At 75.2% G+C, this 56,564-nt stretch carries 54 protein-coding genes (2 of these 54 cut by a window edge); 15 read left to right on the forward strand and 39 right to left on the reverse strand.

Annotated elements, in window-relative coordinates; genetic code table 11:
* The 3 genes in view from ABD994_RS09130 to ABD994_RS09140 are tightly spaced (at most 53 nt apart) and all read right to left on the reverse strand, a layout consistent with a single transcriptional unit that may run on beyond the window.
* Positions 1-495, reverse strand: partial view of a Trp biosynthesis-associated membrane protein gene (locus tag ABD994_RS09130; protein ID WP_345413241.1) — the 5' portion only. Its footprint begins 288 nt before the window's first position; 495 of the gene's 783 nt are visible here — the first part of the coding sequence; it begins with the start codon at positions 493-495; its stop codon lies beyond the left edge, outside the window.
* Complete coding sequence (locus tag ABD994_RS09135) at positions 492-2,132, reverse strand: anthranilate synthase component I (RefSeq protein ID WP_345413244.1); 1,641 nt, start codon at positions 2,130-2,132, stop codon at positions 492-494. Before ABD994_RS09135 ends, ABD994_RS09130 begins: the two co-directional genes overlap by 4 nt.
* A gap of 53 nt (positions 2,133-2,185) precedes the next feature.
* The gene (locus ABD994_RS09140; protein ID WP_345413246.1) at positions 2,186-3,148 is read right to left on the reverse strand and encodes a DMT family transporter; all 963 of its coding nucleotides are present in this window, start codon (positions 3,146-3,148) and stop codon (positions 2,186-2,188) included.
* 75 nt (positions 3,149-3,223) lie between these two features.
* Between ABD994_RS09140 and ABD994_RS09145 the strand changes: the two genes are divergently transcribed.
* Positions 3,224-4,177 (forward strand): LysR family transcriptional regulator, encoded by a 954-nt coding sequence (locus tag ABD994_RS09145; protein ID WP_345413249.1) that lies wholly within the window; start codon positions 3,224-3,226, stop codon positions 4,175-4,177.
* On the opposite strand, the gene hisI is transcribed toward ABD994_RS09145, so the two are convergent.
* The 11 genes from hisI to ABD994_RS09200 form a co-directional block, all read right to left on the reverse strand.
* Positions 4,132-4,521, reverse strand: coding sequence for a phosphoribosyl-AMP cyclohydrolase (gene hisI / locus ABD994_RS09150; RefSeq protein WP_345413252.1), 390 nt, complete (start codon positions 4,519-4,521; stop codon positions 4,132-4,134). The genes ABD994_RS09145 and hisI overlap by 46 nt on opposite strands.
* A complete protein-coding gene (hisF, locus tag ABD994_RS09155; RefSeq protein ID WP_345413256.1) occupies positions 4,518-5,291 on the reverse strand; it encodes an imidazole glycerol phosphate synthase subunit HisF in 774 nt (257 codons plus the stop codon). The genes hisI and hisF overlap by 4 nt, the downstream gene beginning before the upstream one ends.
* Before the next feature lie 10 nt (positions 5,292-5,301).
* Positions 5,302-6,045, reverse strand: coding sequence for a bifunctional 1-(5-phosphoribosyl)-5-((5-phosphoribosylamino)methylideneamino)imidazole-4-carboxamide isomerase/phosphoribosylanthranilate isomerase PriA (priA, locus tag ABD994_RS09160; protein WP_345413259.1), 744 nt, complete (start codon positions 6,043-6,045; stop codon positions 5,302-5,304).
* A gap of 25 nt (positions 6,046-6,070) precedes the next feature.
* A complete protein-coding gene (locus ABD994_RS09165; protein WP_345413423.1) occupies positions 6,071-7,282 on the reverse strand; it encodes an RNA polymerase sigma factor in 1,212 nt (403 codons plus the stop codon).
* 49 nt (positions 7,283-7,331) lie between these two features.
* Entirely contained in the window at positions 7,332-7,757 is a 426-nt protein-coding gene (locus tag ABD994_RS09170; RefSeq protein ID WP_345413261.1) for a YciI family protein, read from the reverse strand.
* A 47-nt stretch (positions 7,758-7,804) separates the two neighbouring features.
* Positions 7,805-8,251 (reverse strand): YciI family protein, encoded by a 447-nt coding sequence (locus ABD994_RS09175; protein WP_345413263.1) that lies wholly within the window; start codon positions 8,249-8,251, stop codon positions 7,805-7,807.
* 98 nt (positions 8,252-8,349) lie between these two features.
* On the reverse strand, positions 8,350-9,030 hold the full coding sequence (gene hisH, locus ABD994_RS09180) for an imidazole glycerol phosphate synthase subunit HisH (protein WP_345413266.1): 681 nt from the start codon (positions 9,028-9,030) through the stop codon (positions 8,350-8,352).
* A gap of 10 nt (positions 9,031-9,040) precedes the next feature.
* The gene (locus tag ABD994_RS09185; protein ID WP_345413268.1) at positions 9,041-9,700 is read right to left on the reverse strand and encodes a class I SAM-dependent DNA methyltransferase; all 660 of its coding nucleotides are present in this window, start codon (positions 9,698-9,700) and stop codon (positions 9,041-9,043) included.
* A gap of 98 nt (positions 9,701-9,798) precedes the next feature.
* Complete coding sequence (locus ABD994_RS09190; protein WP_345413271.1) at positions 9,799-9,963, reverse strand: hypothetical protein; 165 nt, start codon at positions 9,961-9,963, stop codon at positions 9,799-9,801.
* Positions 9,960-10,565: an imidazoleglycerol-phosphate dehydratase HisB gene (gene hisB / locus ABD994_RS09195; protein WP_345413273.1), complete on the reverse strand. Its 606-nt coding sequence runs from the start codon at positions 10,563-10,565 to the stop codon at positions 9,960-9,962. The genes ABD994_RS09190 and hisB overlap by 4 nt, the downstream gene beginning before the upstream one ends.
* A gap of 21 nt (positions 10,566-10,586) precedes the next feature.
* Positions 10,587-11,210, reverse strand: coding sequence for a dihydrofolate reductase family protein (locus tag ABD994_RS09200; protein ID WP_345413275.1), 624 nt, complete (start codon positions 11,208-11,210; stop codon positions 10,587-10,589).
* An 86-nt stretch (positions 11,211-11,296) separates the two neighbouring features.
* Between ABD994_RS09200 and ABD994_RS09205 the strand changes: the two genes are divergently transcribed.
* Positions 11,297-11,797, forward strand: a complete 501-nt coding sequence (locus tag ABD994_RS09205; RefSeq protein ID WP_345413281.1) for a winged helix-turn-helix transcriptional regulator — start codon at positions 11,297-11,299, stop codon at positions 11,795-11,797.
* 48 nt (positions 11,798-11,845) lie between these two features.
* On the opposite strand, the gene ABD994_RS09210 is transcribed toward ABD994_RS09205, so the two are convergent.
* The 5 genes from ABD994_RS09210 to ABD994_RS09230 all read right to left on the reverse strand — a co-directional run bounded on the left by ABD994_RS09210 (position 11,846) and on the right by ABD994_RS09230 (position 17,986).
* On the reverse strand, positions 11,846-13,936 hold the full coding sequence (locus ABD994_RS09210; RefSeq protein ID WP_345413284.1) for an HNH endonuclease signature motif containing protein: 2,091 nt from the start codon (positions 13,934-13,936) through the stop codon (positions 11,846-11,848).
* A gap of 206 nt (positions 13,937-14,142) precedes the next feature.
* On the reverse strand, positions 14,143-15,264 hold the full coding sequence (locus ABD994_RS09215) for a histidinol-phosphate transaminase (RefSeq protein WP_345413287.1): 1,122 nt from the start codon (positions 15,262-15,264) through the stop codon (positions 14,143-14,145).
* The gene (gene hisD / locus ABD994_RS09220; protein ID WP_345413290.1) at positions 15,264-16,628 is read right to left on the reverse strand and encodes a histidinol dehydrogenase; all 1,365 of its coding nucleotides are present in this window, start codon (positions 16,626-16,628) and stop codon (positions 15,264-15,266) included. Before hisD ends, ABD994_RS09215 begins: the two co-directional genes overlap by 1 nt.
* Before the next feature lie 20 nt (positions 16,629-16,648).
* Complete coding sequence (locus ABD994_RS09225; RefSeq protein ID WP_345413292.1) at positions 16,649-17,116, reverse strand: GtrA family protein; 468 nt, start codon at positions 17,114-17,116, stop codon at positions 16,649-16,651.
* Between the two features lie 75 nt (positions 17,117-17,191).
* Positions 17,192-17,986 (reverse strand): GH12 family glycosyl hydrolase domain-containing protein, encoded by a 795-nt coding sequence (locus tag ABD994_RS09230; protein WP_345413294.1) that lies wholly within the window; start codon positions 17,984-17,986, stop codon positions 17,192-17,194.
* A 156-nt stretch (positions 17,987-18,142) separates the two neighbouring features.
* On the opposite strand from ABD994_RS09230, the gene gndA reads away from it, so the two are divergent.
* Positions 18,143-19,582, forward strand: a complete 1,440-nt coding sequence (gene gndA / locus ABD994_RS09235) for an NADP-dependent phosphogluconate dehydrogenase (RefSeq protein WP_345413296.1) — start codon at positions 18,143-18,145, stop codon at positions 19,580-19,582.
* 21 nt (positions 19,583-19,603) lie between these two features.
* On the opposite strand, the gene ABD994_RS09240 is transcribed toward gndA, so the two are convergent.
* The 4 genes from ABD994_RS09240 to ABD994_RS09255 form a co-directional block, all read right to left on the reverse strand.
* Positions 19,604-20,809 carry an FAD-dependent monooxygenase gene (locus tag ABD994_RS09240; RefSeq protein WP_345413298.1) on the reverse strand — a complete coding sequence of 402 codons (1,206 nt, stop codon included), beginning with the start codon at positions 20,807-20,809 and terminating at the stop codon, positions 19,604-19,606.
* 32 nt (positions 20,810-20,841) lie between these two features.
* Positions 20,842-21,513, reverse strand: a complete 672-nt coding sequence (locus ABD994_RS09245) for a DedA family protein (RefSeq protein ID WP_345413300.1) — start codon at positions 21,511-21,513, stop codon at positions 20,842-20,844.
* A 49-nt stretch (positions 21,514-21,562) separates the two neighbouring features.
* Entirely contained in the window at positions 21,563-23,473 is a 1,911-nt protein-coding gene (gene typA, locus ABD994_RS09250; RefSeq protein WP_345413302.1) for a translational GTPase TypA, read from the reverse strand.
* Positions 23,474-23,643: 170 nt separating this feature from the next.
* A complete protein-coding gene (locus tag ABD994_RS09255; RefSeq protein WP_345413304.1) occupies positions 23,644-24,618 on the reverse strand; it encodes an FAD-dependent oxidoreductase in 975 nt (324 codons plus the stop codon).
* An 80-nt stretch (positions 24,619-24,698) separates the two neighbouring features.
* On the opposite strand from ABD994_RS09255, the gene ABD994_RS09260 reads away from it, so the two are divergent.
* Complete coding sequence (locus ABD994_RS09260) at positions 24,699-24,902, forward strand: hypothetical protein (RefSeq protein ID WP_345413307.1); 204 nt, start codon at positions 24,699-24,701, stop codon at positions 24,900-24,902.
* Positions 24,903-24,992: 90 nt separating this feature from the next.
* Here ABD994_RS09260 and ABD994_RS09265 read toward each other — a convergent pair whose 3' ends face one another.
* A complete protein-coding gene (locus tag ABD994_RS09265; protein WP_425550044.1) occupies positions 24,993-25,862 on the reverse strand; it encodes an SCO6745 family protein in 870 nt (289 codons plus the stop codon).
* Between the two features lie 67 nt (positions 25,863-25,929).
* Between ABD994_RS09265 and ABD994_RS09270 the strand changes: the two genes are divergently transcribed.
* Positions 25,930-26,760 (forward strand): esterase/lipase family protein, encoded by an 831-nt coding sequence (locus ABD994_RS09270; RefSeq protein ID WP_345413309.1) that lies wholly within the window; start codon positions 25,930-25,932, stop codon positions 26,758-26,760.
* Positions 26,761-26,826: 66 nt separating this feature from the next.
* Positions 26,827-28,500 (forward strand): sensor histidine kinase, encoded by a 1,674-nt coding sequence (locus tag ABD994_RS09275; RefSeq protein WP_345413311.1) that lies wholly within the window; start codon positions 26,827-26,829, stop codon positions 28,498-28,500.
* Here ABD994_RS09275 and ABD994_RS09280 read toward each other — a convergent pair.
* From ABD994_RS09280 to ABD994_RS09300, 5 genes are all read right to left on the reverse strand, one after another.
* Complete coding sequence (locus ABD994_RS09280; RefSeq protein ID WP_345413313.1) at positions 28,443-28,886, reverse strand: response regulator; 444 nt, start codon at positions 28,884-28,886, stop codon at positions 28,443-28,445. The two genes, ABD994_RS09275 and ABD994_RS09280, sit on opposite strands and share 58 nt — an antisense overlap.
* Positions 28,887-28,972: 86 nt before the next feature.
* Positions 28,973-29,983: an ABC transporter permease gene (locus ABD994_RS09285; protein ID WP_345413315.1), complete on the reverse strand. Its 1,011-nt coding sequence runs from the start codon at positions 29,981-29,983 to the stop codon at positions 28,973-28,975.
* Entirely contained in the window at positions 29,980-30,960 is a 981-nt protein-coding gene (locus tag ABD994_RS09290; RefSeq protein ID WP_345413317.1) for an ABC transporter ATP-binding protein, read from the reverse strand. The genes ABD994_RS09285 and ABD994_RS09290 overlap by 4 nt, the downstream gene beginning before the upstream one ends.
* A gap of 47 nt (positions 30,961-31,007) precedes the next feature.
* Entirely contained in the window at positions 31,008-32,153 is a 1,146-nt protein-coding gene (locus tag ABD994_RS09295; protein WP_345413320.1) for a serine/threonine-protein kinase, read from the reverse strand.
* Positions 32,154-32,231: 78 nt separating this feature from the next.
* Positions 32,232-33,281 carry a TerC family protein gene (locus tag ABD994_RS09300; protein ID WP_345413323.1) on the reverse strand — a complete coding sequence of 350 codons (1,050 nt, stop codon included), beginning with the start codon at positions 33,279-33,281 and terminating at the stop codon, positions 32,232-32,234.
* A 281-nt stretch (positions 33,282-33,562) separates the two neighbouring features.
* Here ABD994_RS09300 and ABD994_RS09305 point away from each other — a divergent pair, with 281 nt between their 5' ends.
* Positions 33,563-36,469: an alpha/beta fold hydrolase gene (locus ABD994_RS09305; RefSeq protein ID WP_345413327.1), complete on the forward strand. Its 2,907-nt coding sequence runs from the start codon at positions 33,563-33,565 to the stop codon at positions 36,467-36,469.
* Positions 36,466-37,302, forward strand: coding sequence for an ABC transporter permease (locus ABD994_RS09310; protein ID WP_345413330.1), 837 nt, complete (start codon positions 36,466-36,468; stop codon positions 37,300-37,302). Before ABD994_RS09305 ends, ABD994_RS09310 begins: the two co-directional genes overlap by 4 nt.
* Positions 37,303-37,305: 3 nt before the next feature.
* On the opposite strand, the gene ABD994_RS09315 is transcribed toward ABD994_RS09310, so the two are convergent.
* Positions 37,306-38,817 carry a CocE/NonD family hydrolase gene (locus tag ABD994_RS09315; RefSeq protein WP_345413332.1) on the reverse strand — a complete coding sequence of 504 codons (1,512 nt, stop codon included), beginning with the start codon at positions 38,815-38,817 and terminating at the stop codon, positions 37,306-37,308.
* Between the two features lie 98 nt (positions 38,818-38,915).
* On the opposite strand from ABD994_RS09315, the gene ABD994_RS09320 reads away from it, so the two are divergent.
* The 3 genes from ABD994_RS09320 (at position 38,916) to glmS (ending at position 41,664) form a co-directional block, all read left to right on the forward strand.
* On the forward strand, positions 38,916-39,503 hold the full coding sequence (locus ABD994_RS09320) for a TetR-like C-terminal domain-containing protein (protein WP_345413334.1): 588 nt from the start codon (positions 38,916-38,918) through the stop codon (positions 39,501-39,503).
* 68 nt (positions 39,504-39,571) lie between these two features.
* Complete coding sequence (locus ABD994_RS09325; protein ID WP_345413338.1) at positions 39,572-39,829, forward strand: hypothetical protein; 258 nt, start codon at positions 39,572-39,574, stop codon at positions 39,827-39,829.
* A 23-nt stretch (positions 39,830-39,852) separates the two neighbouring features.
* Complete coding sequence (gene glmS, locus ABD994_RS09330; protein ID WP_345413342.1) at positions 39,853-41,664, forward strand: glutamine--fructose-6-phosphate transaminase (isomerizing); 1,812 nt, start codon at positions 39,853-39,855, stop codon at positions 41,662-41,664.
* Here glmS and ABD994_RS09335 read toward each other — a convergent pair.
* The 5 genes from ABD994_RS09335 to ABD994_RS09355 form a co-directional block, all read right to left on the reverse strand.
* Positions 41,651-43,579, reverse strand: coding sequence for an ATP-dependent Clp protease ATP-binding subunit (locus ABD994_RS09335; RefSeq protein ID WP_345413344.1), 1,929 nt, complete (start codon positions 43,577-43,579; stop codon positions 41,651-41,653). The two genes, glmS and ABD994_RS09335, sit on opposite strands and share 14 nt — an antisense overlap.
* 25 nt (positions 43,580-43,604) lie before the next feature.
* Positions 43,605-43,895, reverse strand: a complete 291-nt coding sequence (locus ABD994_RS09340; RefSeq protein ID WP_345413347.1) for a hypothetical protein — start codon at positions 43,893-43,895, stop codon at positions 43,605-43,607.
* Between the two features lie 265 nt (positions 43,896-44,160).
* On the reverse strand, positions 44,161-44,943 hold the full coding sequence (locus ABD994_RS09345) for an acetoin reductase (protein ID WP_345413350.1): 783 nt from the start codon (positions 44,941-44,943) through the stop codon (positions 44,161-44,163).
* On the reverse strand, positions 44,940-45,995 hold the full coding sequence (locus tag ABD994_RS09350) for a 2,3-butanediol dehydrogenase (protein ID WP_345413352.1): 1,056 nt from the start codon (positions 45,993-45,995) through the stop codon (positions 44,940-44,942). The genes ABD994_RS09345 and ABD994_RS09350 overlap by 4 nt, the downstream gene beginning before the upstream one ends.
* Positions 45,996-46,079: 84 nt before the next feature.
* The gene (locus tag ABD994_RS09355; RefSeq protein ID WP_345413355.1) at positions 46,080-47,342 is read right to left on the reverse strand and encodes a GAF domain-containing protein; all 1,263 of its coding nucleotides are present in this window, start codon (positions 47,340-47,342) and stop codon (positions 46,080-46,082) included.
* A 97-nt stretch (positions 47,343-47,439) separates the two neighbouring features.
* Here ABD994_RS09355 and ABD994_RS09360 point away from each other — a divergent pair, with 97 nt between their 5' ends.
* On the forward strand, positions 47,440-48,003 hold the full coding sequence (locus ABD994_RS09360; protein WP_345413357.1) for a GNAT family N-acetyltransferase: 564 nt from the start codon (positions 47,440-47,442) through the stop codon (positions 48,001-48,003).
* Here ABD994_RS09360 and ABD994_RS09365 read toward each other — a convergent pair.
* On the reverse strand, positions 47,963-48,385 hold the full coding sequence (locus ABD994_RS09365) for a VOC family protein (protein WP_345413360.1): 423 nt from the start codon (positions 48,383-48,385) through the stop codon (positions 47,963-47,965). The two genes, ABD994_RS09360 and ABD994_RS09365, sit on opposite strands and share 41 nt — an antisense overlap.
* A gap of 97 nt (positions 48,386-48,482) precedes the next feature.
* Between ABD994_RS09365 and ABD994_RS09370 the strand changes: the two genes are divergently transcribed.
* The gene (locus tag ABD994_RS09370; RefSeq protein ID WP_345413362.1) at positions 48,483-49,112 is read left to right on the forward strand and encodes a UdgX family uracil-DNA binding protein; all 630 of its coding nucleotides are present in this window, start codon (positions 48,483-48,485) and stop codon (positions 49,110-49,112) included.
* Here ABD994_RS09370 and ABD994_RS09375 read toward each other — a convergent pair.
* From ABD994_RS09375 to ABD994_RS09385, 3 genes are read right to left on the reverse strand one after another with little or no spacing between them, the layout of a single operon-like run.
* The gene (locus ABD994_RS09375; protein ID WP_345413364.1) at positions 49,101-50,327 is read right to left on the reverse strand and encodes an acyl-CoA dehydrogenase family protein; all 1,227 of its coding nucleotides are present in this window, start codon (positions 50,325-50,327) and stop codon (positions 49,101-49,103) included. The genes ABD994_RS09370 and ABD994_RS09375 overlap by 12 nt on opposite strands.
* 2 nt (positions 50,328-50,329) lie before the next feature.
* Positions 50,330-51,868, reverse strand: coding sequence for a class I adenylate-forming enzyme family protein (locus ABD994_RS09380; protein ID WP_345413366.1), 1,539 nt, complete (start codon positions 51,866-51,868; stop codon positions 50,330-50,332).
* A gap of 53 nt (positions 51,869-51,921) precedes the next feature.
* A complete protein-coding gene (locus ABD994_RS09385; protein ID WP_345413368.1) occupies positions 51,922-52,728 on the reverse strand; it encodes a LuxR C-terminal-related transcriptional regulator in 807 nt (268 codons plus the stop codon).
* Positions 52,729-53,102: 374 nt separating this feature from the next.
* On the opposite strand from ABD994_RS09385, the gene ABD994_RS09390 reads away from it, so the two are divergent.
* Together ABD994_RS09390 and ABD994_RS09395 are read left to right on the forward strand one after the other, a co-directional pair.
* Complete coding sequence (locus ABD994_RS09390) at positions 53,103-54,119, forward strand: Acg family FMN-binding oxidoreductase (RefSeq protein ID WP_345413371.1); 1,017 nt, start codon at positions 53,103-53,105, stop codon at positions 54,117-54,119.
* Positions 54,116-56,564: the 5' portion of a glycoside hydrolase family 65 protein gene (locus tag ABD994_RS09395; protein ID WP_345413373.1), read on the forward strand. Its footprint extends 59 nt past the window's final position; the window shows 2,449 of its 2,508 coding nt (coding positions 1-2,449); it begins with the start codon at positions 54,116-54,118; the stop codon falls past the right edge of the window. The genes ABD994_RS09390 and ABD994_RS09395 overlap by 4 nt, the downstream gene beginning before the upstream one ends.

The following is a 56,564-nucleotide window of genomic DNA, read 5'->3' on the forward strand; positions in this document are numbered from 1 at the left end:
CCCCGGCGCGTCGTAGCGCGCCCCCATGCGGGGCAGCACCGCGGCCCACCGCACGGTGAGCAGGCCGGCGGCCAGCATGAGCAGCCCGCCCAGCACCGCGAGCAGCGGCCCCGAGGCCACGGCCTCCGGGGGCAGCGGGCGGTCGCCGGGGCGGACACCGACCGACAGGGCCTGCAGCGTCGGCGCCACGAGACCGGTGGCGGCCCGCAGCACCGCCCACAGGCCCGCGACGGCCACCAGCGTGCCGACCACGCGGCGTCCCCACCCGGCGGTGGCGACGAGACCGCCCACGGCGGCCAGGCAGAGCAGCGCCCACGGCACGAGGATCGGCTCGGCCCCCGCCCCGTCGGCGGTGCTGGTGCGCGGGCCGGTGGCGCTCTCGACGACCTGGCTGACCCACGTCAGCCGCGACGAGCCCCACAGCACCGCCGCCGCGACCACCAGCAGCAGCACGAGCAGCCCGAGCAGGCGCCCCGGCGGGCGCGGGGCGGTCACGGGACCGCCGGGAGCGGGTCGGCCCGCGGCAGGCCGTGGGCGGTGCCCTCCCCCGCCGTCGGGGCCGGGGCCCCGAGCGTGCCCGCCGCCGCGACCGCGGCCAGCACCGCCCGGGCCTTGTTGACGCACTCGGTGTCCTCGGCCACGGGGTCGGAGTCCGCGACGATGCCGCCGCCGGACTGGACGTGGGCGACGCCGTCGCGCAGCAGCCCGGTGCGGATGGCGATCGCGGTGTCGGCGTCGCCGGCGAAGTCGAGGTAGCCCACGATGCCGCCGTAGAGCCCGCGCCGGGTCGGCTCGAGCTCTTCGATGATGCGCAGCGCCATCGGCTTGGGCGCCCCGGAGAGCGTGCCCGCCGGGAAGCAGGCCGTGACCGCGTCGAACGCCGTGCGGCCCTCCGCGAGCCGGCCCGTCACCGTGCTGACCAGGTGCATGACGTGGCTGTAGCGCTCGATCTCGAAGAAGCGCCGCACGCTGACCGTGCCCGGGACGCAGACGCGCCCGAGGTCGTTGCGCCCCAGGTCGACGAGCATGAGGTGCTCGGCGCGCTCCTTCTCGTCGGCGAGGAGGTCCTTGGCCAGGAGGGTGTCCTCCTCGGCGTCGGCGCCCCGCCAGCGCGTGCCCGCGATGGGATGGGTGGTCGCGACGCCGTCGCGCACCGTCACGAGCGCCTCGGGGCTCGAGCCGACGATCTCGAACGGGCGGCCCGCCGCGTCGGCGAGGCGCAGCAGGTACATGTACGGGCTGGGATTGGTCATCCGCAGCATCCGGTAGATCTCCATCGCGTCGGCCGTGGTGTCGGCCTCGAACCGCTGGGAGAGCACCACCTGGAAGGCGTCGCCGGCCCGGATGCGCTCCTTCGCCACCTCGATCGCCGCGTGGTGCTCCTCGGGCGAGCGGCGCCGGCGGACCGTGCCGGCCGCAGCGGGTCCGGCGGGCACGCCCGCCGTCGCGACCGTGGACGGCGCCGGCGCGGCCAGCTCGGCGGCCATGCGGTCGAGCCGGGCGAGCGCGTCGTCGTAGGCCGCGTCGGCCCGCTCCGGGCTGTCGTCCCAGTTCACGGCGTTGGCGATGAGGGTGACCGTGCCCTCGTGGTGGTCGAGCGCCGCCACGTCGGTGGCGAGCAGCATGACCGTCTCGGGAATGTGCAGGTCGTCGGTCGCGTGCTCGGGGACGCGCTCGAGGCGGCGCACCGCGTCGTACCCGACGTAGCCGACGAGCCCGCCGGTGAGCGGCGGCAGCCCGGGCAGCGGATCGGTGCGCAGCCGCTGCAGCGTCTCGCGCAGGACGGCCAGGGGGTCGTCCCATCCCTGCTCGTCGTCCGGCCCGCCGGGCAGCCCGACCGGCACCTGGCCCGTCCAGTGCGCCCGCCCGTCGACCTCCGTCAGCGTCGCCGCGCTGCGCGCGCCGACGAAGCTCCACCGCGACCACGACTCGCCGTGGGCCGCCGACTCGAGCAGGAACGTGCCGGGGCGGCGGCCCGCGAGCTTGCGGTAGAGGCCCACCGGCGTCTCGCCGTCGGCCAGCAGCCGGCGCGTCACCGGGATGACGCGGTGGTGCGGGGCCAGCGCGTGGAACCCCGCGCGGTCTGGCACGACCGCACCGAGCGGCGCCGTGGCGTGGTCGGATCCGGACACGAGCCCATTCTGGCCCCCGCCCCCGACAGCCCCCGACGACCGGGGTCGGGAGATCACGGGCGGGTGGTGACCGCTTCGACCGGCGGCGGCGCGGCCCGGGTCCGCGCGGCCACGGCCACGGCGCCGAGGACGACGGCACAGCCGAGGAGCTGGAGCAGGCCGGGCCGCTCGCCGAGCAGCAGCGCGCCCAGCAGGACCGCCCCGACCGGCTGGAGCAGCAGGATCGACGCGCCCGTCGACGAGGCCAGCCGCGGCAGCGCCGACGCGATCAGCACCCACCCGACGACCTGCCCGACGACCGCGAGCGTCACCAGCCACGCGAGCGCGCGCACGTCCGGGGTGAGGTCGACGCCCTGCCACAGCGACCCGAGCAGGAACGACGTGGCGGCCGCCCCCACCGTCGCGATCGCGACCGGCGTGAACCGCTGCCCGGGGCCGGCGCCGAGGCGCACCAGCAGCAGGTAGCCCGCGTAGGCGGCGGCCGCGGTCAGCGCCGTGACCGTCCCCCGCACCGGCGCGGGCGCGGACACGACGTCCGCGCCGCCGACCAGCCCGCCCGCGAGCGCGACCCCGACGAGCATCACCGGCACCGCCAGCACGAACGTCCGGCGGACCCGCTCGCCCAGCACGAGGAACGCGAGCAGCGGCAGGATCACGACCTGCACGTTGACCAGGACCGTCGACACCCCGGCGCCCACCGAGCGCACCGACTCGGCCCACAGCGTCATGTCGACGCCGAGCAGCGCGCCGCCCGCGAGCAGGACCAGCGGCCGGTTGCCCGTGGAGCCCGCCGTGCGCCGCCGGCGGCGCCGCTCGAGCAGCGCGAGCGGCACGAGCAGCGGCAGCGCGAGCGCGCACCGGAAGAACGTCGCGGTGCCCGGGCTGACGTCGGCGAGGGCGATGAAGATCGGCGAGAACGCGATGCACAGGCTGCCCGCGACGGCGACGAGGCGGGGGTCGAGACGCGGGGCGGTCGACCCGGCGGCGGTGGGCGTGCGGTCGAGGGAGCGCGTCACGCCCCCGATGGTGAGGGTCGGAAACAGTCAAGGACCAGCGATGTTTCCTGCGGTCGACCCGTTACGATTCCTGAAGTGTTCGCCCTCGACCGGCTCCGCGCGCTCGACGCCCTCGCCCGGCAGGGCTCGATCGCCGGGGCGGCGGCCGCGCTGCACCTCACCCCCTCGGCGGTGTCGCAGCAGCTCGCGAAGCTCGAGCGCGAGGCCGGTGCCCCGCTCACCGAGCCGGCGGGCCGCGGGCTGCGCCTCACCGCCGCGGGCCGGATGCTCGCCGAGCACGCCACGGAGATCCTCGCCCGCGTGGCCGCCGCCCGCCTCGACCTCGACCGGCTGCGCGACGAGGTGGTCGGCGAGCTGCGCATCGGCGCCATCCCGACGTCCGTGCACGCGCTGGCGCCCGCCGCGCTCGCCCGGCTGCGCGCCGACCACCCCGACCTGCGCGTGGCCCTCGCCGACGGCGAGGCCGAGGAGACCCTGCCCGCGGTGCTGGCGGGCGACCTCGACCTCGCGATCGTCGAGAACTGGGACGGTGCGCCCGCCCCCATCCCCGCCGGCACGTCCCGCGCCCGGCTCTGCGACGACGTCATCGACCTGCTGCTGCCCGCCGGGCACCGCCTCGCCGGCGAGGGGCCGGTGTCCCTGGCCGAGGTCGACGACCTCGACTGGGTCGCCGACGGCAGCGCCACCCGCGCCGGGCTCTGGCTGCTGCAGACGCTGCGCGCGCTGGGCCTCGCACCGCGGGTGCCGTGCCAGGTGCGCGGGTTCGGGATGCACATCGAGCTCGTCGCGGGCATCGGCGTCGCGGCGCTCGTCCCCCGCCTCGCCCGCCCGCCGCTGCCCGCGGGCGTCGTCGCCGTCACCACCGACCCGCACCTGCGCCGCAGCATCGACGCCGTGTGGCGCACCGACCGCGGGACCGCGGCCGTACACGCCGCCGTCGACGGGTTCCGCGCCGTCGCGGCGGAGCGCGACGCCCAGGCCGATCAGGCGTCCGGGGGCAGCAGCACGTCCGCGTCGAAGCAGGTGTGATCGCCGGTGTGGCACGCCGCGCCGGACTGGTCGACGAGCACCAGCACGGTGTCGCCGTCGCAGTCCAGCCGCACCTCGACCACCTTCTGGACGTGGCCCGACGTCGCGCCCTTGACCCACAGCTCGTCGCGGGAGCGCGACCAGTAGGTGCCCTCGCGGGTGGCGATCGTGCGGGCCAGGGCCTCGTCGCTCATCCACGCGACCATGAGGACCTCGTGCGTGTCGTACTGCTGCACCACCGCGCACACCAGGCCGTCGGGGCCGCGCTTGAGGCGCGCCGCGATCGTCGGGTCGAGGGTCCAAGTGGAGGGTCCGGCTCCGCTGCGCTCCGCGTCCCGGCTCATCGCACCTCCACCCCGTCGGCCCGTAGCGCGTCCTTGACCTCGCCGATCCGCATGATCCCGAAGTGGAACACGCTCGCCGCGAGGACGGCGTCCGCCCCCGCCGCCACGGCCGGGGGGAAGTGCTCGACCGCGCCCGCGCCGCCGCTGGCGATCACCGGCACGTCGACGAGCGCCCGCACCCTGGTGATCATGTCGATGTCGAAGCCGGCCTTCGTGCCGTCGGCGTCCATCGAGTTCAGCAGGATCTCCCCGACCCCGAGCTCCTGGCCCCGCTGGGCCCACTCGAGCGCGTCGATGCCGGTGCCGCGCCGCCCGCCGTGAGTGGTGACCTCGAAGCCCGACGGCGTCGGCTGCCCGTCGGCGGGCACCCGGCGCGCGTCGACCGACAGGACGATGCACTGCGAGCCGTACCGGCGGCTGGCCTCGCCGAGGAACTCGGGCCGGGCGATCGCGGCGGTGTTGATGCCGACCTTGTCCGCGCCGGCGCGCAGCAGCCGGTCGATGTCGTCGTTGGTGCGCACGCCGCCGCCCACCGTCAGCGGGATGAACACCTGCTCGGCGGTGCGCCGCACGACGTCGTAGGTGGTCTCGCGCTCGCCCGACGAGGCGCTGACGTCGAGGAACGTGAGCTCGTCGGCGCCCTCGGCGTCGTAGAGCCGGGCCATCTCGACGGGGTCGCCCGCGTCGCGCAGGTCGACGAAGTTGACGCCCTTGACCACCCTGCCGGCGTCGACGTCCAGACAGGGGATCACACGGACGGCGACACCCATACCGACCAGCCTAACCGCGCGTGTCGCGCGTGATCGCCAGCGCGTCGGCGAGGGTGAAGTTGCCGGCGTAGAGCGCCTTGCCGACGATCGCGCCCTCGACCCCGACGGGGGCCAGCGCGTCGAGGGCCCGCAGGTCGTCCAGCGACGACACGCCGCCCGAGGCGACGACGGGCCGGTCGGTGCGCGCGCACACGGCCTCGAGCAGCTCGGTGTTCGGGCCGGTCAGCGTCCCGTCGCGGCCGACGTCGGTGACGACGTAGCGCGCGCAACCCTCCGCGTCCAGGCGGGCCAGCACGCTCCACAGGTCGCCGCCGTCGGACACCCAGCCGCGCGCCGCCAGCCGGTGCCGGCCCTCGGTGATCTTCACGTCGAGCCCGACCGCCACCCGGTCGCCGAACTCCGCGATGGCCTTCGCGCACCACTGCGGGTCCTCGAGCGCCGCGGTGCCGATGTTCACCCGCGCGCAGCCGGTGTCCAGCGCCCGGCGCAGGGAGGCGTCGTCGCGGATGCCGCCGGAGAGCTCGACGCGGATGTCGGTCTCGGCCACGACCCGTGCGAGCAGCTCGGCGTTGGAGCCGCGGCCGAACGCGGCGTCGAGGTCGACGAGGTGGAGCCACTGCGCCCCGTCGGCCGCCCAGGCGCGGGCCGCGTCGAGGGGGTCGCCGTAGCCGGTCTCGGTGCCGGCCACGCCCTGGACGAGCCGGACCGCCTGGCCCTCCACGACGTCCACGGCGGGGAGCAGGTCGATGGTCACGGCGCGCGATCGTAGCCAGGGACGCTCAGGCGCCGAGGAGCACCGCCCGCCGCCGCTCCAGCAGCTCCCGCTCGGCCACCGTCCGGACCAGCTCCAGCGCCCGGTCGAGCTCGGCGACGGCCTCGTCGGCCCGGCCCAGCGTCGTGAGCATGTCGGCCCGCACGGCGGGCAGCAGGTGGTAGCCCGCGAGCACGGGGTCGGTCCGCAGCGGCTCGAGCACCGCCAGCCCGGCCTCGGGGCCCTCGGCGCGCGCCACCGCCACGGCCCGGTTGAGCTCGACCACCGGCGACGGCGTCAGTGCCGCGAGCTCACCGTAGAGCGCGGCGATCGCGGCCCAGTCGGTGTCGTCGGTGGAGCGGGCCCGTGCGTGGCACGCGGCGATCGCGGCCTGCAGCGTGTACCGCCCGCGGTGCTGCGCCGACTCCGCCCGCGCGAGCGACGTCAGGCCCCGCTGCAGCAGCACGCGGTCCCACGTCGCGCGATCCTGGTCGCCGAGCAGCACCGGCTCCCCCGACGGCCCGACCCGCGCGCGCAGCCGCGAGCCCTGCAGCTCGAGCAGCGCGACCAGGCCGTGGACCTCGGGCTCGTCGGGGCAGAGCGCAGCCAGCACGCGGCCCAGCCGCATCGCCTCGACGCACAGCGTGGGGCGCGTCCAGTCGACGCCGGTGGTGGCCGCGTAGCCCTCGTTGAAGACCAGGTAGACGACCTCGAGCACCGCGCCGAGCCGGGCGGTCAGCTCCTCGCCGACCGGCACGGCGAGCGCCTCCGGCCCCACCCCGGCCAGGCGCTTCTTGGCCCGCGAGATGCGCTGCCCGATCGTCGGCGACGGCACGAGGAACGCGTACGCGATCTCCTCGGTGGTCAGGCCGCCGAACAGCCGCAGGGTCAGCGCCACCCGCGACTCGCGGGCCACCGCCGGGTGGCACGTGGCGAACAGCAGGGCGAGGACGTCGTCGCCGACCGCCGCGGCCCCGTCCCCGACGGTCTCGTCGGCGGCCGGCGCCGTACCCGGCTCGTCGAGCATCTCCGTCTTGCGCACGAGCGTCTGCTCGCGCCGGATCGTGTCGATCGCCCGGCGCCGCGCGGTGGCCGCCAGCCAGGCCGCCGGGTTGTCCGGAACGCCCTCGCGCGGCCACTGCTCCATCGCCGCGACGAGCGCGTCGTGGGCGAGCTCCTCGGCCCGGCCGACGTCGCGCACCACCCGCGCGACGCCGGCCACGATCCGCGCGGACTCCATCCGCCAGACCGCCTCGAGGACGGCGTAGGGGTCGGTCACCGCCGGTGCCTCACTGCCCGTGCTGCTCCGCCGCCCGGGCCCGGAGCTGCTCCTCCTGCTCCATCACCTCGGGCGGGGCGATGTCCTCGAAGTCCTCGGGCTCGCTGACCCGGCGCACCTCCAGGCGCTCACCGTGGCGGAAGGGCGCGCGGCGGGCCCACGAGACCGCCTCCTGCAGCGAGTCGACCTTGAGGATCCAGAAGCCGCCGACGAGCTCCTTGGCCTCGGTGAACGGGCCGTCGCTGACGGTCGGCTCCTCGCCGTCGAAGGCGACGACCGAGCCCTGGGCGCTCGGCATCAGGCCCTCGCCGGCGAGCAGCACGCCGGCGTCGACCATCGCGGTGTTGAACCGGCCCATCTCCTCGAACATCGCGGGGTCGGGCGGGGTGGCCGCCTGGGCGGCCTCGTCGTACTTGAGCAGCAGCATGAAACGCATCGGATCCTCCGGAGTACGGGTCGGGTCGGGGTGGGTGCGGGGACGGGTCAGGACTGGTGGCGCTCGGCCTCGCGCTCGGCGATCCGCCGGCGCAGGGTGGCCTCGGCGTCGAGGACCTCGGTGGGCGCCACGCCCTCGAACTCCGCGAGCTCACCGACCCGGCGCACCTCGAGGCGCACGCCCGGGCCGATGGGGCAGCGCCGTGCCCACTGCACGGCCTCCTCGCGCGAGGCGACCTCGAGGATCCAGAACCCCGCCACCAGCTCCTTGGCCTCGGTGAACGGGCCATCGGTGACGGTCGCCGACTCGCCGTCGTGCGTGACGACGAAGCCCTCGGCGCTCGGGGTCAGTCCCTCGGCGGCCAGCAGCACGCCGGCCTCGACCAGGTCGTGGTTGTAGCGGCCCATGGCCTCGAAGACCTCGGCCGGCGGCACCCCGCCGGCCTGCTCGACCGCCATCGACTCCGGGGCCTGCATGATCAGCATGTACCGCATCGGGGCTCTCCTCGGGCCGTCGGCGGGGCCCTCCCCCACCGCTCACCCGGGCGTCGAACGGGTCACGCGTTCTTCGACACCGGCCGGGGCACGAATTTCTACCGCAGGGCGTCCAGCCAGTTCCGCAGCAGGGCGGCGCCCGCCTCGCCCGACTTCTCGGGGTGGAACTGGGTGGCCGACAGCGGGCCGTTCTCGACGGCGGCGACGAAGTCCTCGCCGTGGCGGGCCCAGGTGACCCGGGCGGGCCGGAAGTGCTCCGGCGCCTGCTGCTCCCAGCGCCGCACGGCGAACGAGTGCACGAAGTAGAAGCGCGTGCCCGCGTCCATGCCGGCGAACAGCACGCTGTCGGCGGGCGCGTCGACGGTGTTCCAGCCCATGTGGGGCAGCACGTCGGCCCGCAGCTTCTCGACGGTGCCGGGCCACTGCCCCGCGCCCTCGGCCTCCTCGCCGAACTCGACGCCGCGCTCGAAGAGCACCTGCATGCCCACGCAGATGCCGAGCACCGGGCGCCCGCCGGCCAGGCGCTGCTCGACGATCCGCTCGCCGCCGACCGACCGCAGCCCCGCCGCGCACGCCGCGAAGGCCCCCACCCCGGGGACGACGAGCCCGTCGGCCGCCAGCGCGGCCCGGGCGTCGGCGGTGACCTCGACGTCGGCGCCCACGTGCTCGAGCGCCCGCTCGGCCGAGCGCAGGTTGCCCGACCCGTAGTCGAGGACGACGACGCGCGGGGTGCGCCGCGGCGATCCGGTGGTCTCGACGGTGCTGGACGGGGCGCTCACGGCGTCCAGGCTACGACGTCCAGGCGACCGAGCGACCGGGCCGCGGGACCTCGCGCGCCTCGAGCACGAGCACCCGCCCGGGCCCGGCGTCGTCGGGGCCGTCGGCGCCCGCGACGACGTGGGCCCGCCCGTCGGCGACGAGACGGTCGATCGCCCGGGCGTAACCCATCCGCCAGGTGTCCTCGGCGATCCCCGCGACCACGACACCCCCCGGCCGCAGCACGCGCAGGAAGCCGGTCAGCGCCGCCGGACCGAGATGGCCCGGGGCCAGCCCGCCCGCGCACGTCACGGCGCCGAACTTCTCCGACGCCCCGGGCACCCCGTCGCGCAGGTCCGCGGGCCCGAGGTCGTGGTAGACGCGCAGGCGGCGGGCCCGGCGCACCATGGCCGGCGACAGGTCCAGCCCGTCGACCGACCGGAACCCGCGGGCGGAGAGCGCCGTGCCCACCAGTCCGGTGCCGCACGCGGCGTCGAGCACGTCGGTGGCGGGGCCGGCGAGGGCGGCGAGGCGCTCGGCCACCCGCTGCGGCGACGGCTGCCCCAGGAGGGCGGCGACGTCCTCGTCGTCGTAGGTCGGTGCCCACTCGTCGTAGATGGCGCGGACGGTGGCCGTGTCGGTGGCGTCGGCGAGGAGCGCGAGTCGCGCCGCCGCGTCGGTGCGGGCGTCCACGAAGCCTCCCGGGTCCGGTCGTGCCCGACCGAGGTTCCCCGTCGGCGCGGTTCCAATCGCGGGGGTGACCCGAGCTACGTGGACACCCACGCGGACACCTACGCGGAGACCAGGCGCAGCACCGCGCCCGCGACCGCGAGCGCGGCCAGCACGGCGCAGATGCCCGCGGCCACGCGGTTGCGCGGCCAGAAGCTGACGACGCCGCCGACGAGGAAGCCGGCCAGGGCGAGGAGCCCGACGATCAGGACATCCGACGAGCTCACGACTCCAGGACGCCCTTGGTGGAGGCCGGCCCTTCGAGCCGCGCGTCGGGCTCGACGGCCGCGCGCAGGGCCCGGGCGATCGCCTTGTACTCGGCCTCGGTGATGTGGTGGGGGTCGCGGCCGCCGGTGACGCGCACGTGGAGCGCGATGCCGGCGTGGAAGGCGATCGACTCGAAGACGTGCCGGTTGAGCACCGTCGGGTAGTGGCCGCCGACGACGAACCCGGCCATCGACTCCGGCTCGCCGGTGTGCACGCAGTACGGCCGTCCGGAGACGTCGACGACGGCCTGGGCGAGCGCCTCGTCCATCGGGATCCAGGCGTCGCCGAAGCGGCGGATCCCCGACTTGTCGCCGAGGGCCTGCTTGAGCGCCTGGCCCAGCACGATCGCGACGTCCTCGACGGTGTGGTGCGCGTCGATCTCGACGTCGCCGCTGGCCCGGACGACCAGGTCCAGCGCGCCGTGCTTGCCGAGCGCGTCGAGCATGTGGTCGAAGAACGGCACGCCCGTCGCGACCTCGGTGCGGCCCGTGCCGTCGAGGTCGACCTCGACGAGCACGCTCGACTCCTTGGTCACGCGCTCCACGCGTCCGGTCCGTCCCACGGTGACCAGGGTACGGACCGCCTACCGGCGCACCACCTGCACGTGGACCGCGCCGGACCCGCCCGGGACCACGCTCGCCACGCGGTAGCCGGCGGGCACGTCGGGCAGGCCGTCGAAGAGCCGCTCCCCCGCGCCGGCGAGGATCGGCGCGATCACAAGGTTCAGCTCGTCGACGAGGCCCTCGGCGAGGAACGCGCGCACGGTCGCCACGCCGCCGCCGAGCCGGACGTCCTTGCCGCCCGCCGCCTCGGTGGCCCGGTCCAGGACCTCGCTCGGCGCCGCCGCCAGGAAGTGGAACGTCGTGCCGCCGTCCATCGGCAGCGACGGCCGCGGGTAGTGGGTGAGCACGAAGACGTCGTGGTGGTAGGGCGGGTCCTCGCCCCACCAGCCGCGCCACTGCTCGTCCGGCCACGCGCCGCGGACCGGCCCGAACATGTTGCGCCCCATGATCGTCGCGCCGACGTTCTCGTCCCCGGCGAGGAAGGCTGCGTGGTCGACCCCTGTCCCCTCGCCGCGGAAGGACGGCTCCATCCAGTCGTGCAGGCCGTCGACGCCGTCGCCGAACGGGGCGTCGGCCCGCTGGTCGGTGCCGGTGCCGACACCGTCGAGCGTGATCGTGAACGCGTGCACGCGCAGCCGGGCCATGGCGTCCTCCTGGTGTATCGAGTGGTTGTGTTTTGCTACCAGCATGCACTGGTAAAGTGCAACCACCTGGCGAGGAGGAGGCCGGCATGGCGCACGACGGACGGTCGGGCTGCCCGATCAACCGGGCGGTCGAGGCCCTGGGCGACCGATGGACGCTGCTCGTGCTGCGCGACATCGTCTTCGGCGGCCGTCGCCACTTCCGGGAGCTGCTCGCCGGCTCCGAGGAGGGCATCGCCTCGAACATCCTCGCCGACCGCCTGCACCGGCTCGTCGACGACGGGATGCTCACCCGGGACGACCCGGGCCGGGGCCGGCGTGCGACCTACAGCCTCACCGAGTCGTCGATCCAGCTGATCCCCGTTTTCGTCGCCCTCGGCTCCTGGGGCCTGCGCCACCGCGAGACCACCGAGGAGCTCGCCGTGCGTGCCCGGCTGCTGGAGGAGGGCGGGCCGGCGATGTGGGAGGACTTCATGGCGGAGCTGCGCGTGACGCACCTCGGCGCCCCGGCCCCCGGCCACTCCCGCCGGCCGGTGGTCGAGCGCCTGCGCGCGGCCCGCGACGCCGCCCGTGTCCCCGAGGCCGGCTGAGCACCTCTCCATGGTGATCTCCCGAGCGTGTCGGGAGTGCTGTCGGGGTCAGAACGGTGGTGGGTCGTCGTCGGGGTGGGCGGCGGGCCTGGTCTCGGTGCGCCGTGGGTCGGCCAGTCCGGTGGCGCGTGTGTAGCGGGTGCGCCAGTCGGGGTGGTCGTCGTCGGTCCACGCGGGCCCGTCGTCGGGCAGGGGCCGGGGACAGGCGGCGGGTCGGGGCGCGACGGGTTCCTGGAGGATCTTCCTCGGTCTCGTCGTATGCCGGATGCCGGCGCGGGTGCGCCACCGGAAGTGACCCGGTGCGGGTTGGTGCAGGGTCCAGCCGCCGTGGTGTTTGGCGCGGTGGTGGTGGCGGTCGAGGACCCCGAGGTTCCAGTCCAGGCTGGGTCCGCCGAGGGCGTGGTCCACGGTGTGATCCAGGTCCGAGGACTGGGCGCGGCGCCGGCAGGCGGGCGCGACGCAGCAACGGTCACGGACCCGGGTCCACCGGTCGATCTCCACCCGCGGCCGCCTTCGAGAGAAGTCGCCCGCGGTCGCCGCCGGCGGGCCGCCCTCGCGGGGGAGCTCGGCGAGCCTCTGTTGCAGCTCGGCCAGCAGGGACGCCCATCCGCCGTGGTCGGCCGGGTCGAGGGCAGCGAGCAGTGTCGTCAGGACCTGGAGCTCGACGATCGCCCGGCACCGCTGCCCCGACCCACCCGGCCGGGGCTGGCCTGGTCGTCGCCGGGCGAGCAGCACGTGCCGCAACCGCCCCTGGTCATCGGTGCACACCACCCGCCACTCACCACGGCGATGACGCCCGAGGAGCTGGCGGGCCTGCCGGGCCAGGACCATGCCGTAGCCGGGCACCTGGCCGGGAAGATCATCGAGCCCCAGCGCCGTGCTCAGCCGCAGCCGCACCTCGCCGACCCCGGCGCGCACCCGCCCCGGACCCGGCTCGGGCCCGTCGAACAGCCGCGGGAACGGCTCCGGGTCCCCAGCCTCGCCGGCTGGGTCGGGAAGGTCGGGCAGGTCCAGGAGGCCCTGCCCGGGGCCGGTGCCCGCGCCAGCCGCCGCGCCGCCGGCGGGATCACCACTGCCGGGATCACCGCGACCAGGGCCCCGAGGCTCGTCGCCAGCGGAGCCGCCGGTCGTGCCACGGCAGTCGTCGGAGCCACTGGGTCCCTGGCGAGGCTCGCACTTCGCCTCGCCGCCAGGTCCACCGCCAGGTCCGCCGCCACTGGGACCGCCGTCGCTGGGGCCGCCGTCGCTGGGGCCGCTGCACGGTCCGTCGGGGCCAGGGTCGTCGGGGCCGGGATCGTCGTTGCCGCCGGGGTCGTCGCCGGGGGCGTGGTACTCCGCCGCGAGCAGCACCGCGACCGCGCGGCCGTCGAGGCCGGCCAGGGAGCCGTCGAGCAGCCGCCCGGCGACCTCCTTGCGCAGCGTCCCGATCGGGGTCAGCACCCCGAGCCCGCGCACCGCGGCGGCCAGCGCGTCGACCCGGTCGCGCATCGCCAGCCCCGACATGGCGGCCACATCCACCAACGACAGGGTCGCCGTCCCCGACGGATTCGCCTGCAGGATCAACCGCCCGTTGCGCCGCGCCCGCGCCTCACGCCGCGCGGCCCAGTCCGGGTCGAGCTCGATGACGAGCTGCTCGATCCGGTCGATCAGCTCCCCGACCGTCATCGACTCGGCATCGGGCAGCAGCACGTCACAGACGTGGCGGGCGAGGTCGTCGGGCAGGTCGCGGGTCCACTCGCACAGCCGGGACGCCCGGGCGAGGTCGAGCCGGCCCTCCCACACCGCCTGCCCGACCGCCGGGAGCCGCACCTCGAGGTCGTCAGCGAGGCCGAGCTTGCGGGTGGCCATCGACCGTGACCAGCACAGCACCGCGGCGACCTCGTCGCCAGAGAACTCGTCACGACCCTGATACCGCTCGGTGGAGCCGGCGCGGGCCCGGCCCAGATGGTGCATCGCCGTCAACGTCCGGGACTCTGACCGCGCCTGCTGACGTGCACACGCCCGCAGATACGCCGCCAGGTCCTCGCCCGACAGAGCCGCCGCCGACAGCTCCTCCAACAACGAATCCAACTCCGGTCCAGGGCCCAGCGCGTCCAGGAGGGCAGCCACCAAGGGCCGTACGTCCTGGTCGATGCTCACGAACAGGACGCTAGCCCCGACCCCCGACAACGCCGGGCCGAGAACGACCCGGGGACAACCCCGAGCAGATCACGAAAAGGTAACGATCCCCTGCTCGACACGACAGCGCTGGTGACACTCCCGGGAGATCACGCTGGAGAGCAGCGGCTCAGCCCCGCTCGATCGCCACGACGGTGGCCTCGCCGCGGTCGTCGTGGACGAGCTCGTCAGGAGCGCAGGACGTCCGCGCTCACCTCGAGGAACCGGTCGTTCTCCTCCGGCGTGCCGACGGTGACCCGCAGCATCCCCGGGATGCCGACGTCACGGACGAGCACGCCGGCGTCGAGGTAGGCCTGCCAGGCGGCGTGGGCGTCCGCGTGCCGGGCCGGGAAGCCGCCGTAGAGCAGGAAGTTCGCCGTGCTCGGCACGACGCGGGCGCCGAGGTCGGCGAGGGCCGCGGCGATCCGGTCCCGCTCGCGGGACAGCGTGGCCACCAGGGCGAGGGTGTCGTCGGCGTGCTCCAGCGCCGCGAGCGCCGCGGCCTGGGTCAGCGACGACAGGTGGTACGGCAGCCGCACGAGCATCAGCGCCTCGATCACCGCCGGCGCCGCGGCGAGGTAGCCCAGCCGCCCGCCGGCAAAGGCGAACGCCTTGGACATGGTGCGGCTGACCACCAGCTTGTGGCCGAGGGGCTCGAGCAGCTCCACCGCGCTGGGCCCGGACGAGAACTCCACGTACGCCTCGTCGACGATCACCAGCCCGGGCGCCGCCTCGGCGATCGCCCGCAGCTCGTCGAGCTCGATCGACTGGCCCGTCGGGTTGTTGGGCGTGGTCACGAACAGCACGTCGGGCCGCTTCTCGGTGACGACGCCGACGGCCTGGTCGGCGTCGAGCGAGAAGTCGTCGCGGCGCGGGGCCGGGATCCACTCGGTGCGCGTGCCCGCGGACAGGATCGGGTGCATCGAGTAGGACGGTTCGAAGCCCAGCGCGCGCCGCCCCGGGCCGCCGAACGCCTGCAGCAGCTGCTGGAGCACCTCGTTCGACCCGTTGGCGGCCCACAGGCTCTCGGTCGCCAGGCCCACCCCGGTGGCCCGCGTCAGGTAGGCCGCGAGGGCGGTGCGCAGGGCGACGTGGTCGCGGTCCGGGTAGCGGTGCAGCGTGGCCGCCGCCTCGCGGGTCGCCCGCGCCACGGACTCCACCAGCGCGGGCGGCGGCGGGAACGGGTTCTCGTTGGTGTTGAGCGCGACGGGCACCTCGAGCTGCGGCGCGCCGTAGGGGCTGCGCCCGCGCAGGTCGTCGCGCAGCGGCAGGTCGTCGAGAGAGACGCCCGCCCCGATGACGTCACTCATCAACGGTCCTTCTCGATGGCTCCGGCTCCGCTGCGCTGCGCGTCGCGCCGCCGACCGAAGCGGGCCGTCACCGCCTGGCCGTGCGCCGGCAGGTCCTCGGCGTCGGCGAGGGCCACGACGCGGTCGGCCACGTCGGCCAGGGCCTCGGCGGAGTAGTCGACGACGTGGATGCCGCGCAGGAACGTCTGCACCGACAGGCCGCTGGAGTGCCGCGCGCAACCCCCGGTGGGCAGGACGTGGTTGGAGCCCGCGCAGTAGTCGCCGAGCGAGACCGGGCTGTGCGGGCCCACGAACACCGCGCCGGCGTTGCGCACCCGGGCCGCCACCTCGCGGGCGTCCGCGGTCTGGATCTCCAGGTGCTCCGCGGCGTAGGCGTCGACCACCCGCAGCCCATCAGCGACCGACGAGACGAGGATCGTGCCGGACTGCGGGCCCGACAGCGCCGTGGTGATCCGCTCGGTGTGCTTGGTGGTCGCGACCTGGGACGACACCTCGGCGTCGACGGCGTCGGCGAGCTCGGGCGAGGTCGTCACCAGGACCGAGGCGGCGGCCGGGTCGTGCTCGGCCTGGCTGATCAGGTCGGCGGCGACGTGCACCGGGTCGGCCGTGCCGTCGGCGAGGATCGCGATCTCGGTGGTGCCGGCCTCGGAGTCGATGCCGATGCGCCCGCGCAGCACGCGCTTGGCCGCGGTGACGTAGATGTTGCCGGGGCCCGTGACGGTGTCGACCGGCTCGAGGGCCGTGCCGTCGGTGTCGACGCCGCCGTAGGCCAGGAGCGCGACGGCCTGGGCGCCGCCCACGGCCCACACCTCGTCGACCCCGAGCAGCGCGGCCGCCGCGAGGATCAGCGGGTGCGGCCGGCCACCGAACTCCGCCTGGGGCGGCGAGCAGACGACGAGCCCTTCGACCCCGGCCTCCTGGGCGGGCACGACGTTCATGACGACGCTCGAGGGGTAGACCGCCAGCCCGCCGGGGGCGTAAAGCCCGACGCGGGCGACCGGCACCCACCGCTCGGTGACCGTGCCGCCGGGCACGACCTGGGTGGTGGTGTCGACGCGGCGCTGGTCGGCGTGGACGGTGCGCGCACGCTCGATCGAGGTCTCCAGCGCCGCCCGCACGTCGGGGTCGACCCCCGCGAGGGCCTCGCGCAGCGCGGCCGCCGGCACCCGCACCGACTCCGGGCGCACCCGGTCGAACTGCTCGGCGTAGTCCAGCGCCGCCTCGGCGCCCCGCTCGCGCACGGCCTCGATCACCGGGCGCACGCGCTCGACCACCGCGTCGACGTCGACCGCGGCCCGGGGCAGCATCGCCCGCAGCTCGGCGGGGGCGGGGACGGCGGCACGCAGGTCGATCCGGGACAGCACACCGCCAGCGTAGCCAGCGCTCACGTCCGGGTCCGGGCTCCGGCCCGCCCGAACACGATCCACCGCATGGCGCCGTACATGAACGCCGCCTCGCACACGCCCGCGGCGAGGCGGGCCGGCTGGTAGGGCACGCCGACGTGCGCCAGCGCGTGCGTGACGCCCAACACGATCCCGGCGTAGTTCACGGCCACGACCGCGACGTAGATGCCGACCTGGGCGCCCACCGGCCGCTCGGGGTCGAAGTTCAGCCACCGGTTGAGCACGAACGACAGGGCGAACGCCGTCGCGTAGGCGACCGTCACCCCCAGCCACAGCGGCAGGCGCGCGCCGTCGACCAGCAGGGAGAGCAGCAGCAGGTCGACCGCGAACGTGGACCCGTTGACCACGCCGAAGCCGAGCAGGCTCGGCGCGACGACCCGCCGCAGCGGCCCGGGGAGCACGCCGGCGACGGCCGCGCACGTCCGGCGGAAGCGGTCCCGCGCCCTCACGCGCCCATCAGACCGGTCCGGCGCCGACCGCCGTGCGGGATCCGGCGGCCGCGGGGTGGCGGTCCGGTGAACTCTCTACTGCCCGTTGCGCGTGACGGAGAACGTCGACGTCCGCAGGCCGGTGCCGCCGGTCCAGGGCTCGAAGCCGGCCTGGACGCTCGTGAGGTACCAGGCGGGCTTGACCACACCGACCCGGACGGCCTCGCGGGCGAAGTCGGTCAGCGGCAGGTTCGCCACCGACGTCACCGGCACCTTGCGCACGAACGAGATCACCGGCAGGTCGATCCGCCCGTACCAGACCTCCCAGCGGGCGCCGGCCAGCGTGATCTCGTAGCGCTTCGTGCCGATCGGCTGCACCCACGAGGTGCGGTTGAGCCAGACCATCATCTCGGCCCCGGTGTTGCGGCCGGCCTGGGTGGCGCTCGGGTCGAACCAGATGTCGTAGGCGGTGTTGTACTGCTGCGTCCCGCCCGTGGTGGGCCGCGACGTCGTCCAGGTCGAGCGCAGGGTGCCGAGGTCGGAGACCCGCCGGGGGAACGGGCTGCGCGCCGTGCAGTAGCCGTAGACGCAACCGCGGTAGACCGACGGGTAGCCCGCCGGGCCGGTGGTGTTGACGTGCCGGGCGGTGTCCACGGTGAAGCCGACCCCGCTCGCGGCGGCGGTGACGCACTGCTCGGTGCTCGCGCCCCAGCGGTTGTTCTGCACGACGTAGGTCGCCCCGGCCAGCGGGAACGACCCGAACTGGTCGCAGGTCCGCGCGGGTGGCGCGACCGGGGCGGCGGCCCCGCTGCCGGTGACCGCCAGCAGCCCCGTCGCGATCAGGGCGGCGCTCAGGACACCGATCCACCACCGTCGTCCCGTGCCCGCCACGCACGTCCCCCGATCACCCGGGAGCACCGTCCGTGACCCCGTCGTGACACAACGCGGAAGGCCCGCGGAGGGTGCGACACGGACGGGTGCGACGCGCCGAGTGGATCACGTCCCGGTACTGGTGTCGGGGGCGGTCGGGTGGGCACTCTGCACCGCGTGAGTGCAAAAGCCGAGATCGGCGTCAGCGGCCTGGCCACGATGGGGCGCAACCTCGCCCGCAACCTCGCCCGGCACGGGCACGTCGTGGCGGTGCACAACCGCAGCGCGCAGCGCATGCGGGACCTGGTGGAGAACTTCTCCGACGAGGGCACGTTCGTCGGGGCCGAGTCGGCGCAGGACTTCGTGGACGCCCTCGAGCGGCCCCGCCGGATCGTGCTGATGGTCCCCGCGGGCGCCGCCACCGACGCCGTGATCGACGAGTTCGTCCCGCTGCTCGAGCAGGGCGACGTGATCATCGACGCCGGCAACGCCCACTTCCTCGACACGCGCCGCCGCGAGAAGGCCCTGTCGGAGAAGGGCCTGAACTTCGTCGGGATGGGCGTGTCCGGCGGCGAGGAGGGCGCCCTCAACGGGCCGTCGATCATGCCGGGCGGACCCAAGGAGGCCTACGACGCGCTCGGCCCGCTGCTCGAGGACATCGCGGCGAAGGTCGACGGTGAGCCCTGCTGCACCCACATCGGCGCCGACGGCGCGGGCCACTTCGTCAAGATGGTCCACAACGGCATCGAGTACGCCGACATGCAGCTCATCGCCGAGGCCTACGACCTGCTGCGCAAGGGGCTCGGCCTCGACCCGGCGGCGATCGCCGACACGTTCCGCCAGTGGAACCAGGGCCGTCTCGACTCCTACCTCATCGAGATCACCACCGAGGTGCTCTCCCACGTCGACGCCGACAGCGGCAAGCCGTTCGTCGACGTCGTCGCCGACGAGGCCGAGCAGAAGGGCACCGGGCGCTGGACGGTGCAGAACGCCCTGGAGCTGGGCGTGCCGGTCACCGGCATCGGCGAGGCCGTCTTCGCCCGCTCGCTGTCGGGCAACCGCGCGCTGCGCGACGCCGCCCGCGGCCTGCCCGGCACGTCCGGCGCGGTGCTCGAGGGCGCGGCCGCCGAGGGCTTCGCCGACGACATCGAGCAGGCCCTCTACGCCTCGAAGATCGTCGCCTACGCCCAGGGCTTCAACCAGATCCAGGCCGGCGCCGCGGAGTACGACTGGTCGATCGACCTCGGCCACGTGGCCGCGATCTGGCGCGGCGGCTGCATCATCCGCGCCCGGTTCCTCGACGAGATCACGGCGGCCTACCGCCGGGACCCGGCGCTGCCGACGCTGCTGACCGACACCTCGTTCTCCGAGGCCCTCGCCGGCGCCCAGGACTCCTGGCGCCGCGTGGTGTCCGTCGCCGCCCAGCTCGGCATCCCGTCGCCGGGCTTCTCCTCGGCGCTCGCCTACTACGACGCCCTCCGCGCCGACCGCCTGCCGGCCGCCCTGATCCAGGGCCAGCGCGACTTCTTCGGCGCGCACACCTACCGGCGCACCGACCGCGAGGGCACCTTCCACACGCTCTGGGCCGAGGACGGGCGCCCGCAGGAGCAGCGCTGACGACCCGTCACCGGCCCGGGCTCACCGGCTGGGCACCGCGGCCGGCACGGGGTAGTCGGGCAGCTCGACCGCGTCGGCCGGCGGGCGGAACAGCCGCGAGGTGAGGGCGCCGAGCCGGCGCTGGACGCCCGCCGCCACGCGGAAGGCGCCGTTGTTGACGGCCAGCGCGGCGCGCGAGGACGGGTTGACCCAGCGGATCGTCGAGGGCCGGATATCCTGGGCCTTCGCGACGAACGGCCGCATGACCTGCTCGTAGCGCTCGAGGGCGACCCGGTGGTCGGCGTGCGCCTCCAGCTCGCCCGCGAGGACGTGCGCGCCGGTCAGCGCCAGCGTGGTGCCGGTGCCGAACGGGCCGGTCGCCCACGCGGCGTCGCCGAGCAGCACGCGGCGTCCCGTGCTCCAGCGCGGGAGACGCACCTGCGCGACGGCGTCCAGGTACATCGGGGCGTCGTCGAGCGCGTCGAGGACGCGCGCCGCCTGCCAGCCGGCGTCGGCGAAGGTGCGGCGCAGGATCATCACCTGGTCGGGCCGCTCGAGCCGCTCGAGCCCCCGCACGTCGGTGAGGAAGCTCAGCATCGCGCGGGTCGTGCCGTGGTTGTCGGGCCGCAGGCTGATCCCCAGCGTGCGCTCGGTGTGGTACCAGTTCCACCAGCGGTCGTCGTCCGGCGTGCGCGGGATCGTGAGGTAGGCGATCACGAGGCCCAGCTCGGTCGTCTCGACCTCCGGCACCACCAGCTCCCGGGTCCTCGACCGGGTGCCCTCGGCGACCACCACGAGGTCGGCGTCGATCCGCTCCCCGTTCGCGAGGGTGGCCGTGACGTGGTCGCCGTGGTCGTCGAGGTCGCGGATCCGCTCCTCGAAGCGGTAGTCGGTGCGGTCCGCGGTGCGCTCGTAGAGCAGGCGCGACAGCTCCCCGCGCAGAATCTCCAGCTCGGCGGTGGGGCCGTCGATGTCGTTCTCGCCCGCCGGGAACTCGGCGACGGTCGCGCCCCCCGCCCCGATGATGCGCAGGCCGACCTCCGTCGTCCCGGCGGCGAGCGCGGCGTCCTCCAGCCCCATCCGGCGCAGCACCACGCGCCCCGCACCGCGGACGTCGATGTTCTGCCCCTCGTCGCGCAGCGCCGGCGCCCGCTCGACGATCGTGGTGCGCCAGCCCCGGGCGTCGAGCTCGTGCGCCAGGGCCGGGCCGCCGATGCTCGCGCCGGAGATCAGTGCGTGGCGTGTCATGCCGGAGAGGTACCCCCGCGGACCGAGGCCGCTCAGCGGCCCGGGCGCTCGATCACCTCCGTGGGGGCGTTCATGACCCGCACGCGCTCCCGGTGGCGCCGGTAGCGCTTGACGAGCATGAACGCGACGAGCGCGACGAGCAGCACCAGCACGACGACCTGGAACACCCCGGAGTACCGCTCGACGAGGTACCAGCGCGTGCCGAGCGCGTAGCCCCCGTAGACGAACACGGTGTTCCAGATCAGGCTGCCCAGCGCCGTGAGCAGCCCGAACTCCCACCAGCGCATGCGCCGGGCGCCCGCGGGCAGCGAGACGAGGCTGCGGATGCCGGGCACCATGCGGCCGAGGAAGACGGCCCAGCGGCCGTGGCGGTCGAACCACGCCTCGGCCCGCCGGACGTCCTCGAGGTGCACCATCGGGATCCGCGACAGCGCCTGCCGCACGCGGTGCTCCGGCGCGAGCATGCCGACGAGGTAGAGCGCGATCGCCCCGACCACCGAGCCGCCGGTGGTCCAGGCGATCGCCGAGAGCACCGAGAACTCGCCGCGGCCGGCGGCGAACCCCGCGAGCGGCAGGATGACCTCGCTGGGGATGGGCGGGAACACGTTCTCGAGCGCGACGATGATCCCCGCGCCCGGCGCCCCGAAGGACGCCATCAGGTCGGTCGCCCAGCCGGCGAGCCCTCCCCCGGCCGTCAGCAGCATGATCGGTCAACGGACGGCGGGCGCCGCCGGGTTCCCGATGTGTCGGGTATCAGCCGTTCTGGCGCGCGCGGTTGCGCGCCTTGTGCCGCTCCTGGGCATCCAGGATGACCTTGCGGATCCGCACCGCGCCCGGCGTCACCTCGACGCACTCGTCCTCCGAGCAGAACTCCAGCGACTGCTCGAGGGAGAGGATGCGCGGCGGGGTCAGCCGCTCGAGGACGTCCTGCGAGGACTGGCGCATGTTGGTCAGCTTCTTCTCGCGGACGATGTTGACCTCCATGTCCTCCGAGCGGGAGTTCTCGCCGACGACCATGCCCGCGTAGACCGGGGTGGTCGGCCCGACGAAGAGGTCGCCGCGGTCGGCGAGCAGGCCGACGGCGTGGCCGGTGACGGCGCCGGCGCGGTCGGCGATGAGCGAGCCCGAGATGCGGGCGCGCAGCTCGCCGACCCAAGGGCCGTAGCCGTCGAAGAGCTGGTTGGCGATGCCGGTGCCGCGGGTCTCGGTGAGGAACTCGGTGCGGAAGCCGATGAGCCCGCGCGACGGCACGCGGAACTCCATGCGGACCTGCCCCGACGGCGAGTGCGCCATCTCGAGCATCTCGCCCTTGCGGGCCGCGAGGAGCTGGGTGACCGCGCCCAGGTGCTCCTCGGGCACGTCGACCGACAGGCGCTCGAACGGCTCGTGGACCTTGCCGTCGACGACCCGGGTGACGACCTCGGGCTTGCCGACGGTCAGCTCGAAGCCCTCGCGGCGCATCTGCTCGACGAGGATGGCCAGCGCGAGCTCGCCGCGGCCCTGCACCTCCCAGGCGTCGGGGCGCTCGGTGGGCAGCACGCGCATCGAGACGTTGCCGACGAGCTCCGCGTCGAGCCGGTTCTTCACCAGGCGCGCCGTGAGCTTCGTGCCGGGCTTGGGGTCGCGTCCGGCCAGCGGCGACGTGTTGATGCCGATGGTCATGGCGATCGCGGGCTCGTCGACGGTGATGCGCGGCAGCGGGCGCGGGTCCTCGGGGTCGGCGAGCGTGTCGCCGATCGTGACCTCGGCGATGCCGGCCACGGCGACGATGTCACCGGCGTCGGCGTACTCGGTGGAGACCCGCTCGAGGGCCTCGGTGCGCAGCAGCTCGGTGACCTTGACGCGCGTCACCGACCCGTCCTCGCGGCACCAGCCGACCTGCTGGCCGCGACGGATGCGCCCGGAGCGCACGCGGCACAGGGCGATGCGGCCGAGGTAGGCCGACGCGTCGAGGTTGGTGACGTGGGCCTGCAGCGGGCCGTCGAGGTCGTCGGTCGGGGCCGGGACCTGGCGGTCGAGGATCGTGAACAGCGGCGCGAGGTCCGGGGTGTCGGGCACCTCGCCGTCGGCCGGGCGCTCCAGCGACGCGCGGCCGGCGCGGGCGCTGGCGTAGACGACCGGCAGGTCGAGCAGGCCCGCGACGACGTCGTCGTCGAGCCCGAGGTCGGTGGCCAGCTCGAGGAGCAGCTCGAGCGACTCGTCGACGACCTCGGCGCAGCGCGCGTCGGCGCGGTCGGTCTTGTTGACCACCAGGATCACCGGCAGGTGCGCGGCCAGGGCCTTGCGCAGCACGAACCGCGTCTGGGGCAGCGGGCCCTCGCTGGCGTCGACCAGCAGCACGACCCCGTCGACCATCGACAGGCCGCGCTCGACCTCGCCGCCGAAGTCGGCGTGGCCGGGGGTGTCGATGATGTTGTAGGTGATCCCGTCGCGGTGGATCGCGGTGTTCTTCGCGAGGATCGTGATCCCCTTCTCGCGCTCCAGGTCGCCGGAGTCCATGACCCGGTCGACCGGCTCGGTGCGCGCGGAGAAGGCACCCGACTGCCGCAGCATGGCGTCGACGAGCGTCGTCTTGCCGTGGTCGACGTGCGCGACGATGGCGACGTTGCGCAGGTCGGCGCGCCCGGAGGCGGACTCGGAACGCTCGGGGGCGGTGACGGACACGCAGGAACTCCAGCTGAGAGACGGGTGCGGCGACTCCAGGTTACGGGGGGTGATCCCCGACGCCCCGCCGCGGGGCGATGGCGTGCACCACGCCGGCGGGGTCGCGCCGCTGACGGGACAACGTCCCGTCACCCGCCGGCATTCCGCGGGCCACCCTGGTCAGCTCCCGGTCAGCTGCTGGTCAGCCCCAGGACCGCCGCGGTGAGCTGCTCACCGATCCGCGGCGCGAGCTTGGCGAGGTTGTCCCCCCAGACGGCGTGCACGGCCCCGGCGCGGGCGGTGTGCACCCCGTCGCCCGCGCCCCGCATCGGGGTGCAGCGCAGCTCCTCGACCGGTGTCGGGTCGAGCTGCGGGAGGTGGCGCCGGACGTGGTCGACGACGGCGGCGCGCGAGCGGCGGGCGACCTCGTCCGCGCCGAGCTCCCAGGCGGTGTCGGCGTCGGGCAGGTGCCCGCCGACCGCCCAGTGCCCGGTCCGGGTGCGGTGCTGGTAGGTGCTCGTGAGCGGCCCGTCCTCCCGGCCGTCCCCCCAGCCGTCGAGGTGGCAGGGGCGGTCGGCGGGCCCGGCGAACGTGAAGCGGGTGTGGTGCTCCAGCCCGGCCGGCACGTCGATCCCGAGCGGTGCGACGAGGGCGGGCGTGCCGGCCCCGGCGGCCACGACGACGGCGTCGGCGTCGGCGTCGATCGGGCCGCCGGCGGTGTGCACGGTGGCGTCGGCGTCGACCCCGGCGACCCTGACCTGCTCCGGTCCGACCGCGGCGACGAGGAACGCCCCCGCCGCGGCGAGGTCGAGCACCCCGCCCGCGGGGTCGTGCAGCACGCCGTCGACCACCCGATGGATCGCCCCCGCCGCCGTCATGGCCTCCGACCATGCCGGCACGCGCGGCCCGCTGACGATCACGCGGTCGCCGCCGACGAACGTGCGGCCGGCCGTCATCGACCAGTCGTCCCACAGCTCCGAGGCGCGCCGGGCCGCGGCGACGAGGTCCGGGTCGCCGTGCGCCACCCGGAAGATCCTCGTGTCACCGGCGGAGCGCGCCCCCATCGGCGCGCCCACGTCGAGGCAGCGCACCGTGGCGCCCGCCCCGACGAGCGTGTACGCCGTCGCCAGCCCGACGATCCCCGCCCCGACCACCGTGACCCGCACGTGCACCCCTCCCGACCCCGAGACCGGGATCAGGGTGCACCCCGATCCGCGGCGGCGCCGACCGGCGCAGCATCGAGGTCATGAAGATCGTGGTGTGGATCCTGGCCGGCATCGGCGCGCTCGTGGTGCTCGGCGGCGTGGTGCTGCCGCTGGTGCACTGGCTGCTCGGCTCGCTGCTGTGGGTGGTGCCGGCGGCCCTCGTCGTCGGCGGCGGCATCTGGCTCGCGCGCCGCGGCCGGCGCGAGGGGCTCGACGCCTCCGGGCGGCCGCAGCAGGTCCGCTGAGCGCGGTTCGTGGTGATCAGCAGGCCGAAACGCACCTCGTGGACGTCTCCGCCGGTGTCCCTCGACCTGGTGATCACGGGACCCCGGGCGTCAGCCCTTCGACGCGCGGGGCGAGCCCGGCGCGAAGACGCCCTCGATGGCGAAGGCCGGCAGCACGGCCTTCGACAACGGTCGCGAGACCTCGGCGAGGCGGGCCATCCCCTCGGCGCCGAGGTGGCGCCAGGGGCCGAGCGACATCCGCGTCGTGTGGTCCTCGATCTCGGCCCGCAGGGCGGCACCGGCCTCGGTGAGCCCGCCGTCGCCGTCGACCAGACCGCGCTCGACGAGGGCCGCGGACGCCGCGGACCACTGCTCGGGCGACCAGCCGCGGCTCTGCTGGGCGAACCCGACCGTGAAGCCCTTGCCGGTGGCGACGTGCGTGACCAGCGCCTCGATGCCCGCGAGCCCCGCCGAGGACAGGGCGTGGAGGTGGGCGTCGCCGCGGTGCTCGCGCAGCAGCGTCACGGCGTGCCAGAGCTGGAGGTGGGGCTCGTCGGGCCAGGGCAGGTCGGCGTGCGCGGCGTAGAGCGGGCGGTCCTCGACCGCGGCGCCGTCGCAGGCCTTGCGGGCCAGGTCCGCGGCCTCGCGCGTCGCGGCCGAGGAGACGTCGTCGCCCAGCAGGCGCCGCAGCGCCGCGTCGGCCGCACGCAGCCGGGCGTTGAGGACGTCGGCGGGCGCGGCGAGCGACCAGACGCCCGGCACCGACCGCGCGACGAGCGCCGGGTTGAAGTTGAAGAACGTCGCCGCGACGACGCCGGGCCCGACCGCCCCCATCGGCGCCGACCGCTGCGCGAAGTACTGGTCGCGGTTGCGGGTGATCCCGACCTCGGCCAGCTCCGCGGCCGTCTCCGGCACGAAGTAGATCATCGAGTGGATCGGCTCGAGACGCCCGACGATGCGGGCGGCCTCGGCGGTGTCGATGGCGGTGTCGGTCGGTGCGGCCACGGCGACACCGTGCCACGACACGGGTGACGGCACACTGGGAGCCATGGGGATCTGGCCCGAGCGGGCACCGCTCGGTGGCCTCGCCCCGCGACGGCGGGCGTTCGTGCTCGTGCTCCTCGCGGTCGCCGCGGTGCTGGCGCTGCTCGTCGGCCTGGCCGTGGCCCGCCAGTACCGCGTCCCCCCACCGGCGGACCCCGCCGTCCCGGGCGCCGTGGTCCTCGTACCCGGCTACGGCGGCAACCGGGCCGCGTTCATCGCGCTCACCGACCGGCTGCGCGCCGACGGCCGCCGGGCCGTGATCGTCGAGCTGCCCTCGGGCGGCACCGGCGACCTCGTCACCCAGGCGGCGACGATCGACGACACCGTCCGCGGCCTGCTCGACGAGGGCGCGCCGTCGGTGGACGTCGTGGGCTACTCGGCCGGCGGGGTGGCGACGCGGGTGTACCTCGACCGCGAGCGCACCGCCCCGGCCGTGCGGCGGGTGGTGACGCTCGGCTCGCCGCTGCGGGGCGCCGAGCTCGCCGCGGCGGGCGGCGCGCTCGTCCCCGGCGCGTGCCCGCGGGCCTGCCAGCAGCTCGCGCCCGGCAGCGCGCTGCTCAGCGGCCTCACCACGGCACCGCCCGGGCTGCCGTGGCTCTCGCTGTGGACCGCCGACGACGAGACGGTGACCCCGCCGGAGTCCGCCGAGCTCCCGGGCACCGACGCCGTGCGCCTGCAGGACGTCTGCAGCGACGCGACCATCCCCCACTCCCGCCTGCCGATCGACCCGCTCGCGGTCGGGCTCGTGCTCCGCGCCCTGGGCACCGGGCCCCTGCCCACGGCCGATCCGACGCAGTGCGACGAGCTGCGCACGGAGGGTGCGCAGGGCTCGTGACCTACCGCCTGGTCATCTGACGAACGGCGGCTGCCGGGCGGTGCGTGCGCCGGACACGATGGGCGGATGCCCGTGCTCGCCGCCCTCGGGCCCGCGGTCGACCGCCTGCCGGTGACGGCCCGCCACGGCGTGGTGTTCCTCGTCGCGGGGCTCGGCTACACGGCCGGGTCGGTCACCGCCATGTCGTGGTTCGACCCGAACGGGCTCGGCCCGTCGTTCTTCCCCGCGGCCGGGTGGACGGTGGCGCTGCTGTGCGTGCTCGGTCGGCGGTGGTGGCCCGCCGTGCTCCTCGCCGCGGCCGTCGCGGAGGTCGCGATCGACCTCGCGACCGGGCTGGGCATCCTCGCCGCCGTCGGCTACGCCGTGGCGAACACCGTCGAGCCGGCGCTCGGGGCGGTGCTGGCGCGCGCCGTCGCCCGCGGGCGACCCGATCTGAGCCGCCTGCGCGACCTGCGCGGCTTCCTCCTCGGCGCGGTCCTCGCCGCGCCGCTCGTCGGCGGCGTCGTGGGCGCGCTCGTCGCGGCGCTCGCCGGCGGCGACCGGCCCTGGTACCTGTTCGTCGCCCGGTGGTGGCTCGGCGACGGGCTCGCCGTGCTGGTGGTCGGCACGGCGGTCATCACCGTCCTCACGCTGCCCTGGACGCGGCGCACCGTGGTGGCCACCGCCGCCGCGACCGTCGCCGCCGTCGCCGTCACGGCCGCCCTGTTCTGGTCCCAGACGCTGGTCCTGGTCTTCCTCCCGACGCTCCTGCTGATCTGGGTCGCGCTGCGGCTCGGCGTCGGCGCGGTGGCGGTGGTCGGCCTGGGCACCGCCCTGACCGCGGCACAGGGCGAGGCCGAGGGCCTCGGCTTCTCCGCGACGCTCGGCGTCGCGCCGGGGGTCAGCCACGTCTACCTGCAGATGCTGCTCGCGGTGCTGCTCCTGACGATGCTGCTGCTCGCGGTGCAGGTCGACGAGCAGGTACGGGCGGAGGTCGCGGCCGGGGTCGCGGCCCGCCGCGGCGACGACCTCGCCGCCTGGAACGCGGAGCTCGCCCGCAGCAACGCCGAGCTCGACACGTTCGCCTACGCCGCCTCCCACGACCTCAAGGAGCCGTTGCGCGCGATCGCCCAGACCGCGGGGTTCGTGCTGGAGGACGCCCCCGAGCTCGACGCGGAGTCGATGCGGCGCCTCCGGACGATCTGCCTGCTCGCGGTGCGCATGGACGAGCTGCTCGAGTCGCTGCTGCGCTACTCGCAGGTGGGTCGCGGCGAGCTGGACCCCGTCGTCGTGGACCTCGAGGGCGTCCTCGACGAGGTCGCCGCCGTCGTCGCCGAGCGCTGCCGCGCCGCGGGCGTGGAGCTGCGCCGCGACGGACGCCTGCCGGCGGTGCGGGGCGACCGGGTGCAGCTGGGCGAGGTGCTGACCAACCTCGTCGTCAACGCCGTCAAGTACGCCGCCGACGGGCCCCGCTGGGTCGAGGTGGGCCTCGGCCCGCTCCCGGACGACGCGGGCGAGGACGACTGCGCGGTCTACGTCCGCGACAACGGCGTCGGCATCCCGCCCGAGCGCCGCGACCAGGTGTTCGCCCCGTTCCAGCGCCTGCACCCGGGGCGGGCCGACGGCATCGGGATGGGCCTGGCGATCAGCCGGCGGATCGTCGAGCGCCACGGCGGGCGGATCGGGCTGGAGTCCGTCGAGGGTCAGGGCAGCTCGTTCTGGTTCACGCTGCCGTGCTCGGTGAGGGTCCCGAGCCAGTAGGCGAAGACGCCGCGCAGCACGGCCTGGAACGCCGGCAGGTCGACCGGCTTGACGACGTAGGTGTTGGCCCCCGCCCGGTAGCAGGCCTCGACGTCGCGCGGGTGCGTGGAGGACGTCAGCACGACCACCGGCAGCCCGTCGAGCGGCGCCCGCCGCCGGACCGTCGAGAGCACCCCGTGCCCGTCGAGGCCCGGCACGTTGAGGTCGAGCAGCACGAGGTCGGGCAGCTCGGCGCCCGTGTCGGCGAGCCGTTGCAGGGCGGCGGTGCCGTCGCCGACCGCCTCGAGGCGCGCGCGGGGGAACGACCTCGCGAGCGTGCGGCCGACGGCCTCGACGTCCTGCGGGGAGTCCTCGACGAGGAGCACGAGCGCGTCGGGTGCTGGCACAAGAGCCCTCACGGTGCGTGAACGGTTCGGGTGTCAGGGAACCGTAGTCACGCCCGCACGTTCCCTCTACCGGCCGACCGGCGGTATCAGCTCGTGACATCCTTGGTGGCGAAGTTGGCCCAGGCGGCGAGCATCAGGACCACGACGTAGCCCGCCTGGAGCCACAGGCCCGCCGTGATGTCGCGCAGGAAGATCGGGTCGCGGAAGAAGTCGATCCAGGCGAGCCAGTACCGCGTCGGCAGGTAGGGGGTCACCGACGAGGCGGCGTCGAGGCTGACCAGCACCTGGCTCGTGATCAGCGCCGCGAGCGCTCCCAGCGTCGCGCCGAGGGACGAGGCCGTGACCGTGGAGAGGAACAGCGCGATCGCCGCCACCCCGAGCATCGACACCGTCACGTAGCCCATCGCGCCCAGCAGGCGCGCCGCGAGGTCGGCCGGGGAGAGCGCCTCACCCGAGAGCGAGGACACCGACGACCGGGCGCGCTCCCGGGCCGCCTGGTCGTCCGCGGCCGCCGTCGTGTCCCCCGTGTCGGCGTCGGGGGCCTGGGCCGCGCCGCCGACCTGGCCGCCGGCCGTCGGCTGCTGCTGGGCGGTCCCGCCACCGGCCGGGCCGGTGCCGGCGACGGCGTCGTCGCCCCCGGTGACCTCGGGCAGCGCGCGCACCACCGCCACCGGGTCGCCCGCGCCGAACAGCGACACCCCGACCACGTACGAGCTGCCGGCCACGGCCAGCACCGCGGCGACCACGAACACGACGACGGCGACGAGCTTCGCCAGCAGGAGCGACGTCCGGCGGACCGGGCGCACGAGCAGGTAGCGCAGCGTGCCCTGCGACGACTCCCCCGCCACCGCGTCGCCGGCCACCACGGCCACCGCCACCGGCAGGAAGATCGGCAGGACCAGGGCCAGCGCCGCCGCCGGGTACAGCGAGCCCGACTGCAGCACCGCCGACAGGAACGCCGCCCCCTGGCCCGGCGGCGGCGAGATGCGGGTCGTCGCCAGGAACACCGCCACGATCGCGGGCAGCAGGCACAGCAGCCCGACCGCCACCCACGTGCGCGGGCGCCGGGCGAGCTTGATCAGCTCCACGCGGATCACCGGCGGCTCCGGCGCTGCGTGTCGGCCATCGACCTGCCAGCTCCCCTATCGGCGTGCTCCCTCGAACGCTGCGTGTCAGAGCCCGGGCCCGTCAGGTCCACCACCACGTCCTCCAGGCTGCGCCGCTGCTCGACGAGCCCGTCGAGGGGCACGCCGTGCTCGACGAGGTGGCGCGCGAGCGCGGGCGGGCCGCCGGGGGCGCCGTCGACGACGAGCGTGTGGTCGTGCCGCTCCGCGACCGCCCGGCCCAGCACGCGGGCCGCGGCATCGGGGTCGGGGGTGCGCACGACGAGCCGCCCGGTGGGCCCGCGGACGGCGTCGAGGTCGTCCTCGAGCACGAGACGTCCCCGGTCGACGACGCCGACGGTCGTGCACAGCGCCTCGATCTCGGCGAGCAGGTGGCTGGAGAGGAAGACGGTGGTGCCGGCGTCGTTGAGCTCGTGCAGCAGGTCGCGCACCTCGCGGATGCCGTGGGGGTCGAGGCCGTTGGTGGGCTCGTCGAGCACGAGCAGGCGCGGGCGGTTGAGCAGGGCACCGGCCAGCCCGAGGCGCTGGCGCATGCCCAGCGAGTAGGCCCGCACCGGGCGGCGGTCGATCGCCCCGAGCCCGACCCGCTCGAGGACTTCCTCGACGCGGTCGCGCCGCCGCCGGCCGTCGCGGTCACGGCGTGGCCCGGACGCGTCGAGCAGCGCGAGGTTGGCCCGGCCCGACAGGTGCGGGTACGCCGCCGGGCCCTCCACCATCGCGCCGATCTCCGGCAGCACCTCGGCCACCCGCGCCGGCACCGGCCGCCCGAGCACCTCGATCTCGCCGCGCGTGGCGTAGACGAGGCCGAGGAGCATCCGGACCATCGTCGTCTTGCCCGAGCCGTTGGGGCCGAGGAAGCCGTAGCGGGCGCCCTCGGCCACGTGCAGGTCGACGTCGTCGACCGCGACGTGCGACCCGTACCGCTTCGTCACGCCACGCGTCTCGATCACCAGGCGGCCCTCGATGGGTCGAGCTCCGCTCCGCTTCGTCTCCCGGCTCACGTCCGGCCCCCCGCCAGCAGGTCCGCCGCGCCCGCGTCGATCGCGGTGGCGGGCACGAGACCGGCCAGGGCCCAGGCCCGGGCGCCGTCCCCGCTGCGGATCACGGCCAGGCGCAGCAGCGGCGTCTCGAGCGCGGCGCCCTGCCCGTCGACGGTCAGGGTCCGGCCCGCGCCGGCGCGGCCGATGCCGTCGAGCAGGCTCCCGGCGAGGTCGGGCGGCAGCGGGACGGCGATGAGCTGGCCGAGCGTCGTGCCGTACTGGCCCAGTGCCGGGAAGCGCCGCTCGGGCGGCTCGCGGTCGCGCCCGGCGACGCTGGCGGGCAGCGTCGAGCCGTCGCCGCGGCCGAGGACGCCGAACAGGTCCGAGGTGGGACTGCGGGTGACCCCCGCGCCCGGCCCGCGGCGGGGCTCGAGGGCGGCGGGGTCGGGCGGGCCCTGCTCGAGCTCGGCGAACGCGGTGCTGATCAGCGGCTCCGCGACCCCCTTGGCCCGCACCTCCACGGCGACCGGCAGCCCCGTGGCCGGGTCGGCCCACACGTCGAGCGCCCCGACCGTCGTCCCCGGGTCGGTCACGGTGACGCGGACGCCGGCGGCGTCGACGCCCGCGACCCGGCGCGACGGCAGTTCGGTGGCGGGGTCCGACGGGGCGGTGCCGGACAGCAGCCGGCGGGCGAGGTCCGGCGGCAGCAGGTCGTCGGGGCGGGGCAGGCGCACCTCCGGGTCACGGGCCACGAGCGTCAGCAGTTCGGCGCCGTAGTCCCACACCGCCTGGCCGCGCGGGGTGGTGTAGCGGTCACGCTCCCCCACCGCCGACAGCACGTCGGTGCGGGCACTGTCCGGTGCGGCGTACCACCCGCGCAGGCGGGTCACGCCCGAGAGCAGCGTCGTGAGGTCCGAGAGCGCCGCGATGCGGGGCAGGCCGAGCCCGGCGCGGGCCTCGGCGTAGCCCGTCCAGGGCCGGTCGGCGGAGGCGGCCACGAGGTCGCGCAGCTGCACCGGGTCGGCGCGGGCGTCCCCGGGCCGGGACGCGAGCAGGGCCGGGACGCCGACGAGCAGCGCGGCGACGACGGCCACGACGACCCACCGCCACGGGCCCCGCGCGCTGCGCCACCGGCGCAGCAGTTCTCCCGACCGTCCCGCCACCGCGCTACCGACTCCCCTCGAGACCCGACGTCGAGACTGCCACCGAACCGGGCGGCCGGTGGCTCCGCCGTGAGGGCGTCAGGACCCGGCCGACGGGGTGGTCGCGGCCGGGTGGTCCTCCCGGCCCAGCGCACTGGGCTGCGCGGACCGGGCGTCCACCCGGGCCCGGACGAGGCTGGCGACGGTCGTGACGATCAGCACACCGACGATCACGGCGAGGGAGACCTGGATGCTGATCACCGGCACGTCCACCGGCCGGCCACCGTTCAGGAACGGGAGCGTGTTGGTGTGCAGCGCCTCGAGGACGAGCTTGACGCCGATGAAGGCGAGGATGACCCCGAGGCCCCACGAGAGGTAGACGAGCTTCGCGAGCAGGCCGCCCAGCAGGAAGTAGAGCTGGCGCAGCCCCATGAGCGCGAAGACGTTCGCGGTGAACACGATGTACGGGTCGCGGGTGAGCCCGAAGATCGCCGGGATCGAGTCCAGGGCGAAGAGCAGGTCGGTGGTCCCGATCGCCAGCATCACCAGCAGCATCGGCGTCACGAACCACCGCAGCCGCCCGCCGTCGGTGCGGCGGCGCACCACCGAGCGGGTGCCCACGTAGTCGTCGGTCATCGGCAGCACGCGGCGCAGCAGGCGCAGGACGGCGTTCTCGCGGAACTCCTCGTCCTCGCCCCCGCCGGTGACGACCTTGACCGCCGTGAGCACGAGGAACGCGCCGAACAGGTAGAACACCCAGCTGAAGCGCGCGACGACGGCCGCCCCGGCGAGGATGAACCCGCCGCGCAGGACCAGCGCGATGAGGATCCCGAAGAGCAGCACGCGGTGCTGGTGCACCCGCGGGACGGCGAACGCGCCCATGATCAGCAGGAAGACGAAGAGGTTGTCGACCGACAGCGAGTACTCGAGCACGTAGCCGGCGATGAACTCCGTCGCCCGCGCCTGGCCCGCGACCAGCATCAGCCCGGCCGCGAACAGCGCCGCCAGCCCGACGTACACCGCGACCCAGCGGGCCGCCTCGCGCACACCCACCTCGTGCGGCCGCCGGCCGACGATCGCGAGGTCGAGGGCCAGGACGGCCAGCAGGGCGACGATCGTCACGACCCACACCCAGAAGGGCACGGACATCCGAGGGCTCCGATCTCCGGCGGGCAGGACTGACCACCGGAGGTCTCTCCCGCCGCCCGACCGGGCGACCGGCGGCCCCGGGCGCCGAGACCGACCACGCCGGTCCGACGGCCGTGCTGACGAGGCCGACGTCTGGGGATACTCCCCTCCGCCACGCAGTGTGTCACTGCGGTGAACGCGCTGCGACGGCGCCCCGGGTGGCGCGGAGCACGCCGGTTGCTCACCACCGGTTCACGACCGGCACAGGTCGTCGCGGGATAGCGTGCCGGGGTGATGGTCCGGTGATCCGCTGCCCGCTCCGGGTCCTCGGGGTCGTGCTCTCCGTCGCGCTGCTCGGGGTCGTGACGGTCGCCGCCGCGCCCGCCCCCGGCGGCACGGTGCAGCGCCAGGACCTGCGCATCGAGGTCCGCGACGGTCCCGCCCGCGACCAGCCCCAGAGCCTCGACGCCACCCTGTGGCTCCCGGGAACCACCGCGCCGGCCCCGGCGGTGCTCGTCGCGCACGGCTTCGGCGGCAGCAAGGACTCGGTGGCCGCCGAGGCCCGCGGCTGGGCCGAGCGCGGCTACGTCGCGCTGGCGTGGTCGGCGCGCGGGTTCGGGGCGAGCACCGGGCAGATCGCGCTGAACTCGCCGGACTACGAGGTCGCCGACGCCCAGCAGCTGATCGACTGGCTCGCCGGACGCCCGGAGGTGCGCCAGGACGCACCCGGCGACCCGCGCGTCGGCGTCACGGGGGCGTCGTACGGCGGGGCGCTGGCGCTGCTGCTCGCCGGCACCGACCGCCGCGTCGACGCCACCATCCCGATCATCACCTGGAACGACCTGGGCCAGGCACTCTTCCCCAACCGTGCGGGCCCCGACCCGGCGACCACGCCCGCCGCGAGCGCCGCCGCCCCCGACGGGGTGTTCAAGCGCGCCTGGGCATCCCTGTTCTTCGGTAGCGGCTCGCGTCCGGCGCCGGGCCAGGAGGGCGCGCCGCCGGACGTGTGCGGGCGGTTCCTGCCCGAGGTCTGCGCGGGCTACACCGCGGCGGTCACCACCGGTCGCGAGCCCGCGGACCTCGCGAGCTTCTTCACCCGCGCCTCGCCGGCCTCGGTCGCGGGGCGGATCACCGCGCCGACGCTGCTGGTGCAGGGCGAGCGGGACACGCTCTTCGGGCTCGACCAGGCCGACGCCACCGCCCGGCAGATCGCCGCGGGCGGCGGCACGGTGGCCGTGAGCTGGTTCGCCGGCGGCCACGACGGCGGCGACCCGGACCGGCGCACCACCGAGCGGATGCAGGCGTGGTTCGACCACCACCTCGCCGGCACCGCGCCCGACCCCGGCACGGCGTTCACCTACGTCGTCCCGTCCGGCGTGCAGGCCCGCAGCGCCCCGACCCAGCGCACGGTCACCGCCAGCACCTACCCGGGTCTGGACGGCGGGCCGGGCGCCCCACGCACGGCGCTGCCGCTGCGCGGCGACGCGCAGGACGTCGTGGCGCCCGCGGGCGGGGCCCCCGCGGCGATCTCCTCGGTGCCGGGGCTCACGGGGCTGGCCGGGGCGGCCGGCGGCGGGTCCGACTCCGGTTCCGATTCGGACTCCGACTCGGGTGGCTCCGGGGGCGGCTCGGGTGGTGGCGGCGGCGGTGCCGGTGGTGGCGGTGGTGCCGGCGGTGGTGCCGGCGGCGGCGCGGGAGCGCTGCTCGGCCGGCTCGCGTCCGACCTGCCCGGCCAGGCGGCGACGTTCACCACCGATCCCCTCCCGGCGCGCACCGTGATCGCGGGGGCGCCCCAGGTGCGGCTCACGGTGTCGGCGGTACCGGGCCGCCCGGGCGGTCAGCCGGTGCTGTTCGCGAAGGTCTACGACGTCGCGCCCGGCGACGGCGGGCCGGGGTCGCGCACGCTCCTGGGCAACGCCGTCTCCCCCGTCCGGCTCGCCGGGCCCGGCGAGACCGCCATCAGCCTCCCGGCCGTCGTGGCGACGCTCGCCGCCGGCCACCGGCTCGAGGTCGCGGTGTCCACCACCGACCAGGCCTTCGCCGCGGCCACCCAGCCGGCGGTCTACCGCGTCGCACTGGCGGGCGACGGCGCACTCGCCGTCCCGACCGTGCTGGGCGACGTCCGCAGCGGAACCTCGGTGCCGCTCGCCCCGCTGCTCACCGCGGCCATCCTGCTGGTCGGGGTGCTCGTGGCGTGGCTCGTCGCGCGGGTGCTCGCCGCGCGGCGCCGCCGGCGCGACCTCGAGCCCGGCGGGACCCTCGCGCTCGAGGAGGGCCTGGCGGACACACCGCTCGTGGTCCGCGGGCTGTCGAAGAGCTGGCCGAGCGGGCTCGTGGCCGTCGACGACGTCTCCTTCACCGTGGAGCGCGGCCAGGTCCTGGGGCTGCTCGGGCCGAACGGCGCCGGGAAGACGACGACCCTGCGGATGCTGCTCGGTCTCATCGCCCCCACGGCGGGCGAGCTGCGGGTGTTCGGCCGCCGCGTGGTGGCCGGGTCGCCGGTGCTCGGGCGCGTCGGTGCGTTCGTCGAGGGCGCGGGGTTCCTCCCGCACCTCACCGGGCGCGACAACCTCGAGCTGTACTGGGCCGCCACGGGCCGGCCGGCCGCGGAGGCGCACCTGGAGGAGGCCCTCGAGATCGCCGGGCTCGGCACGGCGGTCGAGCGGACCGTGCGCACCTACAGCCAGGGCATGCGCCAGCGTCTGGCGATCGCCCAGGCGATGCTCGGCCTGCCCGACCTGCTCGTGCTCGACGAGCCCACCAACGGCCTCGACCCGCCGCAGATCCACGCGATGCGGGAGGTGCTGCGGGGTTACGCGCGATCGGGCGACAAGACGGTCCTCGTGTCCAGCCACCTGCTCGCCGAGGTGGAGCAGACCTGCGACCACGTCGTCGTCATGCACCACGGCCGCGTCGTGGCCACCGGCGAGGTCGCCGAGCTGGTGGCGGGCGGCCAGGTCGCGGTCAGCGTCGACGCCGACCGCCGCGACGAGGCCGTCACCGTCCTGCGCGGGCGCAACGGCGTCCGCGAGGTCGCTGCCGACCCGTCCGACGCGGACGTCGTCATCGTCGACCTCGGCGGCGTCGACCGGGCGCAGGTGGTGCGGACGCTCGTCGAGGCCGGGTTCGAGGTGCGCGGTGTCGGACCCCGGCGCCGGCTCGAGGACGCGTTCCTGGCGCTGATCGGCGAGGAGGGGACCCGGTCGTGAGCACCGCCCTGGAACAGCCTCGGACCCTGCCGGTCCGGGTCGAGCTCGCCCGCCAGTGGCGGCGCCGGCGCACGCAGGTGACGCTCGGGCTGTTCGCCCTGCTGCCGGTGATCCTCTGGATCGCCTTCTCGGTCGGCGACGACCCGCAGCAGGGCGCGGCGGCCACCAGCCTCACCGACCTCGCCCAGGCGTCGGGCCCGAACTTCGCGGTGTTCGCCGTGTTCGCGTCGGCCAGCTTCCTGTTCGTCGTGGTGGTGGCGCTGTTCTTCGGCGACACCGTCGCCAGCGAGGCCTCGTGGTCGTCGTTGCGCTACCTGCTCGCGATCCCGGTGCCGCGCGTGCGCCTGCTGCGCCAGAAGACGATCGTGGCCGCGCTGCTGTCGCTGGCGACGCTCGTGGTGCTGCCGCTCGTGGCCGTGGTGCTGGGCACGATCGTCTACGGGGCGGGCGACTACCTCTCCCCCACCGGGGAGTCGCTGCCCTACGGCACCGCGCTGGTGCGGATCGCCCTGGCCGTCGCCTACCTCGCGATCCACCTGCTGTGGGTGGCCGGCGTGGCGACGCTCTTCTCGGTGCTCACCGACGCCCCGCTCGGCGCGGTCGGCGGCGCGGTGCTGGTGTCGATCCTGTCCCAGATCCTCGACACCGTCGACGCCCTGGGCTCGCTGCGCAACCTGCTCCCGACCCACGACGTGTTCGCCTTCGCCGACCTGCTCACCCTCGACGTCGACGGCACCGACCTCGCCCGCGGCGTGCTGTCCGCCCTGGTGTGGTGCATCGCCTTCGGCGCGACCGCGATCTGGTGGTTCCGGCGCAAGGACATCACCAGCTAGCCCTCACTGCGGGATGACGGGCACGAGCAGGTGCGAGGCGTGCTCGCCGCCGACGTGGACGACGGCGCCGGCCGCGGGGTGGTGGAGGGCCGGGTGGTCGTGGGCCATCATCCCCAGGTCGCTGTCGGCGGCGACCAGCTCCAGGCGCAGCCGCTCGCCGGGTCCGAGGGTGATGCTGGTCGGCCAGATCTCCACCTCGAGCAGCGTCGGCTCGCCGTGCACCAGCGGTTCCTCGCGGTCGTGCGGGTGCCAGGGGCGTCCCGGCTCGGAGCGCTCGGGGTCGACCGCGCGGTGCGACGCCTTGAGCCAGCCCATGGCCATCGGCACCGGGCCGCCCTGCGGCCCGACGCCGGGGATCACCACCCCGTCGGCGCCGACGTGCTGCACGCGGGCGAACACGTCGAGGTCGTCCTGGTCGGCGGAGAGCCACAGCCGCAGCGCGACGGGGCCGGTGAGCTCCAGCGGTTCGGTGGCGGGGGCCGTCTCGAAGGTGGCCGGGTACGCGACGTCGGCGGACGACGCCGGCGGCGACCACTCGAGCGTCCCCTCGCCGAGGTAGAGCTCGCGCCACGTGGTCTCCGGCAGCGGGAAGTCGGTGGCGTCGCGCCAGACGACGTCCCGCCCGTGGCGGATCGCGAGCTGGACCGGCGCGACGCCGTCCATGCACTCGGGCTGGTCCTTGAGGTAGCGGTCGAGGAACCGCAGCTGCAGATCCTGGGCCCAGTCCGCGTAGTAGGGGTCGATGTGGGTGCCGGTGTGCACCACGAGCCACTTGTCGGGCGACGCCGCGCGGCGCCAGCCCTCGATGTTGCCGCGCAGGTGCAGGTGCAGCGCCCCCCAGTTGGCGGCGGAGAGCAGGGGCACGGTGACGCGGTCGAGGTCGGTGGCGCGGGCCCGGTGGTAGTCGTCGAGGAGGGGGTGCTGCGGGAGCACCTCGCGCCAGTCGTCGCCGTCGGGCCCGGTGCGCTGCGGCTCGATCTGGCGGTCCCACCAGAACTCGATGAACCCGTTCGAGTAGAGCCCGCCCTGGTAGGCGCACTCGCGGTAGAAGTCGGTCGACCCCTCCCAGGCCACCACGGCGGCGAGGTGCGGCGGCTGGAGCGCCGCGACGCGCCAGCCCATCATGGCCAGCCACGAGATGCCGCTGGAGGCGACCCTGCCGGTGGACCACGGCTGCGCGGCGGCCCACTCGACGACGTCGTAGAAGTCCTCCGCGTCCTGCGGCCCGTAGAGGTCCAGCCGGCCCGGGGACTTGCCGGTGCCGCGGGTGTCGACGCGCACCAGGGCGTAGCCCCGCGGCACCCACCACTCCGGGTCCGGGGTCTCCCACACCATGTGCTCGTTGTTCTGCACGAGGTCGTAGAGCGGGTAGCGGTCGGGCCAGTGGACGTCCTTGCCGTACGGGCCCACCGACACGATCACCGGCGCCGGCACGTCGCCGTCGGGGCGGAAGACGTCGACGACGACGGGCGAGCCGTCCCGGGTGGTGACCGCGACGTCGCGATCGATCTGCATCGGCTGCTCCCTCGTCCGCTAAGTCCAGTCGACCTGCGTCAGGAGTGTGCGCCGTGGCGGCGTCGAAAAGCAAGCCCACTGGCGTTAGCATGGTCCGCATGGTCGAGCAGGAGGTACGGCGCCGGCCCGGCGGCCGGTCCGCGCGCGTCCGCGCGTCGGTCCTCGAGGCCGCGCTCGAGCTCCTCCTCGCGCACCACCTCGAGGGGTTCCGGGTCGCCGACGTCGCGGACCGGGCCGGGGTGCACGAGACGTCGATCTACCGGCGCTGGGGCACGCGGGAGAACCTGCTGATCGACGCCCTGCTCGACGCCACCGAGGGGCTGCGGGTGCCCGACACGGGGAGCCTGCGCGACGACCTCACCGCCTACGCGCAGGACCTCGCGGACTTCCTGGCCACGCCCGTCGGCCACGCCCTCGAGCGCACCCTCGCCGTCGCCGGCGACGACCCCGACACCCGCGCGGCCCGCGACCGCTACTGGGCCTCGCGCTCCGAGCGCTCGCAGCAGATGGTCGTCCGCGCGATCGAGCGCGGCGAGCTCCCCGACACCGTCGACCCCCGCCTGCTCATCGAGATGCTGGTGAGCCCGGTGCACTTCCGGGTCCTGCTCACCCGCGAGCCCGTCGACCCCGCGATGCCCGCCCGGCTCGTGGACGCCCTGCTGGACGGTGCCGTCAGCCCCCGTTGATCAGCAATCCTGCCCGATCCCGGGCAGGATCCTGGCCGCTCGCGCCGAACCGCGGCAAGCTCGGACCCGTGGACCCCGAGCTGGTGCGGCACGTCGCCGCCACGACGGGTCTGTCCGGGGCGGTCGCCGCGCGGGTGGTGGCCGACGTCGTCGCGTACTACTCCGAGACCACCGAGGAGTACGTCAGGCGGCGCCACCGGGAGCTGCAGGCCCGCGACCGGCGCAACGCGGAGATCTGGACGGTGATCGCCGACGAGCTCGCGCACCGTCCCGTGGCGCCGGGACCGATCACCGAGCGCCGCCTGCGGCGCATCGTCTACGGCTAGACCGACAGGAGGGGGAGGCCACCATGTGCGGCATCGTGGGGTACGTCGGGAACCGCCCGGCGACGAAGATCCTGGTCGAGGGGCTCGCCCGGCTCGAGTACCGCGGCTACGACTCGGCCGGTCTGGCCGTGGCGCACCGCAAGGCGCTGCGGACGACCAGGGCCGTGGGCCGCGTGGACGACCTGCGCGCCGCGATCGGCGACGACGAGTCCCCGGGGCGCACCGGCATCGCCCACACCCGCTGGGCCACGCACGGCGAGCCGAGCGAGCGCAACGCGCACCCGCACACCGACGCGTCCGGCCGCGTCGCGGTCGTGCACAACGGCATCCTCGAGAACGCCGACGAGCTGCGCGGCAAGCTCGCCGCCGACGGGGTCGTGCTGCGCTCGGACACGGACACCGAGGTGCTCCCCCACCTCATCGCCCGGGCGCTCGACGGCGGCTCGCCCTCGCTCGAGGCGGCGGTGCAGGAGGCGCTGCGGGTCGTCGAGGGCACCTACGGGCTGGTCGTGCTCGACGCCCGACGCCCCGAGGAGCTCGTCGTCGCCCGCAACGGCAGCCCGATCGTGCTGGGCCTCGGCGACGGCGAGATGTTCGTGGCCTCCGACGTGGCGGCGCTCGTGCGACACACCCGCCAGGTCGTGTTCCTCGCCGACGGCGAGATCGCGACGCTCACCGCCGCCGGCTACGAGGGGTCGCGTCTCGGCCCGCCCACCACCGTCGACGTCGACGACGCCGACTACGACCTCGACGGCCACGCCGACTTCCTGTCCAAGGAGATCCACGAGCAGCCCGCGGCCCTGCGCCGCGTCCTCGCCGGCCGGCTCGACGCCCGGTTCGCCACGGCCCGCCTCGACGGCCTGCGGCTCGACCCGCGCGAGCTGCGCGGCATCCGCCGCGTGACGTTCCTCGGCTGCGGCTCGGCGCTCTACGCCGGTCAGATCGGGGCCGGGCTGGTCGAGGAGCTCGCCCGCATCCCCTCGGACGCCGAGCAGGCCAGCGAGTTCCGCTACCGCAACCCGCTGGTCGACCCCGAGACGCTCTACGTCGCGGTCAGCCAGTCCGGCGAGACCATCGACACCCTCGCGGCGGTCGAGGAGCTGCAGCGCAAGGGCGCTCGCGTCGTCGGCGTCGTCAACGTCATCGGCTCGGCGATCGCGCGCCAGTGCGGCGCCGGGACGTTCCTGCACGCGGGCCCGGAGGTGTCGGTCGCGTCGACCAAGGCCTTCAGCTCGATGGTGACGTCGTTCGCGCTGCTCGCGCTGTTGCTCGGCCGGGTCCGCGACCTGTCCTCGGCGCACGGGTCCCGGCTGGTCGAGGGGCTGCGGCGGCTGCCCGAGGCGGTGGAGACCGCGCTGCGGTCGGCCGACGAGGTGGAGGCGGTGGCGCAGCGCTACGCGGGCGCCCGCTCGATGTTCTACCTGGGTCGCGTGCGGGGTGCGGCGGTCGCGCGGGAGGGCGCGCAGAAGCTCAAGGAGATCTCCTACGTGCACGCCGAGGCCTACGCCGCGGCCGAGCTCAAGCACGGCCCGCTGGCGCTGGTCGACGCCGAGATGCCGTGCGTGGTGGTGGTGCCCGACGACGAGCTGCTGGGCAAGAACATCTCGACGATCGAGCAGGTCAAGGCCCGCGGCGGGCCGGTCATCGCCGTCACCAACGCCGAGCTGCCCGACGGGCTGGCCGACGCCGTGATCCACGTGCCGCGCCTCGAGCCCGAGCTCGACCCGATCCTGCTCGGCGTGCCGCTGCAGCTGCTCGCCTACCACGCCGCCCGGGCGCTGGGCCGCGACATCGACAAGCCCCGCAACCTCGCCAAGAGCGTCACGGTGGAGTAGCGCCCACCTCGATCGTCAGCGGACCGTCCGGGTCGGGAGCGTCCACCGTGGCGTGCCCGCCCGGGCGCAGGGCGCCGGCCACGATCCGGCGCGACAGCGCCCGGTCGACCTCCCGGGTGACGACGCGGCGCATCGGCCGGGCGCCCAGCGCCGGGTCGTGCCCGCGGGCCACGAGGACGTCGACCGCGGCCGGCGTCACCGTCAGCCCGATCTCCTGGGCCGCCAGCCGCTCGCGGGTGCCGTCGAGCATCAGCCCGACGACGGCGTGCCGGGCCTCGGGGTCGAGCGGGGTGAACAGCACGACCTCGTCGATCCGCCCGAGGAACTCCGGTCGCAGGGCCCGCGCCAGGGCGGTGACGACGCCCGCACGGGCCTCGTCGGGGTCCTTGCCGTCGCTCAGCGCCGTCGCCCCGAGGTTGCTCGTCATGATCACGACAGCGTCGGCGAACGACACCGTGCGCCCCCGCCCGTCGGTGAGCCGGCCCGCGTCGAGGACGCCGAGCAGCAGCGCGAGCACGTCGGGGTGCGCCTTCTCGATCTCGTCGAGCAGCACGACGCACGACGGCGTCCGGCGGATCGCCTCGGTGAGCTCGCCCGGGCGGTCGTGCCCGACGTAGCCCGGGGGCGCCCCGGTGAGGCGGCTGACCGTGTGGGCCTCGCGGAACTCGCCGAGGTCGAGCCGCACGAGCCGCTCGTCGGAGCCGTGCAGGGCCTCGGCGAGCGCGCGGGCCAGCTCGGTCTTGCCGACGCCGGTCGGCCCGGCGAACAGGAACGACGCCACGGGCCGCCCCGGCTGGCCCATCCCCGCGCGCCCGGCGAGCACGGCGTCGGTGACGGCCTCGAGCGCGTGGTCCTGGCCGACGACGCGGCGGCGCAGGTGGTCGGCGAGGCCGAGCAGGCGCGAGCGCTCGGAGTCGGTGAGGTGCGCGACCGGCAGGCCCGTCCGGTCCGCGACCACCTGGGCGACGTCGGCGACGGTCACGGTGGTCGAGGCGCCGGGGGCCTCCCCGCGGCGCAGCCGCACGCGGGCGGCGGCGGTGTCGAGGGCGTCGATGGCCTTGTCGGGCAGGAACCGGTCGCGGACGTGGCGGGCGGTGAGCTCCACCGCGGCGCGGCGCGCGTCCTCGGGCAGGCGCACGTGGTGGTGGTCCTCGTAGCGCGCCCGCAGCCCGTCGAGGATCGCGACGGTCTCCTCGACGGTCGGCTCGTCGACGGTGATCGGGGCGAAGCGGCGCTCGAGCGCCGGGTCGGACTCGACGTGGCGGCGGTACTCCTCGAGCGTCGTCGCCCCGACGACCTGCAGCTCCCCGCGCGCGAGGGCGGGCTTGAGGATGTCCGCGGCGTCCATCGTGCCCTCGACGCCGGCGCCCGCCCCGACGACGGTGTGCAGCTCGTCCAGGAACAGCACGACCGCCCGGTCGGTGGCGGTGACCTCGTCGACGAGACGGCGCAGCCGTTCCTCGAACTCGCCGCGGTACTTCGTCCCGGCGACCAGCCCGGCGAGGTCGATGGCGACGACCCGCCGACCGGACGGTCCGGGCACCGTGCCCTCGGCGATCCGCGCGGCGATGCCCTCGACGATCGCGGTCTTGCCGACGCCCGGGTCACCGACCAGCACCGGGTTGTTCTTCGTGCGCCGCCCCAGGATCTCCAGGACCGCCGCCACCTCGCGCTCGCGCCCGACCACGGGGTCGAGACGCCCGGCGCGGGCGGCGGCGGTCAGGTCCCGGCCGAAGCGGTCGAGCGTCGGGGTCCGGGTGTCGCCGCGCCCCCGCGGCGGCGCTCCCGGTGGCCCTCCGGGCTCGTCGCCGGGCCGGCCGAGGTCGCCGAAGCCCTCCACGAGGCGGCCGATCAGCTCCTCGAGGGGGTTCGAGAAACCACCGGCGTCACGGTCACGGCGGGCGTCGTCGCTCACCGCTCCACTATGCGCCCCGGGCGCGTCAGCAGGACGGCTCGACCGACAGCACGCCCGGCAGCGTGCGGACGCGGTCGGCGAACTCGAGGCACTCCGCGCTGGTCAGCGCCACGGTGCACTGGACGCACGAGCAGCTCACGCCCTCGTGGACGTCGACCGAGAAGTCCGGGACGCGGTAGCCGAACGAGCACAGCGCCGACGCGAGGTCCATGACGCCGGGCATGCCCCCGGTGGTCAGGATCGTGAACGGGCGGGGCAGGCGGGAGAGGCGGCGAGGCGCCGGGGCGGAGCTACGGGGCGAGTCGATGATGGTCACGGCGGGGCTCCTGGAGGATCCGTGGTGGCGGTGGATCCGAGCCAGGTCTCGGCGGGCCGCTCGAGCTCTGGTCAGAGCGAGCGGTGGTGCGCGCCGGGGCCCTGGCTCACCCGGCGCGCCGAAGTACTACCTCTCGACGCGGTGCCTGCATGACGGCCATGTTACCCCCGCCACTCCCTCGCCATGCAAACCGACCCGCGCCGAGGGCCTCCGGCCTCGTGCGTGGTTCGGGTCGCCATGACGACCCGAACCACTCACCTGGTCGTCAGACCATCACGATCCCGCCGTCGATCATCACCGCCTGGCCGGTCATGTAGTCCGCGTCGCGGCTCGCCAGGTACGAGACGAACGACGCGACGTCCTCGGGCGTCTGCACGCGGCCCAGGGCGATGAGCTGCGAGTACTGCTTCAGCGCCTCGCCCTTGCCGGTGCCGAGGTAGCTGCCGAGACCCTCGTCGATCTCGTCCCACATCGTGGTGCCGACGATGCCCGGACAGTAGGCGTTGACGGTGATCTGGTGACTCGCCAGCTCCTTGGCCGCGGCCTGGGTCAGGGCCCGCACGGCGAACTTCGACGCCGAGTAGTGCCCGAGGTGGTCGAAGCCCTGGTGGCCGGCGATCGACGCCGCGTTGATGATCTTCCCGCCGTGGCCCTGCTCGATCATCGCCTCGGCCGCCGCCTGCAGGCACCACAGCACCCCGCCGACGTTGACGCCGAGCATCCGCTGCAGGTCCTCGGGCGTCACCTCGCGCAGCGTCTTGACCTGCGCGATCCCGGCGTTGGCGACCATGACGTCGATCGACCCGAAGCGCTCGCGGGCCGCCGCGACGAGGGCGAAGCACGCGTCCCGGTCGGCGACGTCGGTCGCCAGCGACGTCGCCTGCCCGCCGCCGTCGGTGATCTCCTGCGCCACGCCGTACGCGCTGTCGGCGTCGATGTCGGACACCATCACCGCCAGGCCGTCCGACGCCAGCCGCCGGGCGATGGCGGCCCCGATCCCCCGTCCCGCGCCGGTCACCACCGCGACGCGCATCCGTGCCGCCGTCACGGGTGCACCAGGATCTTCACGTTGGTCTCCTTGTGGTCGATGAGCTCGCGGAAGCCCTGCTCGACGATGTCGTCGAGGGCGATGCGGCCGGTGATGAACTGCTCGACGTCGACGACGCCGTCACGGATGAGCTCGATGACCTCCGGGTGACGCCCGGCGTAGGCCAGCGAGCCGATGAGGTTGATCTCGGAGAACACCAGCGAGTTGACGTCGAACGTCGCCGGGTGGCCCCAGATGGAGACGTTGACGCAGGTGCCGCCGGGTCGCGTCGACGCCACGGCCTGGGCCAGGACGGGGTCGAGCCCCGCGCACTCGAAGGTGACGTCGGCGCCCGCGCCGTCGGTGAGCTCGCGGATGCGCTCGGGGACGTCCTCCTGCGTCGGGTCGAGCACGACGTCGGCGCCCGCCCCGGGGGCCTTGGCCTTGCGCGCGTCGGCGGGCTCGACGACGACGATCTGCCCGGCGCCGGCGGCGCGCAACGCGGCTGCGGTGACCAGCCCGATCGGCCCGGACCCGAAGACCGCCGCGGTCTGGCCCCGCTCGATGCCCGACAGCTTGGTGGCGTGGTACCCGACGGCCAGCGGCTCGACCAGCGCGCCCTGCTCGGTGCTCAGGTCGTCGATCCGGTGCACCCACCGCTGGTCGACCACCATCTTCTCGGCGAACCCGCCCTGGTCGCCGTCGAGGCCGATGAAGCCCAGCTGGCGGCAGACGTTGTAGCGCCCGGCCCGGCACGCCACGCACGTCCCGCACACGTCGTAGGGCTCGACGACCACCCGGTCGCCCTCGGACACCCCGGTGACGCCGGACCCGACCCCGGCCACCACACCGGAGAACTCGTGGCCCAGCGTGATCGGGATGGCGCCGCCGGTCAGCGGGTGCGGCGCCTGCGGGGTGGGCGTGAAGATCGGCCCGTCGAGGAACTCGTGCAGGTCGGTGCCGCAGATGCCGCACCACTCAACGGCGACCTGCACCTGCCCGGCGGCGGGCGTGGGCTCCGGGACGTCCTCGACGCGGACGTCACCGCGGCCGTGGAAGCGAGCAGCCTTCATGGGTCCTCCTCCTCGGAGACGCAGCGGAGCGGAGCTCGACCATCGAGGCCGCCGGCTGACGCCATCCCACGGGGGTGAGCCCGGTCACGGCCAGGGTTGCAGCGAGGTTGCGTCTCCACCGAGCAGCCGCGCGGTCTCGGCCGCCGACGGCGGGACGACCTCCACGCCCGGCGCGATGCGGTAGGGCCGGGCGGCCAGCAGTCCGCCGAGCTGGCGGCGCAGGCGGGACAGCTCGGCGCGGACGGTGACGAGGTGGTCGGCGTCGTCGTAGAGCGCGCGGCTGATCGCCGCGGCGTCGAGCCCGGTGCTGCCCGCCCGCATGAGCAGGGCGAGGATCTGCAGGTGGCGGCGACCGAGCGCGTGCCGCCAGCGCTCGCTGCCCTCGACCACCGCGCCCGGCGGGTCGGCGTCGAGGTCGAGCCGCAGCCGCGTCGCCCCCGGCCCGGCGCCGTCGGCCGGGCGCAGCAGCCAGCCGCCGGGCACGCGGTCGGGCAGGCAGGCGCCCAGACCGTGGACGAGCACCGCCTCGCCCGCGCGGGGCACCCCGACGCGGTCGCGCGGGGCGAGACCGGTCGCCGCGGCGACCCAGCCGTGGTCGTCGACGACGAGCGCCGGACCGGTCTGGCGGGCCAGCACCGGGGCGGCGACGGCGCGCAGCTCGCCGAGCCGGTGCTCGTGCGCCGCCCACAGCCCGGTCTCGGCGAGCCGGACGGCGGTGTGGACCAGCGCCACGGTCGTCGGGTGCACCGTCGGCGCCGGCCCGGAGAGGTCGACGACGCCGAGCATCTCGCCGGTGCGCGGGTCGTGGATGGGGCTCGCCGTGCACGTCCAGGGGTGCTGGGCGCGCACGAAGTGCTCGGCGGAGAACAGCTGCACCGAGGCGTGCTCGGCCAGCGCGGTGCCGATGGCGTTGGTGCCGACCGACGCCTCGGTCCAGTCCGCGCCCGGCTGGAAGCCGAGGTCGTCGGCCAGCCGGCCGACCCGCACCGCGCCCTCGCGCCACAGCACGAACCCGTCGGAGGCGGTGACCACCATGATGTGCTCGGCGTCCTCGGCGACGGCGGTGAGGCTCGCGCGCAGCTGCGGCAGGACGTGCGCGATCGGCGACTCGGCCCGCCGCTGCTCGACCACCTCGGGCGGCGCCGGGTCGTCGAGGGCCCGGCCGTCGGGCGCGACGCCGTAGGACAGGACGCGATCCCACGACCGGCTCACGACGCGGCGCAGCGGGGTGGCGGGCCGGCTGCCGGACAGGCGCGCGTCGTGGGCCTGGTGGAGCAGCCGGGCGTGGCGTCGCAGGTCGGTGGTCCGCGTGACCGCGCAGATGCCGTCGGCGGCGTGAGTCATCATCGACCCCCTCGACGTCGGCGGACCTCGCCGCAGCCTAGGCAGCGTCCGTGACGGGCGCCATGGATCCGGCCCGCGCCGCGGGAGCGAGGAGAGCGCGATGAGCCTGCGGATGGCGACCGACGCGGACGTCCCGGCGATCGCCGCGCTCATGCGCGCGTCGGTGCGGGCGATCTTCCCGCGGTTCTACGACGCCGAGCAGACGGCCGGCGCCGAGATCCACATCGCACACCTCGACCGCGCGATGGTCGACGACGGCACCTACTACGTGCACGAGGACGGCGGCGAGGTCGTGGCCTGCGGGGGCTGGAGTCGCCGCGCCCGCCTCTACACGGGGTCCGGCGACCGCGACGACGACGCGCGCCTGCTCGACCCCGCGACCGAGCCCGCGCGGGTGCGGGCGATGTTCGTGCGCGGCGACCACACCCGGCGGGGGCTGGGCCGCGCGATCCTCGAGGCGTCGGAGCGGGCCGCCGGCGCGGAGGGCTTCACCCGCCTCGTGCTCATGGCCACCCTGCCCGGTGTCCCGCTCTACACGGCGTTCGGCTTCGCCGAGGTGCGCCGCGTCGACGTCACGTTGCCCGACGGGATCGTGCTCGCCGGGGTGGAGATGGAGCGTCCTGTTACTGCAGGCAGAACTCGTTGCCCTCCGGGTCGGCCATGACCAGGCACCAGCCGGTGGGCTCGTCGACCTCGCGCAGGAACCGCGCGCCGGCGGCCTCGAGCTCCACCCGGTGAGCCTGCGCCCGCTCCCGCCGGTCGTCGGCATGCCCGCCGACGTTGACGTCGAGGTGGACGCGGTTCTTCACCGTCCTGTCCTCGGGCACCTTCTGGAACAGCACCCGCGGCCCGACCCCGTCGGGGTCGACCACGGCGTCGAGACGGTCCCACTGGTCCTGTGGGATGCCGATCTTGCCGGCGAAGTCCTCCCAGGAGTCGAAGCCGGGCGGCGGGGGCTGGCGGACGTAGTGGAGCGCGAGCGCCCAGAACCGCGCCTGCGCGGCCGGGTCGTGGGCGTCGAACGTGATCTGGACCGGGATCCCCATGGCGCCGAGTGTGGCGCGGGGGGCGGACGGATCCGGTCCTCCTCCCCCGGGGGAAGCGGCGGTGTGTCGGGCCCGAGGGCCTGGGCACCCCGGCCCGGTGACCGAGCCACTGGACCTCTTCGCCGAGGAGACGCCGCCCGACCTGGAGACGCTCCGGGAGCAGGCCGCGGCCTGCACGCGCTGCGAGCTGTACGAGCACACGACGCAGACGGTGTTCGGCGTCGGGCCGGCGAAGGCCCGGCTGGTGATGGTCGGCGAGCAGCCCGGCGACCAGGAGGACCGGCAGGGCGCCCCGTTCGTCGGGCCGGCCGGGAAGTTGCTCGACGAAGCGCTCGACGAGGCCGGCATCGCCCGCGACGACGCGTACGTCACCAACGCCGTCAAGCACTTCAACTTCCGCTACCAGGGCAAGCGGCGCATCCACGAGACGCCGAAGGCCGGCCACATCAAGGCCTGCCGGCCGTGGCTGGACGCCGAGCTGGCTGCGGTCGCGCCGCAGGTGCTCCTCACCCTCGGCGCGACGGCGGGCAAGGCGCTGCTCGGGTCGGCGTTCCGCATCACCGCCGAGCGCGGGGAGCCGCGCCCGTGGAACGACCTCACGCTGGTGCCGACCATCCACCCGTCGGCGATCCTGCGGGCCGACCCCGCCCGGGGGCAGGACCGCGACGAGATGTTCGCCGGGTTCGTCGCGGACCTCCGCACCGCCGGCGAACTGCTACACCGGTAGGCCCAGCCCGCGGGCGATGAGCATCCGCTGCACCTCGGACGTGCCCTCGCCGATCGTGAGGATGCGCGCGTCCTGGTAGTGCCGCGTCGACGCCGTGTCGGCCATGAACCCGTAGCCGCCGCACAGCTCGGTGGCCAGGTAGGCGGCCTTGTTGGCGGCCTCGGAGGCCACCAGCTTGGCCGTCGCGGCCTCCCTCGCGATCGGGCGGCCGTGGTCGTACTTCCAGGCCCCGTCGTAGGTCATCACCCGCGCCGACGCGGCGAGGGCGGCGATGTCGGCGACGCCGAACGCGACCCCCTGGTGGCCCCCGAGCGGGCTGCCGAAGGAGGTCCGGCCGTCGACGAAGCGGCGCACGTCGTCGAGGCAGCCCAGCGCGAGCCCGGTGCTCATCGCGGCGATCGGGAACCGCGCCCACGTCAGGAACGCCAGCGCCTCGCGGTAGCCGCGGCCCTCGTCGCCGAGCAGCGCCGTGCCCGGCACCCGTACCTCGTCGAAGAACAGCGGGTGGGTGTCCGACGCCCGCCAGCCGAGCTTCGCGTAGGGGGCCCCGACGGTGACGCCGGGCGCGTGCAGCGGCACGAGGAACGCCGAGACCGGGCGCCGGGAGCGTCCGTTCGCCCCGGCGGTGGCGTCGCCGGTGGCCGCGAAGAGGATGACGTAGCGCGAGAACGGGGTGCCGGAGTTGGTGATGAACTGCTTCGACCCCGAGATCACCCAGTCGTCGCCGTCGCGGCGCGCCGAGGTGGTGATGTTGCCGGCGTCGGAGCCGCCGGTCGGCTCGGTGAGGCCGAACGACACGAACGTCTCGCCCGTGCACGCGTCGGGCAGCACCTCGGCGAGGAGGTCGTCGCGACCCGCCGCGAGGTGCGCGAGCAGCGCCACGCTGATGGCCTGGACGTGCACCGTGACGGCCAGTGACGAGTCGACGCGCGCGAGCTCCTCGGCGGTGAGGCACAGCGTCCGCAGGTCGGCGCCCCCGCCGCCGAACCGCTCCTCGGCGAGCAGACCGTAGGCACCGAGGCGGCCCGCCGCACGGGCGATCTCGGGGTCGAAGGCGCCGGCGATGCTCCGCTCGGCCGCACCGGGCGCGACCTCGCGGACGCAGAAGTCCCGCACGGCGCGCTGCCAGTCGTGGTGGTGCTCCTCGAGCGCCCACGGCACCCCGTAGTCCTGCGTGTCGAGGACGTCGTCGAGCGTCGCCGCTCCCGAAACCATGATCATGCACCTGCCACTCGGCTGTCGTGTCCGACCCAGTGCGGTTCCCGCAGGGCCTTGCGCAGCAACTTGCCCACCACGTTCTTGGGCAACGGGTCGTGCGTGAACTCGACGACGCCGGGCTTCTTGTACGAGCCGAGCGTCGTGCGGACCAGCTCGACGATCTCCTCGGCGGTGACGGTGGCGCCGGGCTCCACCCGGCACACCGCCATCGGCGTCTCCCCCCACCGGTCGTGGGGCACGGCGAACACGGCCACCTCGACGATCTCGGCGTGGTTCGCGATCGCGGACTCGAGCTCGGCGGGCCAGATGTTGAAGCCGCCGGAGACGATCATGTCGTCCGCGCGGTCGAGGATGTAGACGTAGCCGTTCTCGTCGATGCGGCCGATGTCGCGGGTGCGCACCCACCCGTCGACCAGGCGGGTGGACGTCAGCTCGTCGTCGCCCCAGAACCCGCGCATCTGGCCCTCGACCTGCGCCCAGAGCTCTCCCTCGTCGCCCAGCGGGAGCGTGGTGCCCTCCTCGTCGCGGACCTCGATCCGCGCGAACGGCAGCACCTTCCCCGCGGCGCGCAGCGGCGACGAGCCGGGGAACTCGCCGAACCACTCCTGCGGGGTCATCACCGTCAGCGGGACGGCCTCGGTCTGGCCGAACACCTGGTAGAGCACGTCGCCGAACGCCGCCCGCCCGGCGAGCGCGGTCGCGTCGGTGATCGGGGCGCCGCCGACGAGCAGGCACTCCAGCGCCGCGAGGTCCCGCCCGGCCCGTGACGGCTCGGCAGTGAGCATCTGCACCATCGAGGGCGGCGCGAACATGTGCGTGACGCGGTGCTCCTCCATCAGCGTCAGCACCTTCGCGGGGTCGAAGGCCCCGAACAGCAGGTTGGTGCTGCCGTGCAGCCAGGCCGGCAGGAACAGGTAGCCCGACGCGTGGGAGATCGGCCCGGCGTGCCCGACGACGCTGTGCTCGGCCAGGTTGGGCAGGCGGTAATACCAGTTGCGGCAGTTCACCAGCCAGTCGTGCTGGGTGTAGCCGACGCCCTTGGGCCGCCCCGTGGTGCCCGCGGAGTGCCGGATGACGTACCAGTCGTCCGGGCCGACGGGCAGGAACGGGTCGTCGGGCGACTGCGCGGCCAGCCAGTCCTCGTAGCCGGCGTCGCGCACCAGCACGTGGACGAGGCCGTCCGCCTCCTCCTCGAGCCCCTTGACCTCGTCCGCGTGCGCCACGTCGACGACGAGCACCCGGGTCCCGGTCTGCTCGACCATGTGCCGGTGCGCCTGCCGGGCGTTGCGGGCGTAGAGCGGCACGCGTACGGCGCCGGCGATCGCCGCGCCGAGGAAGAGGTCCGCCGCGCCGAGGTCGTTCTCCTCGAGGCTGGCGACGCGGTCGCCCGGGCGGACCCCGAGCGCGATGAGGCCGTTGGCCGTCCGCACGCCCCGGTCCCAGGCCTGCGCGAAGGTCAGGCGGCGGTGCTCGGTGACGATCGCGGTCTTCTCGCGGTGCAGGGTCATGGCCTGGCGCATGAGGCTGGGCACGTCCACCCGGCCGACGGTAGGTCCCGCGTGATGCGGGTCACTACCCACGAACGAGGGGGTCAGGGCAGGAGGCCGCCGGCCCGGGCCCGGTGCACCGCCTCGCCGCGGGTGCGGCTGCCCAGCTTGGCCATCGCGGACTTCAGGTACGACTTCACCGTCTCCGTCCGGAGACCCAGCCGCTCCGCGATCGCGCCGTTGCCCGCCCCGACGGCGACGAGGGCGAGCACGTCGAGCTCGCGGGCCGAGAGGTGGACGCCGGGGGCGGTGTCCGCGCCGTGCAGCCGCCCGGCGAGCGTCTCCAGCCGGGCGCGCGCGGCGGGGTCGGTGGTGCCCGCCCGGGCGGCGCGCAGCACGGCGTGCAGCTCGCGGGCCTCCTCACGGGTGAGCCGGACGTCGTCGTCGAGGTCGGCGGGAGGTTCGGGCGCGCGCGGGCGGACGGCCGCGCGCACCGTCTCGGCCATGCGCGACAGGAACCGGTCACCGAACGCCAGCGGGCGGCGCAGCGCCCCGTAGACCGCGCCGTGCAGCACCCCGTCGACCCGCACCGGCAGCGCGAACACGGCCCGCAGGCCCTCCGCCGACACCGCCTGGTCGAACTGGTGGGTGATGCCGGGCGCGCGGGCGTAGTCGGCCACGGCCAGCGGGCGCTCGAGCGCCAGGACCTTGCCGCCGAGGCCCTGTCCCACGGCGGTGACCAGCCCGTCCATGCTCCCGGCCCGGGCCCCGCGCATGCGGCCCAGCCGGAAGGTGGCGGCGCCGGGCGCCAGCGCGGCGGCGAAGGTCATGTCCAGGTCGTCGACGCCGTCGAGGGCGCGCGCCGCCCGGTCGAGGGGCGCGCCCGCGGCCTGCTCCTCGGCGGTTGCCACGTCGACCTCCCCGCATCGGACCGGGCCACCGCGATGCTAGGCCATCGCTGTGGGCCCGGTCACGATCTCGGGATCCGGAGCGTCAGCGCACCTCGCCGCGGCCGGGACCGCGACCGGGGTGTTCGGCGGGTTCGTCATCGACCTGCGGACGGCCGGGGACCTCCTCCACCGGTGGGCCCGGCCCGACGAGGACGCGGCGACGTCGGTCGACGCACGAGTCGATCGTCCCGCTCCCCGGGGCACTTCGTGCCTGGTGGTCGACGCCACCGGGTGGGGACGGTCGGAGCAGAGGAGCAACGGGACGACGGCCCGTGCGGACGCGGACGGGCGCCGACGGTCGGCCGCGAGGTCCTCGATCGAGGGGAGCGTCGACGATGACGACCAGCCGGCAGCCCGTGGTCCGGGACGCGGTCCTCGCCGCGCTCGAGGGGGCGCTGCGCGCGCCGTCGGAGCACAACACCCAGCCCTGGCGGTGGACGCTGCTGCCCGACCGCCTCGAGCTGGCGGTGGACCCGCACCGTCGGCTGCCGTTCACCGACGAGCGCGGTGAGGGGGTGCTGCTCGCCTGCGGCGCCGCGCTGCACCACCTGCGCGTCGGCCTCGCCGCCCGTGGCTGGACCCCCGTCGTCCGGCTCGACCGGGAGGGTCCGCCGCAGCGTCGGGTGGCGGAGGTGGCCTGGGAGCCGGCCGACGCCGTTCCCGACGATGCACGACGGCAGGCCGCGGCGATCGACCGCCGCCGGACCGACCGCCGCCGCTTCGCCGCCGAGACCATCGATCCCGGTGTCCTCGACGAGCTCGCCCTCGTGGCGCGGACCTTCGGCGCGGCCCTCCACGTCGTCGGCGGGCACGCTCGCCGCGCCCTCGTCGATGCGATGCGCGACGCGGCCCTCCTCCAGCTCGACCGGCCCGGGTACACCGCGGAGCTGCAGCGGTGGACGCACCGCTACGCCGGCGGAGCCGACGGGATCCCCCACAGCGCCCGCCTCGCCGAGCCGCACCTCTACGACGACCTCGTCCTGCGCTGGTTCCCCGGCGGGGGTCTCCACCAGCCCCCCGGCGGTGCCGACCACGCAGACGTCTCCACCCTGATCGTCCTCACCGTCGACGGCGACGACACGGCCTCGGTGGTGCGCGCCGGGGAGGCGATGAGCGCGGTGCTCCTCGAGGCGACGGCCCACGGCCTCGCCGCGACACCGATCACCCAGGTCCTCGAGGTCGACGAGACCCGCGACCGCGTCCAGGCGCTCACCGGAGGCCACCCGGTCGTCGTCCTGCGGGTCGGTCGCCCCGTCCCGGAGGCACCGGAACCACCGCGCACGCCCCGCCGGGACCTCGTGTCGGTCCTGGTCGACCGCAGCGCGGAACCCGACGAGCAGGACGCCCGATGACCGGCCCGGACGCCTGGACCGTCGAGTTCGAGGGCTGGGACCCCTCCGACGAGGGTCGCCGCGAGGCACTGTGCACCCTCGGCAACGGCTATCTCGGCACCCGCGGGGCGATGCCGGAGAGCACCGCGGACGGCGTGCACTACCCCGGCACCTACGCCGCCGGCTTCTTCAACCGGCTCGCCGACGAGATCGACGGGGTGGCGGTCGAGAACGAGAGCATGGTCAACCTCCCGAACTGGCTCGACCTGCGGATCGCGGTCGAGGACGGCCCGTGGCTCGACCCGTCCACCGTGCGGGTCCTGGAGCACCGGCAGGCACTGGACACGGCGCACGGCGTGCTCAGCCGCTCCACCCGTTTCGTCGACGTCGCGGGCCGGCACAGCCGGCTGCACCAGCGCCGATTCGTGCACATGGAGCGGCGGCACCTCGCGGGCCTGCACACGTCGTTCGTCGCCGAGGACTGGGACGGGTTGCTCACCGTGTCCTCGGGCGTGGACGGCACGGTGACCAACAGCGGGGTCAGCCGCTACCGCCACCTCGCCGGGCGGCACCTCGAGGTCCTCGCGGCCGACGAGGTGGGCGACGACACCGTGGTCCTCACCGCTCGGACCACCCAGTCCCGCCACCGCGTCGCCGTCGGGGCCCGGACCCGGCTCCCCCGCCCCGCGACCACCGTCGTCGCCCGCGGACCGGACCGTGCGGAGGGGCGGATCGGCCAGCGCCTGACCGTTGAGGTCCACGCCGGGGAGACGGTGGAGATCGAGAAGATCGCCGCGGTGGTCACGTCACGGGACGTCGCGGTCTCCGAGCCCGCCCTCGCGGCGACGGAGCTGCTCGCCGAGGCGCCGGGCTTCACCGACCTGCTCGCGGAGCACACGCGGTGCTGGGAGCGGCTGTGGCGGTGGTGCCGGATCGAGCTGCTCGACGGTGCACGGCCGGCTCCCGTGGAGACCGTGCGCGACCTGCGGCTGGCCGGATTCCACGTGCTCCAGACCGTGTCCCGCCACGACCTCGACCTCGACGCCGGTATCCCGGCCCGCGGGCTGCACGGCGAGGCCTATCGGGGGCACGTGTTCTGGGACGAGCTGTTCGTCCTCCCCGTCCTCGTGCTGCGCTTCCCCGCGCTGGCCCGCGCGCTGCTGCTCTACCGGGTCCGGCGGCTCGACGCCGCCCGCCGGGCCGCGCGGGCCGCCGGGCAGCGCGGGGCGATGTACCCGTGGCAGTCGGGCAGCGACGGCCGGGAGGAGAGCCAGCGGCTGCACCTCAACCCGCTCTCGGGCCGGTGGCTTCCCGACACCAGCGACCGCCAGCGCCACATCGGCCTGGCCGTCGCCTACAACCTCTGGCAGTACCTGCAGGCCACCGGCGATCTCGCCTTCCTGGCCGAACAGGGCGGCGCCGAGGTGTTCCTCGAGATCGCCCGGTTCTTCGCGGACCTCGCCGAGCACGACCCGGCCGACGGCCGCTACCACATCCGCGGCGTGATGGGGCCCGACGAGTACACGACCCGGTACCCCGGCGCCGCCGAGCCCGGGATCGACGACAACGCGTACACCAACGTCCTGACCGTGTGGGTGCTCCGGCGGGCCCGGGAGCTGCTCGACCTGCTGCCGTCGACCCGGCGCCGCGCGCTGCTCGAGACCCTCGACCTGGGTCGGGACGAGCTGCGGCGCTGGGACGAGGTCGGCCGGCACATGGCCGTCCCGATCCACGACGACGGTGTGATCAGCCAGTTCGCCGGCTATCGCGAGCTCGCGGAGCTCGACTGGGACGCCTACCGGCGCCGCTACGGAGACCTGCAGCGCCTGGACCGGATCCTCGAGGCCGAGGGGCGCTCGGTGGACGACTACCAGGCCTCCAAGCAAGCCGACGTCCTGATGCTCTTCTACCTGTTCTCCGCCGACGAGCTCCGCGACCTGCTCGGCGGGCTCGGCTACGTCCTGCCACCCGAGGCGATCCCCCGGACGATCAACCACTACCTGGCCCGCACCACGCACGGCTCCACCCTCAGCGCGCTCGTGCACGCCTGGGTGCTTGCCCGTGCGCACCGCGAGGAGGCCCTCCACCACTTCGACCGGGTCGTGCGCAGCGACGTCGCCGACCTGCAGGGCGGCACCACCGCCGAGGGCGTACACCTGGGCGCGATGGCGGGGGCCGTGGACGTCGTGCAGCGCTGCTTCGCCGGCGTCGAGATCCGGGGCGACGTCCTGCGGTTCAACCCGCACTGGCCAGGTCGCTCCGGCGTGCTCGAGCTGGCTCTGCACTACCGGGGACGGCCGCTGACCGCCCGCGTGACCGACCGCGAGGTGCAGGTGTCCGCCGACGCGGGACCCGGGGGGCCCGTCCGGATCGCGGTCGGGGACGAGGCCCGCGATCTGTGGCCGGGACGGACGGTGCGCCTGGCCCTCCCGCGGTCCGGCCGGCCCGACGGCGAGGACGGTCAGC

This window comes from Actinomycetospora chlora (genome assembly GCF_039542135.1).
In the GTDB taxonomy this organism is placed as follows: domain Bacteria; phylum Actinomycetota; class Actinomycetes; order Mycobacteriales; family Pseudonocardiaceae; genus Actinomycetospora; species Actinomycetospora chlora.

Excerpts from the sequence above, each read along its gene's own strand:
- hisI (WP_345413252.1), bottom strand. The coding sequence starts at position 4,521 with ATGAGCCGGGACGCGGAGCGCAGCGGAGCCGGACCCTCCACTTGGACC.
- hisF (WP_345413256.1), bottom strand. The coding sequence starts at position 5,291 with ATGGGTGTCGCCGTCCGTGTGATCCCCTGTCTGGACGTCGACGCCGGC.
- ABD994_RS09165 (WP_345413423.1), bottom strand. The coding sequence starts at position 7,282 with ATGGAGTCCGCGCGGATCGTGGCCGGCGTCGCGCGGGTGGTGCGCGAC.
- ABD994_RS09170 (WP_345413261.1), bottom strand. The coding sequence starts at position 7,757 with ATGCGTTTCATGCTGCTGCTCAAGTACGACGAGGCCGCCCAGGCGGCC.
- ABD994_RS09175 (WP_345413263.1), bottom strand. The coding sequence starts at position 8,251 with ATGCGGTACATGCTGATCATGCAGGCCCCGGAGTCGATGGCGGTCGAG.
- ABD994_RS09200 (WP_345413275.1), bottom strand. The coding sequence starts at position 11,210 with ATGGCCCGGCTGCGCGTGCACGCGTTCACGATCACGCTCGACGGTGTC.
- ABD994_RS09205 (WP_345413281.1), top strand. The coding sequence starts at position 11,297 with ATGGCGCACGACGGACGGTCGGGCTGCCCGATCAACCGGGCGGTCGAG.
- ABD994_RS09215 (WP_345413287.1), bottom strand. The coding sequence starts at position 15,264 with ATGAGTGACGTCATCGGGGCGGGCGTCTCTCTCGACGACCTGCCGCTG.
- ABD994_RS09240 (WP_345413298.1), bottom strand. The coding sequence starts at position 20,809 with ATGACACGCCACGCACTGATCTCCGGCGCGAGCATCGGCGGCCCGGCC.
- ABD994_RS09245 (WP_345413300.1), bottom strand. The coding sequence starts at position 21,513 with ATGCTGCTGACGGCCGGGGGAGGGCTCGCCGGCTGGGCGACCGACCTG.
- ABD994_RS09260 (WP_345413307.1), top strand. The coding sequence starts at position 24,699 with ATGAAGATCGTGGTGTGGATCCTGGCCGGCATCGGCGCGCTCGTGGTG.
- ABD994_RS09270 (WP_345413309.1), top strand. The coding sequence starts at position 25,930 with ATGGGGATCTGGCCCGAGCGGGCACCGCTCGGTGGCCTCGCCCCGCGA.
- ABD994_RS09275 (WP_345413311.1), top strand. The coding sequence starts at position 26,827 with ATGCCCGTGCTCGCCGCCCTCGGGCCCGCGGTCGACCGCCTGCCGGTG.
- ABD994_RS09300 (WP_345413323.1), bottom strand. The coding sequence starts at position 33,281 with ATGTCCGTGCCCTTCTGGGTGTGGGTCGTGACGATCGTCGCCCTGCTG.
- ABD994_RS09315 (WP_345413332.1), bottom strand. The coding sequence starts at position 38,817 with ATGCAGATCGATCGCGACGTCGCGGTCACCACCCGGGACGGCTCGCCC.
- ABD994_RS09320 (WP_345413334.1), top strand. The coding sequence starts at position 38,916 with ATGGTCGAGCAGGAGGTACGGCGCCGGCCCGGCGGCCGGTCCGCGCGC.
- glmS (WP_345413342.1), top strand. The coding sequence starts at position 39,853 with ATGTGCGGCATCGTGGGGTACGTCGGGAACCGCCCGGCGACGAAGATC.
- ABD994_RS09350 (WP_345413352.1), bottom strand. The coding sequence starts at position 45,995 with ATGAAGGCTGCTCGCTTCCACGGCCGCGGTGACGTCCGCGTCGAGGAC.
- ABD994_RS09355 (WP_345413355.1), bottom strand. The coding sequence starts at position 47,342 with ATGATGACTCACGCCGCCGACGGCATCTGCGCGGTCACGCGGACCACC.
- ABD994_RS09360 (WP_345413357.1), top strand. The coding sequence starts at position 47,440 with ATGAGCCTGCGGATGGCGACCGACGCGGACGTCCCGGCGATCGCCGCG.
- ABD994_RS09365 (WP_345413360.1), bottom strand. The coding sequence starts at position 48,385 with ATGGGGATCCCGGTCCAGATCACGTTCGACGCCCACGACCCGGCCGCG.
- ABD994_RS09375 (WP_345413364.1), bottom strand. The coding sequence starts at position 50,327 with ATGGTTTCGGGAGCGGCGACGCTCGACGACGTCCTCGACACGCAGGAC.
- ABD994_RS09390 (WP_345413371.1), top strand. The coding sequence starts at position 53,103 with ATGACGACCAGCCGGCAGCCCGTGGTCCGGGACGCGGTCCTCGCCGCG.